The sequence below is a fragment of the Tildeniella sp. genome, from assembly GCF_059505325.1.
Genome location: NZ_JCACKI010000030.1, coordinates 1 through 56,552, shown reverse-complemented (window position 1 = coordinate 56,552; position 56,552 = coordinate 1). Strand labels below are relative to the sequence as shown.

Below are 56,552 nucleotides of genomic sequence, written 5' to 3'. Positions count from 1 at the left end.
CCTCCTCTGCCCCCTCTGCCTCCCCTGCCCCCTCCTGTCCCCTCTGCCTCCCCTGCCCCCTCTGCTCCCTCTGCCTCCTGCCTCTTTCTCACAGTTCTTTGTGGCGACTGAACAAACTTGACCAATCAACGAAACGGCTATGGTAAGATCAGTGACTGCGACTCTATATCAACCAGGAAGACGTACGAGACATGCCTCTGCTGCAACAGCGTAAACAAGAACTGATTTCCGACTACCAGGTTCATGAAACCGATACTGGCTCTTCGGATGTCCAGGTTGCTATGCTGACCGAGCGTATCAACCGCCTCAGCGAACACCTCAAGACCAACAAAAAAGACCATGCGTCCCGTAAAGGGCTGCTGCGCATGATTGGCTTGAGAAAGAGCCTTTTGTCCTACATTCAAAAGCAGGATAATGCTCGTTACCGGGCGCTCATCACACGGTTGGGTATTCGCGGCTAACCGATTCGCAGCTAAACAAGGGCAGGTTTGTCTATGACTGCGAAGAAGAAAAAAGCTCAGAATAACGCTGCTTCCACTCATGGAGAGGGAGCAGAGCCATCTCGGCTACCCTTTGAACCCGCTCAAGCGAGTCGCAAGCCAGCCAAGCAAGCTCCTCCAAGTAATCAAAGTGCGGTAGCGAAGAGCGTGGCATCGCCAGCTAAGGCTATAGATAAGCGATCGAATGCCTCGCCCATCCCCGAAGTCGTTAACCGCCGTATGGTCAGTCGGGCGGCGAAATTTTGTGGTGTTCCGACCGTTTGTGCGCTGCTTACCTTTGTGGTTAGCTATGTTGCCATTGCAAACGACTTATTCAAACCGCCTACAGTGGCTGTGCTTCTGGTCAGTCTGGGCTTTTTTGGTTTGGGTGTGCTGGGGTTGAGCTACGGTCCTCTCTCTGCCTCCTGGGATGAAGAGCGGGTAGGGAGTTGGTTAGGCTGGGATGAATTCAAGCTCAACTTTGGGCGACTGCGAGACTCCTGGAGGGCTGCTAAAGATGAGTCTCCCCCTTCTACCTGAACCAGACCGCAACAGAGCGATCGGATGGCTGGCTCATGCCAATGATGCGTTTGGTTACGTTTGACAGGCGCGATCGTCCAAACTTTCGTCCTCCTCTATTCACTCAGCAGCAGGGATACACCCATGATTGTCGTTATGAAGATTGGCGCTCCAGAAGCCGAAATTACCCGGCTCACTGAGGAGTTCTCTAGCTGGAATCTGAATTCAGAGAAGATTGTTGGGAAGCACAAGGTCGTCATCGGTCTGGTGGGCGATACGGTTGATATGGATCCGCTCCAGATTCAGGAAGCCAGCCCCTGGATTGAGCAAGTCCTGCGAGTCGAGAAGCCGTACAAGCGTACCAGTCGGGAATATCGTCATGGCGAAGCGAGTGAAGTGATTGTGCCCACGCCCAATGGCGCGATCGCTTTCGGTGAAGGTCATCCCCTCGTTGTTGTGGCGGGTCCCTGCTCAGTTGAAGATGAAGCTATGATCGTCGAGACGGCACGTCGAGTGAAAGCCGCAGGCGCACAGTTTTTACGTGGCGGCGCATTCAAACCGCGCACATCACCCTATGCGTTTCAGGGACATGGCGAAAGTGCGCTCGGTTTATTGGCTGCGGCACGGGAAGCGACTGGTTTGGGCATTATTACCGAACTGATGGATGCAGCGGATCTAGAGCTGGTGGGAGGTGTTGCTGATGTCATCCAGATTGGTGCCCGCAATATGCACAATTTCTCGCTGCTGAAGAAGGTCGGCGCTCAAGATAAACCTGTTTTACTGAAGCGCGGCATGTCAGCCACGATCGAAGAATGGCTCATGGCAGCAGAATATATTCTTGCAGCCGGAAACCCGAATGTGATCTTGTGTGAGCGGGGTATTCGCACGTTTGACAATAAGTACGCACGGAACACACTGGATTTGTCGGTCATCCCAGTACTCCGATCGCTCACTCACCTGCCGATCATGATTGATCCCAGCCACGGCACCGGACGATCGGAATATGTGCCGTCGATGGCAATGGCGGCGATCGCGGCAGGCACTGATTCGCTGATGATTGAAGTTCACCCAAACCCGAAGAAAGCGTTGTCTGACGGACCGCAATCGCTTACACCAGAGCGATTCGATCGCCTCATGCAAGAACTTTCGGTGATTGGTAAAGCAACCGGACGCTGGTTTGCCGAACCCGTAGCAGTGAGCGTCTAATCCACATTGGCGATCGAGTTGACGTTCGATCGGCGATCGATACGTTTCATGCAGTCAATTTCTGACCGTGCTGGGTTACAGTCATAAAGCAACACTTTTGTTCACTTTTTGCCTGTGGATTACCAAACAGCGCGGAGTTTGTTAGTCAATCAAGGGATGGCGACAGCACAAAATCCAGATGCACTACTCACTCGCCTGATGCAGGGACAGCCTCCCATTCCTGGACAGGTGACATCGATTTTGCTGGCGCTGAAGGTTGTCTTCGAGTCATTGCGAGAAAGTCCTGAGTTTGAGCGAGACTTGGCGTGTGCTCTGCACCTTTTAGCAAGTGACAGTCGGCAAGAGTTTGAAAACGGTCAGCGAGTCGGAGTTGACTGGCCCCCGCTGCTGGATGAAGACCTGAGTCGCATTGCCGCAGCCGTAAGAAGTATTTTTGTCGGAACGTGGCAGGGGTAGTCAAGCGTTATTAGTTGTTGGTTGTTAGTTTTTAGGAAAGGCTTTAAAAAAGCTAAGCGACTTAGAACTCACAACTTTCTCCCTTCATCGATTGCGTAGTTCGGCTTCTAGCTTTGGTAGGTCGTCTCTTAGAAAAACGGTAATTTTGCCCGTGTAGGCAAAGCCGTTTGGCTGTCGGGCAACTTCGAGCCAGTAGGCATAGCGATCGCCCTCGCGGACTTCTCCTTGCAGCGCTGCCAGCAGGGGCGCATCACGATTGACTGCCTGGTCAAGGGTTTTCTGTGTGGGATAGGCGTAGAGCGTTTTTGCCTGAGCATAATCCTGGTAAACAGTGGGTCCGTAGATAACGCGCAGGGATTCTTGCAGGCGATCGCGACTCACGCCATTTTGCAGATCGAAAAACGAGGTTTCTTCGGTGCGAATGATGCCACCCGTTGCCCCCGATGAAGCTCTGCCAACTTGCAACAGGGATGCCGAAAACGTGAAGCGTTGAGCAGGCGTGTCACTTTTACGTACCAGCAGCTTTTCGCCACGAACAGGGCGCAGCGTCGGGTTTGCTTGAATCCAAACCACTGCCTCGTCAGGCGTTTGTCCCGGTAATGCCTGAACACGTCCTGCAAGCAGGCTGAGTACAACGCTCAATCCCAAAGTGGAAAGCTGTCGAGCAAAGCGCTTTTTCTGAGGCACTAAGTGTTGAGTTTGAAGTGTACGAGGGAAAAGCCTCTGCCCTGGTTTCCATGCCTTTAGCCGATCGAGCATCACCGCAAGTCTGTCGTCCATTGTCCCTGCTTTAATGTCTAGAGTTAAGTCATCTTGCCATCACTTTCGACGTTTGGCACTGCAACGTTTTAACTATTCACCGACGATTAACTTTCACCGACGATCGTTTGAGCGGCGATCGCCTGCATGGTTGCCAGAGGCAGTTGATAAAAATAGTGGCGACGAAAGTGTTCTTCGTTGACCGCGATCGCAAACTGCTCCACGGCTGCCGTCAGCTCATCTGTGTGCAACTGAAGCGGCTCCTGCCACGTCATTTGAAACGCATGGTCGGCATGGCGGACAGTAAAGCCCAGGTACGCCAATGTTTGGCAGCCTAGTTTCAGGGGGCGATCGCCAATGCCTAACTTATCTAACAACTGTGTGCGAGTAGCAGCTTGCCCTGTGCGGCTCAGGTATTTGGCAATGCCGACCAGTTGTTGCCAAAGTTCGTGTGGGTCAATGTAAGCTGGCATCGGGTACGCGATCGCCAGCGATCGTTGCTCCTGCACCGCACGACGAAACCACACCTGCAAATCAGCCCAGCTTGTCGGGCACTGGCGGAGGATAAGAGGTGAGGAGAGAGAAGAGAGGGGTGAGGAGTAGGCAGTAGGAGCAGTCTCTGCGTCTCTGCGTCTCTGCGGTTCCTCGTCTTCCGCCATAGCATCACCCAAGCCTCGCCAATCAAGCATCCACGTCCCCGCAAGACTAGATGCAGACTGCGACGTTGCCTCACAAGGACGCACAGCAATGAGGCGGACTTCGTAGCGTTTCTGGTAGGCATTGAAATCCAGCTCGACGATCGCGTCACACCTGCCCTTCGGCACCTCATCTTGATAATGCTCCCACCAGAGACCCGGAAAGCCCTGCTCAGTCGAATCATCCCAAAGCTCAAATTCAGTTTTGATATAACGGACTTTGCCACCCTTCCAGTCTTTAATGTTCTCATTCCGCACCCGTTCAAACCAGCAATTCTGAAGAAACAGCTTAGGCACTGGATTACCCATTCCACAAGGTTCCAACAGCTTCAACGCCTGAAACAGCTCTTTTCCCAGAGTGGCTACTGTTACCGTTAAATCAGCTTTCACTGCTGGATGCGCCAGTTCACCCAATTGCCGCGCCTGCTGATTAAGCGCCTCTGTAAAAAGCGAAATGTTGTCCACAGGCAAACTTAACCCTGCTGCGTAGGGATGCCCACCAAAGCGATGCAGCAAATGCGCCTGATCTTTTACCAGTTGGTAGAGGTCGATGTGGTTGACCGATCGCGCTGAACCACGAGCGAGAGGGGAAGCAAGGGAGGCAGGGGAAGCAAGGGAGGCAGGGGAAGCAAAGGGAGCAGGGGAAGCAATGAGGGCAGGAGGACTGGTGACTTCTAAGTGTTGCTCCTGACCGCTGACCGCTGACTGCTGACCGCTGACCGCTGACTGCTGACCGCTGACCGCTAACTCCGTATTCAGCAAAATCGTCGGTCGCCCATACTCCTGAGCAATTTGCCCTGCAACCAGCCCCAAAACGCCAATTTGCCACTGTTCATCGGCGAGCACGATAACGCTGGTAGTAGAGAGGTCGATTTGAGTGAGTCGGGCTTTGACTTGCTGCACCACTTCTTTTTGCAGTGCCTTGCGGCGGGTATTTGCCAGTTCCGTTGCTTCTGCGAGGTGATTGCAGAGGGTGACATCCTGACTGGTGAGCAGTTCGACGCAGAAGTGGGCATCTCCCTGAATGCGACTGACGGCGTTAATGCGCGGACCGAGACCAAAGGAAATATCAGTGGGTCGATCGCCGCTGCGTTTACACAATGCCAGTAGCCTAGAAAGCCCTGGTCGCGTTGCTGTTACCGGATCTGCCTGCTTTTGCAATTGTTCAATACCGCGTTGTGCGAGATAGCGGCAGTCACCTTTGAGTTCCACCAGATCGGCAATGAGACCGATCGCCACCAAATCGAGCAATGCCTCCAGCGGTTTTTGCGGCACTGCTGGCAGCGTTTCGTACAGTGCCTCCACCAGTTTGTAAGCGACCGCTACACCAGAAAGGGTTGCTAAAGGATGGTCAGCAGCCAATGCGCGAGGATTAATGATGGCAGTGACGGGCGGACGCGTTTCTGGCAATGTATGGTGATCGGTCACAATCACATCCATACCCAAGCTGCGAGCGTACTCAATTTCGGTCAGATTAGTGCTGCCTGTATCGCACGTCACGATTAAGCGACAACCCTTGGCATGAAGTGTCTCAATGCCCTGTTGTGACAGTCCGTGTGATTCGGTCAGACGATTGGGTATGTAGTAAAATAGCGTTTGCTGCGGGACAAAAAATTGCCCTAACCCATCCCACAGCACTGCCGTTGCCGTTACGCCATCGGCATCAAAATCACCCCAAATAGCGATCGTCTCCTCGTGCCTGCGTGCCTGCTGCAACCGCTCTACTGCCCACTGCATCTCCTGCCCAAACGCAAAAGGGCTGGCAGGTTGATAATAGTCAGCCTTGAGAAAACTCGCCAATGTTTCCCGGTCTTGGATACCGCGTTGCCACAGTAGCTGAGCCACGTACGGCTCAGGCAGTGTTGGCGTATATGGGTCTACAGCCTGCACAAACCACTCTGGCAGAGCGACGATCGGTTGGATTTGCCAGGAGACGGCAGCATCAGGCATGGGAGTGGGGAGTGGGGAGTGGGGAGTGGGGAGTGGAGAGTCGGGAGTCGGGAGTCGGGAGTAGGGGAAGTTTTTCTTCTGACTCCTTCTAACAACTAACAACCAACAACGTTTCAACTCAATCACGTTTCTTTCCTTAGTGCAGAGGTATCCCATGCACGATCGACATCCTGAGTCATTTCCTCATCGTCTGCTTGCAGCACGCGTTCAAGATCTCGCCTGAGCTGCTGCGATCGTGCCAACCGGACGGTATCGTCTTTCAGGTTTGCCATCTCCCAGAGGGCTTCCTCATCATGCTCTTTAAAGATGCGGGTAGAGCGATGCGCTTTATAAGCACGAATCCCCAGGAGTTTGAGGGTTTCTTCTCCCATTGCTAGTGCAGAGTCAAAGGTTTCGCGCTGTACCACTTCTACGCCGCGTTGAATGAACTCATAGGCATGACGGCGATCGATCGCACGTGCCAAGATCTTCAGATGAGGGAAGTGCTTCTGCACAAGTTCAACGATGTGGAGCGATCGTTCGCGATCGTCAATCGCAACCACAAAAAGCCTTGCCTGTCGTGCCCCAGCGGCATGAAGCAAATCAATTCGGGATGCATCCCCGTAAAAAACCTTAAAGCCAAAGCGGCGCAGCAGATCGATTTGAGTGGGGCTGTGATCCAGGACGGTCGCGTTAAAGCCGTTGGCAATCAGCAACCGACCCACAATTTGCCCAAAGCGCCCAAAGCCAGCGATGATGACAGGGTTCTCGTTGTCATCAATTTCATCGGCTTCTTCTTCGATTTCGGCAGCGATAAAGCGCGGTTGAATGAGCCGATCGTTGATGATCATAATCAACGGGGTCAGTGCCATTGAAAGCGCTACTGCTACGACCAACGGTCCCGCTACATCGTCAGTAAGCACCTTATTTTGAGTCGCAAAGGAGAACAGCACGAAGCCAAACTCGCCGCCTTGTGCCAGCGCGCAGCCAAACAGTAAACTTTGACTCAGATCCAGCCGAAAGATCCTCCCCAGACCGACCAGAACGGTGAATTTGACGATCGCCAACGCAAGCACCAAACCCAAAATCAACAACGGTTGCTGCATGAGCAAATTAAAGTTGATACTGGCTCCCACCGAGATAAAGAAGAGTCCCAGCAGCAAACCCTTAAAGGGTTCGATATCGCTTTCCAACTCGTGACGATACTCGTTCTCCGCCAGCACCACCCCTGCTACAAAGGTGCCCAGTGCAGGCGACAGACCCACCTGCTGCATCGCCAGTGCAATACCAACCACTAGCAGCAACGCCATAGCTGTAAAAATCTCTCGCTGCTGCGTTTTGGCAATGATGCGAAAGATGGGACGCGTGAGAAACTGTCCCCCCAAAATGATGCCGCCCACAGTGCCGATAACCAGCAGCGCTTGTTGCCATGCGGGTAACGCTGCGCTCTGAGCTTCCGCTTCTGCCGCTACAAAGATAAGGTCACTGCTTGCCATTGCCGAGGCGATCGGCATCGCCAGCAGCGGCAAGAATGCCAGGATGGGGATCACAGCAATATCTTGAAACAGCAGCACCGAAAAGGCAGACTGTCCGGCTTGCGTTTTCGTTAACCCTTTTTCGTTCAGGGTTTGCAGAACGATCGCCGTTGACGACTGTGCCAGAATCAAACCCACTGCCAGTGCCGTTTGCCAGGGGAGTTTTGCCAGGAGACCGATCGCCGCTATCACTAGCGCTGTCACCAACACTTGCAAGCCACCTAAGCCCAAAATCGGAACACGCAAGCGCCAGAGCAGTGAGGGTTGCAGTTCCAAGCCCACCAAAAACAGCATCATGACCACGCCAAATTCAGCGAAGTGCATGACATCCTCGCCTTCGCCACCACCGACAAACTTTAAGGCAAAGGGACCAATAATTACGCCTGCAATCAGGTAGCCCAGCACGGAACCGAGTCCCAAGCGTTTGGCGATCGGCACCGATGCCACCGCCGCTACCAGATACACAAACGCCTGAAAGAAGAAACCCTCGTTATGCATGGTGTGGTACCTCCGGCAGTTTCAGCACTCGATCGAGGTTGAGATTCCAGTGATTCACTTGCCGTAACTGCTCCCAATGAATGGTGTCGTCACGCAGCGCCGTGATGATAGCGCGGTAGTCGGCTGCATGTTGGTCAATTTGATGGCGTTCTTGCAGGCTATGAGTGCCCTGCACCACAAAGGGCGGCAGATACTCCATCCCGCAGAGACGCGCTGTTTGCTCAAACGGTACCAGCAGTTCCCGAATCGTAAAGCGGTTATAGCCTTCCTGACAGTAGGCTTTCTTGTCACCACCCGTCGTAATCGCAGTGAGAAACTTTTTACCTTGTAGTGCCGTACCGCCCTCCCCGTAGGCGAAGCCATGTTCTAGCACCAGATCCTGCCACTCCTTGAGAATCGCTGGACTGCTGTACCAGTAAAACGGATGATGAAAAACGATGATATCGTGCGCCAGGAGAAGGTCTTGCTCTGCTTTAACGTTGATCTGAAAGTTGGGGTAGACCTCATACAAGTCGTGGATCAGCACAGACTCCAACCCTTGCACAGCCTGAATCAGCCGTCGGTTCACCCGTGACTTTTCCAGGGCTGGATGAGCAAACAAAATCAATATCTGATTGGGCACGATCGGGTTGAGATTATTCATGACGGCAGCAGCGTAGTCAGGTGACTGAATCGTTGTGTGGACTGTCAGTAAGCAAGGCTAAGAGATTCGCTAGTGACACTCATCCTACGATTTTTCACGAATTTTCTGCTGATCCTTTATTAAGGGCACATGTTTTGCGTACCACTTTTTGGTTGACGGGATAGCTATGCTCCATAAAGCTTCACTGAGTCTGGCATCAGCCTCTTTGACGAATCAGCTCTCAGCAGAGGCTTAAGCTTTCCGAAGCGTCCAAAACGGCACCTTTTGCGTGACTTCCAGGCTGGCTCCTTGAATCCATTTCTGAACAAACAAGTAGTCTTTATTTTGCCAGAGGGGAATGAACGGCACATCTTGGGCAAGCAAATCCTGAAGCTCAGCGAAGAGTTGTTTGCGCGTGGTAGGGTTTTGGGCTTTACGACTCTGGTCAATCAGTTGGTTGGCGCGATCGCTATAGTAAAACGATCCCTGTAGCGCACTTGAGCCTTCGGTACAACCAGCGGCAGCAGAGCCTTGCGTGCATTCTAGAAACGGCTGTATGTAGTTGTCAGAATCGAGAAAATCGGGTGTCCAATCTAGCAAAAACATGGGGTAAACGCCCTTGTCCAGATTCTTGTAGGCTGTCGTCGATTCAATACTTTTGAGGTCAATCTGCATCAGTCCACCAAGCCGTTTCTTTGCAGCAGCTCGTAAAGTAATAGCAGCAAGTTGATCATTAATGACATTCGATCGATACCAGAACTCAACCTTGAGTGGCTTGGTGGCGGAGTAACCTGCTTTGGTGAGAAACGCAGTAGCTTTGGCGCGATCGCTATCGCCGTAAGGGTTTTTAAAGACAGGCTTTTGTTCTGCCAGCGTCGTGGGGATCAGGCTATAAAGCGGATCAATTTGTCCTAGAAAAATGCGGCTTTGTAGCAGTGGACGATCCATGACGGCGGCGATCGCCTGTCGCACTTCAAGCTGATCCAGCGGTGGCGATTTGAGATTGAGCGTCAGATAATCAATCCCGCTGCCCGCTTGCTCAAACACCTGCCAACCACCTGTCGCCGCGCCTTGCTGTAAATTTCGCACCTGATCCAACGCAAGGCTCTGGTACGCGACATCAACTGCGCCTGTACGGAAAGCATTGTACAGATTTGCCGGACTGGAGAAGAACTGAATATCAACGCCTTTGTTCGCAGGCTTTTTACCCCAGTACTGCTCAAAGGCATCGAACCGCAGCAAATCGGTGCCGTAGGTCACGAGCTTGTAAGGTCCAGTCCCCACCAATGTCTCTGGTTTGAACGAGCCTGGTTTAATTTCGTACGCTTGAGGCGATACAGCGCACGCACCTGAGAACGCCAACAGAGACGGAAAGGCTGCAAAGGGCTTTTTCAGCGTAATGGTCAACTCATCGTCAGTCGTGGGCTTAACGGTATCCACCAAGCTTGACAGTAGAGATGACGGCGCACCTCCGTTTTGAATGAAGCGCTCCAGAGAAAACGCCATTGCTTTCGCGTTAAAGGGGGTGCCATCGTGAAACACAACGCCCTGTCGCAAAGGCATCGTATACGTTAAACCGTTCGCGCTGACCGTTGGTAACGCCGTTGCCAGTTGAGGTTCTAGCTCAGTGGTGCCAAGTTTATAGGTGTAGAGGCGATCGCTCAGGTTATAGAGCAAACTGCTGGGAAACGTACCGTAGGCATCTGCCGGATCAAGCGTGTTGATGGTAGCGGTCGTGCCGAGTGTAATGCGTCCACTGCCACTGGTTGGCGATTGCAAGACGGGCGTGGAACGCTGACAACTGATTGCCAGCAAGCAACAAAGACAGAACAGAACTAGAGAATGCGTTGCAAAGCGCCATCGAGTGTCAGGCATTAGAGAACCAACTCATCCTGGTCAATGCGAGAGAGCATTCTATTCTATCGGTGTTCTGGTACAGAAACCGGGTTTCTCTATGGGAAGATATCGCTGCGTCTCAAGGTGATATAGCGGTTCTCGGTTGAGTGCGGCAAAGTTCTGAGGTTTTAAAGCAAAAGGCAGGAGGAAAACTGTGCCCCTCCTGCCCTCTGCCTTCTGCCCTCTGCCTTGTCAGACCGCTCAGACTTCTGACATCGATCGCCGCTTTGCCTCATAAAAGCGACAGGCAGCGGCACCAAGACCATACAGAATCGCCGCGTTACCCGCACTACCCACGGCTGCTCCTAAGACAGGCACTAATTCAACAACGCTCAGTCCCACTTTAACCGCTTCGGAGCCTCCCATCGACAAGCCCCACAGTGTCAGCACCTCACCACGCCGTGTAGGGTCGATCGACGAAAAGCCGTAGATCGTCGCAATGCGATAGATCATCTCAGCCTGTAGTGCCGCGATCGCGCCAAAGTCAACGGCAAACAGCATCAGCGCGAGGGGCGGAATAAAGTTTGTTGCTAACCCGATCCCAGCCGCTTTCCAGGCTGTGTCTGCAATGACTCGCTGCGCCAGCTCATCATCACGATCGAGCGGATACTTCAGTCGCAATTCTGCCACATCACGCTGAACGGCATCGACATCCACTTGCCCCAACGCTGCCATCAGCCAGCTCACACCAGGAACCTTAGTTGCAAATTTGATGAATGGGCTTGTAGCGATCGGTGTCACGACTTTACCAACCGTCTCTGTCCCTTGCGCCACAAAGTGATGCAACGAGTTCCCAAACGTTTCTCCCGCAGCTGTCGAAGCATCCTTTAGTGTATCGGCGATCGCCTGCGACGTTTGTCGCGCCATACCAAGGAAGACGTTGAAACCGTCGTTATCGTGAGTAGCCATGACTGAACTGTCGCTCTCTAAAGTGGACACATCTCTACTGTAGGGAGCGATCGCCCGCGTTGCGTCTGTCCTGCGGTAGTGGGAACCGCCTGCTAAAGGTAGGAAATACCGCTGCTCCCAATAGCCACAGCGTGGCTTCAAACGTAACTGTTATTCAAGCATGACACTGTTTCATCGATGATGCCCTCTAGACAACAACCAACCAACGTAGGGTGGGCAAAGCCTTGCGTGCCCACGCACGATAACTCCCAGCAATGGGCACACACAAGCCCTTTTGCCCCTCCTACGACGACTTTTGCAAACCAACCAACGTAGGGTGGGCAAAGCCTTGCGTACCCACGCACGATGACTCCCAGCAATGGGCACAGACAAGCCCTTTTGCTCATCCTACGACGACTTTTGCAAACCAACCAACGTAGGGTGGTCAAAGCCTTGCGTGCCCACGCACGATGACTCCCAGCAATGGACACAGACAAGCCCTTTTGCTCATCCTACGACGACTTTTGCAAACCAACCAAAGTACGGTGGGCAAAGCCTTGCAAGCCCACGCACGATGACCCACAGCAATGGGCACAGACAAGCCCTTTTGCTCATCCTACGGCTACGTTGTTCGTGAACAAAATGCGATACCCTCTGAAGCATGAACGATGATAAGCGTAGTTCGTTCTAACGTTGGTCATGGCTGAATCACTGCTTACCGAGTTTCAAACCGCATACCGCAACCTCGAACTGGGACCACTGCTCGATCAAAAAGATCTGGATCGGTTTCGGGTGGACTACAGCGGCAACATCCTTGCGGAACTGGAACAACTAATTGAGGATAGCGACACGGCTGACAGTAAGGTGATTTTTTCGGGGCACCGGGGCTGCGGTAAATCGACGCTGTTAGCGACCCTGAGCCGGAGTCCTGTGCTGAACGATCGCTATGTAGTTGTGATGTTTTCCATCGCGGATACGGTCGAAAACTCTGATATTGACCATGTGAACATTCTGTTTGCGATCGCGGTGAAGCTCATGCGGTTTGCCGAAACAAGCCAGCCGCCGATTCCCATCTCTCAAGCGACTCAGGACGCGCTGTATCGGTGGTTTGCCGAACAAACTCAAACCGATGTGAAAGAAGTCAAAGGAGAGGCATCCTTCGGCTTGAATTTACTCAAACTGATTGAACTCAAACTGCTCACCAATGCGAGTACACGCAAAGAAATCAAGCAGAAGTTTGAACGCAACGCCTCGGAACTGGTGGGGCAACTGAATACGATCGCGGCAACCATTCGGACAGCGGCAAAGAAAGAGACGATCGTCGTCATCATTGATGACCTGGATAAGCTCGACTTAGCGGTGGTCAAGCCCATCTTCAAAGACAACATCAAAGCACTGTGTCTACCGGGGTTTCATATCATCTATACGATTCCAATCGCGGCACTGCGGGATAAGGAAATCCTGCCCATGATTCAGTCAGAGATGAACGATCGCATCATCCGGATGCCCGTGCTGAAGCTGCTGCCGAAAGAAGAGGTACACCAGCCCAATGCCCCACTCAACCCAGAGGTTTTAGACATCTTGTGTGCCATTCTGCATAAGCGCATTCCTGCCCATTTACTCGATCGACAGGTTGCTGAAAGGCTCGTTTTTTATAGCGGTGGCGTATTGCGAGAGCTGATGAGAATTGCGACCGGATGCTGTCGGCTGTGTCTGCTGCAAATTCGGCGGGAGAGCCGAGACAACACGGTCGAGCGTCAGGACATCACAATCAAGCCAGCGATTCTGGATGAAGCCGTCAACAACCTCCGCAATGATTTTGCCTTGCAGTTGGGCAAAGCCGATTACGGTATTTTGCAAGCAGTCTACAACGAGTTAATGCCCGATGACCCCACTCAGAAAGAGTTTCTAGACTTGTTGCATGGGCTGCACGTGCTGGAGTACCGCAACCGCAAAGCCTGGTATGACGTGCATCCGATCGTCGTTGAGTTGTTGAGCGATCGGGGGTTGATTTAAATGACAAAACGATCGCATGTGTATATCGAGCTTCGTTGGCAAATCTTACCGGGGGACTTCCCCCCGTGCCCCCGCTACGTGGGGTCCTAACTCCCCCACACCCCTCGAACAAGAGTGTTGAGGTGGGTAGCAATAATTAATTTACACGATACGGCAGAACACAATCTCTATGCTCCTCTGCAATGCGAAGCGCTCTTCCACTTCTTACTAATAACCCCTTTTGGAGGGGGTTCGGGGGACGCAACCGTCCCCTGAATTCGGGGGGTTTGGGGGGCTGCCCCCCAAGGATCGGATACGTGGGACTTGTGTCTACACGGTAGCTTTTGAAAGAGGAGATCAGAGGGGAGCAAGCGTCTAGCAACGGCAAGGAAGGTCAATTCATGTCCACCGCAAACCGGGTAGACCCCGATCAGCAAAACGAGGATGCTTACGAAGAGTTGATCGTCAGCATAGAAGCGGGTGAAGGCACCTTGAGCCTGCTGCTTGCTGTCTGCGATGATAGCCGCCTGCGCGACGAGATTATCAGCCGCTACGAAGCCGAACTCGCTCCCGACATCCGCCACTATCATCTACCCATCCTTCGCGGCGAGCCCAGCCTCACACAGACGATTAGAAATAAGGTGCAGGAAGACGAGTATCTTCGCAATGGTGGTAGAGCAGTTGTCACCATCACCGGAGCTGAGCAACTCTTCTTCCTCAAGCTGGGCGAAGAGCGCTCCGAGCAGGAAATCTTCTTCGGCTACCTCCAGTGGACGCGGGAAGCACTGCGCGACTTTCACTTTCCCATTGTCCTCTGGGTGACACACCAGCTTTTGGCACAACTTGCCCGCCATGCCCCCGACTTCTGGAGCTGGCGTAAAGGGGTGTTTCGCTTCACCTCTAAAAAAACAGGTGCCGTACGAAGCAGCGAGATTGAAGCAATCCGTCCTGTCCTAGAAGGGTTTGACTTACCCACTGACGATGATTATCTGCTGCCCCTGGAAGATTTGAAGGCGCTGATTGCTCAGACGGAAGCACGACAGCCCAAAGACCCGCTGCTGGCAACGCTATATAGCCAGATGGGAGAAGTCTACTTTAATCGGTTGAAACGAGGCGAGGCACAGGATTATCAGCAGGAAGCGGCGCAGGCAGTTGACTACTTTCGCAGAGCCGCTGATTTGCAAACACAGCTTGGTCAGGAAACCGATCTGGCAAACAGCTTGAACTGGCTAGGTAGGCTTTATGACAACCAGGGACGTTACAGCGAAGCCGAACTACTGTACGTGCAGGCGCTGGAAATGAGAAAGCGACTGCTAGGTGAAGACCATTCCGATGTGGCAAACAGTCTTAACAATTTAGCACTACTTTATCGTACTCAGGGGCGATACAGCGAGGCAGAACCGCTGTCCCTGCAAGCACTCGAAATGGACAAACATCTGGTGGGTGAGGAACATCCTGATGTGGCAATCGGTCTCAACAACCTAGCATCCCTCTATCAATCGCAGGGACGTATCAGTGAGGCAGAGCCGTTGTATGTGCAGGCGCTGGAAATGAGAAAGCGACTGCTAAGTGACGCTCATCCTGATGTGGCACAAAGTCTCAATAACTTAGCAGTGCTCTACACATCTCAGGGACGATATAGCGAAGCCGAACCGCTGCACATGCAAGCGCTAGCAACGAGGAAACGCCTGCTGGGTGAGGAACATCCCGATGTGGCAACTGATCTTAACAACTTAGCAATGCTTTATACGTCGCAGGGACGTTACAGCGAAGCCGAACTCTTTTACGTGCAGGCGCTGGACATGGATAAACGCCTGCTAGGTGAAGACCATCCGGTTGTAGCAACTCGCCTCAACAACTTGGCGTATCTCTACACATTGCAGGGGCGGTATAGCGAAGCCGAACTCTTTTACGTGCAGGCGCTGGAGATGAGTAAACACCTGATGGGTGAAGACCATCCCAATGTGGCAACTAATCTCAACAACCTAGCAAAACTCTACACATCTCAGGAGCAATACAGCGAAGCCGAACCGCTTTACGTGCAGGCGCTAGACATTGTAGAGCGGCAACTAGGGGCAACCCATCCCAGTACAGTAAGAATTCGTGAAAACCTTGAGGGGTTGCGATCGATCATGCAGCAATAGACCCAGCCTCCAGAAACCGGGTTTCTCTACGAAGTGCTGCGATCGCCCCTTCAAGATATATCCAAAAACCCGGTTTCTCTTATCCTCCCCAACGAGCCTTTGATCCTCGTCGATGAGACTTTATTATATGAATAGAGCATGAATAGAGAAGCGCATTAGCAGGTTTAGTGTATGCGATCGATCAAAGGCACTGTGCAAAACGGGGTGATTCACCCCACTGAACCCATCGAAGGACACGATGGGCAGCAGGTCGTGATTACGTTCGTGGAAGAGGAAACAGAAAGCCCTCAACCGATCGACGACTCATCCTGGAACGACTTGATGACATTTATTGATGCACATGCTGTCGATACCGGGATTGAAGACTTAGCCCACCAGCATGACCACTACATTCATGGCACACCCAAGCGAGAACCGTATCCTTGAAGCGAATCTTTGTTGATGCTGTTGCCTGGATTGCGTTGCTAAACAGCCGAGATTCGTTGCATCAAACCGCGAAGCAACTCATGATGAGCTTTCAACAACAAAACGTCTCTCTGGTGACAACCGAGTTTGTACTGCTGGAAGTTGCTGATGCCTTATCAAGTCCCGCGAGTCGCGAAGTGACTGTTGCATACGTTAAGCGCCTTCGAGTTCTTAACAGATTAGAAATCATTCCTGTTAGTCAAACGCTACTCTTTGAAGGCTGGACACTCTACAGCCAACGCCCTGATAAAGAGTGGGGACTCACCGATTGCATTAGTTTTGTCGTCATGTCGCAGCAGCAGCTTACTCAGGCATTCACGTCCGATCGCCACTTTAAGCAGGCAGGGTTTGCCAACTTGCTGTAGCTCTTTTCTACTCCACCGTATCCAGAAATCGGGTTTCTCCACGAAGTGATGCGATCGACCCTCCAAGTTGCGTCCAGAAACCCGGTTTCTTTGATTCTCGCCAACGAGCCTTTCATCCTCGTCGATGAGACTTTACTACTCGCGCACGAACCTTAGAGTATCGTCGTCCATGCTCAGAGTATCGTCGTCCATGCTCAGAGTATCGTCGTCCATGCTCAGAGTATCGTGCGTGAACCTCAGAACATCATCATCCATGCTCAGAGTATCGTCATCCATGCTCAGAGTATCGTCGTCCATGCTCAGAGTATCGTGCGTGAACCTCAGAGTATCGTGCGTGAACCTCAGAGTATCGTCGTCCATGCTCAGAGTATCGTCGTCCATGCTCAGAACATCATCGACGAACCTCCGGAGCATCACGCGTGAACCTCAGAGCATCACCCACCAACCTCGGAGCATCGCACACGAACCTCAGAGTATCAGGCGCAACCCTTCGATCGCCCTTATCGATACAAGAGGCTCAGTGCTCGAGAGTGATTTACTGCGTTGCTTCATCGATCGCGCCTGTCTGAGGCTGACCTTTGAAGAAGAAGCGCCACAGCTTGTAAGCGGCAAACAGCAGCACAACGACGACCACAATCCCTGTTAAAGCGGGTAACGTCAGCGCCAGCACTGATAGCCCAACCGAGGCAACAAGCTCGATCGTCGAAAGAATGGGATTCGTCAAGCCGCCGGATGTGGCAGTCGAGCCAATGCGTAACACGTTGAGCAGTCCCTTCGTCAAGCCAGCCGCACCACCACCCGCGATCGCCGCTAACGTCCATTGCGCCAACGGACTCATATCCGGCGCTGTAGCAGCAGTTACCACTGTTCCCGCAACAATGGCTAACGGTGTCGCAACCGTGTCGAGCAGATGATCAAACCAGGGAATGTAGTAGCCTGCAATCTCTAAGCTGCTGGCAACCGCAAACGCGATTAGTGCATGATCCGTGCCAACCCATGCCACATTCGTGGGCAAGTCTAGATGCCCGACGATCGCCGCTGCACTCACTAGCAGTAACGGTACAAAGACCCTGAAGCCACAGGCAGCACTCAAGCTTACGCCCAGCAGCAAACTGATGAAAGTATCCAAGCGCGTCTCCCTCTCATTACGTCCGTTCTAGCTGCCTTGATGCCAGCCGATGCAGCTATTGTGACAAATTTCTTGCTAGTGGAGAGCAGGCTGAAGAACAGATCACTCTTACGTAACGCCAATGTGGTGAGCAACCATTGGACGAGTACTGAAGGATACAATTTGGCTATAGCTCCTGAGTTGGTAAGCTAATCGCATGACAAGTTGTATGGGCAACGCTATGCAACTGACATCTCAGCACCCAGATTTTGCAACTTGAAGGCACATTAGCTCAGGTACACAGTCATGAATTTTTATACCGTTGTTTTGAGACAGAGTGCCGGGTATTGGGTTTCGTTGTGCCTGGAAAATGGCATTGTTGGTCAAGGCATAACCCAGGACGCAGCGATCGAAAAGCTGCAAGCGGCGATTGAATCGTTGCAAGCGGTTGATGAAGCTGAAGTCAGCGTGCCTCAGTCACCCGTTGCAATCAATGAACTGCATGAATTTCTGACTATAGAGGCAAAGGAACCAACGTCAGAGGTTTATGAATTCAGGGCAGTGTATGCCTAAAAATATTCCCTCTCTCAAACCGAAGCAGTTAATCAAACTCTTGGAACAGGGAGGTTGCAGCTTTTATCGAGAAGGGAAAGGAGATCATTGCTTGTATAAACGTACTGCTGGCGACACGCTTCGGGTAGTACCAATCGATATGGGAGCAAGAGAAATGTCGCCTGCTTACGTTTTGCGCATCTTTAGGCAATTTAGCTTCACAGATGCGGAAATAGAAACGCTTCTGGGGTAAAAGAGTGTTTGCTCGCTTCCACTTAACTGGTTAGCGTTTTCGTGATGTTTCTCGGTCGATCGACATCCAGCCCACGCTGCACCGCGATCGTGTATGCCAGCAATTGCAGCGGCACCACGGTGAGAAACGGCGAAAGCAGTTCGTCGATCGCAGGCACAGTGATTGAGTGGTCGAACTCAGCGCGATCGGATGGCTCAGTCACATTCGTAATGCCAATTAACGGCGCTCCATTAGACTTTGCTTTCTGTGCATTGGTGAGCATTGATGCATAAACACTGCCAGCAGGCGCGATCGCAATCACTGGCACCTTCGCATCTAACAGCGCGATCGGTCCGTGCATAAACTCACCGCCTGCGTAGCCCTCCGCATGGATGTAGGTCGTTTCTTTGAGCTTGAGTGCGCCTTCCAGCGCGATCGCTCGACTAATACCGCGACCGATGACGATGCAATCGTTCACGTCTGCAAAAGTTTGGGCAATGACCTGAATCAATTCGCGCTGCTGTTTGAGGATGGCTTCGATCTGATCAGGCAACGATCGCAACGCGGCGATCGTGTCTCCCAACTGTTGCGCTGACAGAGGTTGTGCTGAGACCTGACGACGAACGGCAAACTCTAACGCCAGACAGTAAAAGACAACCAGTTGAGCGATAAAAGTCTTCGTTGCGGCAACTCCAATTTCCGTGCCAGCAAACGTCAGAAGAGTGTAATCCACTGCCTTTGTCAGCGAACTTTCCGGCTGGTTTGTGATGCCGAGCAACCAGGATGGCAACGAGCCTTCTGCTTGCGATCGACGAGTTGTTGCTACTGCGATCGCGGCTAACGTATCCGCCGTTTCGCCCGATTGAGTCACGGCGATCGTCAGCGTGTTTGCGGTCAACGGAAACGGTGCAGAGACAAATTCGGATGCCGATCGGACTCTGGTGGGAATGCCCGCCAACTGCTCCAACCAGTACTGCGCAACCAGACTCGCATGACGACTGGTACCACACGCCACAATCTGGATCTCTGCCACACTAGCAAAGAGCGCGTCCGGCAACATAAAGTTAAATGGACTGGATTGCAAGGCAGTCTCCTGATTGCCGTCCCAATCCGGTTTGAGATACGCTGCCAAGCATCGACGCACCACCTCTGGCTGCTCGTAGATTTCCTTCAGCATGAAGTGAGCACCTTGTCGATCGTGCGGGTCAGCGCTTTGAAATGGTTCGTGCACTCAACTATTCTGAAACAGCGCCATCACTATACCGTAACGAATTGCTAGGAAGCACTGCTGCAACCATTTGAATAAGATGGGCGATCGCTGATGTTATAGTTTTCCTGCGAGAATCTGCATAGCTATTAACTGTAAAGCTGGAAAGGTAGGAGATTCAATCAAAGCTTCTCCTGCAAAAACAGACTCATCGTAGCGACCTTCGTTCAACTGACAGATTGTTACCCTTCCTTCTAGCGGGTCAACAATCCAGTATTCAGGAATCTCTAAAACGCTGTATTCACTATACTTAGCGCGGTAGTCTGCCGATTTTGTAGACTCGCTCACCACTTCTACAACCAGTAACGGTGGCGGTTCATTGAGATTAATCACGGCTTCACGATCTGCCATTCCGTCCCATTGATCGCGCAATAGCACGGTTACATCAGGAATACGTGACGTATCCCACCGTCCCCCACGAGGAGAGCGCACACCAATTCGCATATCTTTAGCCGTCCACGGCAATCCCGTTCGGCTAATTTCATCTTTAAATTGGTCGTTGAGAAATTCTGCAATCGCTCCATGCTTCCCTGTCCCCAAACTCATCGGGCGCAGTTCCCCATCAACGAGTTCATAACGAGTGTCTGTACCATCGTCATAGGCGAGGTATGCCTCAAAGGTGAGCTTTTGGATAGCGGTTGTCATTGCGGTTAGCCTAGTCATTCCAACCAATGCCACAGCTTCTGTCAAAGCAGGCTGGGGTGCTCCTATTTTAGTGCGATCGCATTTAGTACGATCGTCACGTACCATCGCAACCGAATTACCTCTGTTTCATGCTCAAGCCTTCACCGCGTCGGCAAAGCGGATTTTGAGGTAGTCGTCTTCCATCTTTGCTCCTGCAGGTTCCAGCGCGGCTAATGCCTGTGGCAGCACTAGGTTACGGCGATGATTGCCAATGCGAATGTTTAGCTCATCGCCGGATTTGCTCAGTTCGATTTGGTGTTTCTCAATGCCAGGTAGATAGACCTCAAGACTGTACTGCTGTTTGTCTTGCACCACTCGCAGCGTCGTTTCTTTGTAATAAACCTGGGCAGGATCTTCGTTGTTGGGATACAGGGTATCTTTGAGGCGATCGAGCGCTGCCAATCCACACATCTCTTCGGAATAGAGCGGCACTTCTTTGATGGGCAGTGGCGAGAAGTTTTCGTGGATTTCGCGGCGATACTGCTGCTGCTGCTCCTTCCAGCGCAGGAAGAATGGGTCAGAAACCGAATCAGGAAGAATACGGTTTGCTACGACCATATCGGTTGCCACGTTATACAGGCTCAGATAGGCATGGGCACGGAGCGATTCTTTGATCACCATTTTTTCGGGGTTCATCACTAAACGCACCGACGTTGTGGTGGCATCGGTCAGCACTTTCTCTAGCGCTTCAATTTGCTCATAGAACTCGTAAGGCGCGTCCATTACTTCTTTGTCAGGGAGGGAGAACCCTGCGATCGGTCGAAAAAACGGCTCCACCAGCGGACGCAAGGCAACCGAAATTCCCTGAAACGGTTTGTAGAACTTCCGCATATACCAACCGCCCACTTCAGGCAGGCTCAACAGCCGTAATGCCGTCCCTGTAGGCGCAGAGTCGATGATCAGCACATCGTATTCGCCTTCGTCATAGTGGCGCTTCATCCGCACCAAGCCGAAAATCTCGTCCATGCCAGGGAGGATTGCCAGTTCTTCTGCCTGTACACCGTCCATGCCACGTGCCTGCAAGACCTGTGTGATGTAGCGCTTCACGGCTCCCCAATTGCCTTCCAGTTCCTTTAACGCATCCAGCTCGGCTCCCCACAAGTTAGGGCGCACCAGCTTAGGATCGTGTCCCAGTTCCAGGTCAAAACTGTCTGCCAGGGAGTGAGCGGGGTCGGTGCTGAGAACGAGAGTGCGGTAGCCCAGTTCAGCACAGCGCAGTCCAGTCGCCGCCGCAACGGAGGTTTTGCCCACGCCTCCCTTGCCCGTCATCAAAATTACGCGCATGGCGATCGAACCTTTGCTGAGAATTGTTTACGTTCTTTTACTTTATCGAGTTTTCAGCAGAAAGTGCTGCTTCAGCACATCCAGACGCGAACAATGCCAGTAGTCGATATGAGAGGCGATCATGCCATCTGCATTAAGGGTGAGGTCGCTCCAACCAGGAATGGTGATGCGAGGGTTCCAGGGAAGCGGCGTGTTCCAACTCAATGTCCAGTCAGTGCGAATGGTGTTGTCAGACTGTTGGATGCTGTGCAAATCCATTTTGCAGTGACGAAACCAGGTCTGGACGAAGGCGATCGTCTTTTTGTAGCGATCGACCCCCCGAAACTCGCTCGTCGGATCTTTGAAATACACATCCTCAGCGTAGATGCTGTACGTCTGGTCGATCGGAAAGCGCTGGTAGTCGTCTTTGAGAATCTGGAGAATGTCCATGAGGGAAATGGGGCAGAGGGAGCGAGGGGAGCAGAAGGAGCGAGGGGAGCAGAGCAAGAGTTTTGCGTAGCGCTTCGTGCTGCTGAACCGTTAGGTACGCTTCACGTTTCTTCGATGCCAAAAGCTTTATGCTAGAGAACTTTGAGTGCTGAATTGCCTTTTCTGCCTCCTCTGCCCCCTGCCTCCTCTGCCCCCTGCCTCCTCTGCCCCCTGCCTCCTCTGCCCCCCGCCTCCCCTGCCCTTACTTCCACGACCTCTAATCGTCATACCGCATCAGCTTGCGATAAAACGACTGCGAAAAGTCTGCGAGGCGAACGCGGTTGAAGTTCATGATCACCTCGATGAGAAAATCGATGAACTCAAAGTTCGCCATCATGAGTTCGTAGCTCAGTTCTGAGTTGCCGTCAAACTGAATGCGGCAACGGGTTAAGTCAGCGGGCAACGTTGAGACATTCCAGGTGGCAATAAAGGGGATACTCTCACCGCCCTCGATTTTGCGTTGCCCTTCTAACGCCCCTTTTTGGTAAAGGCTAATTGCCAGGGGCAGTTGCGATCGCTTGCCTGCCTGTGGGTAATAGGGTACATAAACGCCGACGTGCTGATTGGCAGCGGGTTGAAGTTTGTCGATGGACATGCTCAATCTTCCTAAAGTGCGGTCAAGTTGGAAGTTCGTTAGAGTAACGGATGAAGGCGGCTCACAGAAGCCGGAGAGTTAAGGTCTATCACAGGTTGCGTTGAGTCAATGCCTCACAGCGATCGCTAGCGCAGTTCAGTGCTCATAGCCGTAGTATGCCCTAAAAAAACGGGCAGTAACGCACAAACAGTGTGTAAGACGGCTTACCCTGATGACGCGCCAGTGAAACACTACCGTTGCTAGCGGTTAAGCGTTTGATCGATTTGTGAGGCTCATCCCAAGAAGTTGTCCTCAAAATACTCTATAGTTAATGGCTTGTATTCCTCACGCGATCGCCCTATTGTGATTTCAGCGCGGACTAAACGTTAAACAATTTATGGCACCTCTGGCTGCAAATTACTATCTAACTTACCGATGTAACGCTCGGTGTCATTTCTGCGACATTTGGGCACTAGAGCCGAAAAAAGAAGCGGATTTTGACACCATTCGTCGCAATTTAGCCGATTTAAGGCGACTCAATGTCAGATACGTAGACTTCACAGGCGGAGAGCCACTGTTGCGATCGGACGTTGGGCAAATCTATGCTGAGGCAAAGCAGCAAGGGTTTGTCACCAGCATGACAACGAACACCATTCTTTACCCTAAACGGGCGAAAGAAATCCAGGGTCTGGTCGATTTTCTAAACTTCTCACTGGATGGTGCCGATGCTGAAACGCACGACCAATCTAGAGGCGTGAAGATTTTTGATACGTTGGTTGAGTCGGTAAAGATCGCTCATTCGTTGGGCGAACATCCGGTTTTAAACCATACGGTGACCGCTCAGAATTACCACCGCATTGGCGAAGTGGCAGAGCTGGGGCAACAACTAGAAGCGCGAGTTTGGCTGAATCCAGCGTTTACGGCTCACAGTCACTACAACTCGAAGAAAAATCCAACCCCAGATCTGGTGGTGGCGATCGAGGCGGCGGCTAAACAGTACAGTAATGTGGGCTACAACAAAGCAGCACTTGCTTTTATTGAAGCAGGCGGCAACGATACGAGCAAGCCACGCTGTAAAGCGGTCGATGCAGTGATTGCCATTTCGCCCAATGACGAATTGCTATTGCCCTGCTATCACTTTGCTCAAACGGGCTTGCCGATTAACGGTCAGCTTTACGACCTGTATAAACAGTCTGAAGTCGTGGAAGAGTATCGGCAATCTCAAGGTAAGCTATCCGTGTGTGAAGGCTGCACGGTTTGGTGTTACCTGATCCCGAGCTTCTTCAAAGGTTTAGACAAATATTGGTGGTTGAATCAAGTAACTTATGCCGGAGAGTTCCTGGCCCGAAAACGATTCTTACAGCGAGCATGAGCCGCTTGGCTCGTTGTTTGGTGATCTATCTGATCAACCGGAAGCAGAGAGTGCATCGAGTGAGCCTTATAGAGGCGACAACCGACGACGACGGGCGGCGATCGCGCTCGTTGTTATCTGGAGCGGTACGATCTCGCTACATTTTGTTGCCTGGGGCTATTGGGTCGTCGTTGGTCTAACGACGCTGATGGGCATCCAGGCAGCGAGGATTCTGTTGTCACGTCCGCTGTCTGCGCCCGCACCGTTGTCGGAAGCAGCGGGCGATCGCTTTCCATTGGTATCGATTCTAGTGGCGGCGAAAAACGAAGAGTCGGTCATTGACAGGCTAGTCAAAACGCTTTGTGAGTTAGATTATCCGTCCAGTTGCTGTGAGCTTTGGGTCATCGACGACAATAGTACGGACGCAACCCCGACTCGCTTGCAGCAACTGGCGCAGAAGTACGAACAGCTACGGGTGTTTTATCGCCCAGCCAATGCAGGCGGTGGCAAATCGGGCGCGCTCAACCAGGTCTTGCCGCTGACGAAGGGAGAAATCATCGCCGTGTTTGACGCGGATGCCCAGGTGTCGCAAGATATGCTGCGACGGGTTTTGCCGCTCTTCCAGCGTGAGGAATTGGGTGCTGTTCAAGTGCGGAAGGCAGTGTCTAACGCTTCAGAGAATGGTTGGACTCAGGGTCAGGTCGCTGAGATGGCGTTGGATTCGTTTTACCAGCGGCAGCGGATCGCGATCGGTGGCATTGGTGAACTGCGCGGCAATGGTCAGTTTGTCCGTCGTGAAGCGCTGGAGGGTTGCGGCGGCTGGAACGAAGCAACCATTACGGATGACCTGGATCTCACATTTCGTCTGCATCTCGATCAGTGGGATGTCGATTTTATGGCGCTGCCTGCCGTCGAAGAAGAGGGTGTTACGCAGGCGATCGCGCTCTGGCATCAGCGCAGTCGTTGGGCTGAAGGTGGCTACCAGCGCTATCTCGACTATTGGCGACCGATTTTGCAAAACCGGATGGGTACTCGCAAGACGATCGACCTGCTCATGTTTTGGGTCATTCAGTATCTGCTGCCCACAGCGATCGTGCCCGATCTTTTGATGTCAGCCTTGCGTAATCGTCCGCTGCTGGTCAGTCCATTGACGACATTAACCCTTGCTCTGTCGGTCTTAGGCACCGTTGCTGGCTTGCGGCAAATTCGATCGCAGACAAACACAAGTCGACAGGCAGGACTGGCGCAAGACGGGAAGTATCCGCCGAAACGAGTTGAGCCAAATCTGCAGCTTGCCTCATTCCTGCGGCTGTTGCTCCATACTCTTTTTGGCACAGTCTACATGTTCCACTGGCTTCCAGTTGTAGCTGTGACAACCGCGCGCCTCTCCATTCGTCCTAAGCGTTTGAAATGGGTGAAGACGATTCATCAGGGAGAGGCTAAAGGCTAAAAAGTTTTGAGTGAGGACGGAGGCTTCGCAACCGAGAGTTCAGGCGATTAGTGCGTAAGCTTGGCTTTGAAACTCATTGATGCATCATCAGGAAACGACGTAAGCAACGAATCAATTGCAGTCAAATAGTCTTCCACGCCTGCTGATAGTGGTGATATAGGAGCCGATGACTTTATTCGGAAACCGATCGATCTCGATCGCTTACTGTACCGAATCCAAACAATCCTACAGCCCAAAAATTTAACTGATTCACCAAGACCGGATACTTTACAACTAGAAGCACTAAGGCAGCGGCACCGCATTTTGAAACGCAACAATGCGTCCGCCGTAGTCGAAAAGCTCATAATGAACGTGAACGATCGCTGTTTTAATAGCAGCCACAAAAAAGGAACAGACGATCGCCTGTTCCTAACAGAAATAAACGTGTTGTCTGGAGACTAGAAATTCATCTCAGCTTCCTGCACACGCTCAACTTGCTTCTTCTTCAGGACGAGCAAGATTTGAGATAAAACAACGATGCCGAAGAATGCTAGTAGACCCTTCACGCGATCGGGGTTCTGCAAGACGATTTCGGTATCTGCCTGACCAAAGCCACCCACGTTTGGATTCACGGTCAGTGCATCACCCGCCTTCACTTCTTGACCTTCTGAAATAATCAGGTCAGGACCCGCAGGAATTGTATCAACAACCGTCTTGCCATCTGCCATCTGAATAGTGACCTCATAGCCACCATCTTCTGGTTTTGTTACCTGGCTCACGGTGCCCGCCTCAGAAGCGTTGTAAACCGCATTGTTGCTCTTTTCACCATTGGGATAGATCTGCCCGCGACCGCGATTGCCACCGACATGAACCGCATACTTACCGAAGCGCAAAGATTTATCTGTCTTGGGGTCAGGGGCAAGCACAGGGAAGACGATTTCCTGATACTGCTCTCCAGGCAGCGGACCAATCACGACGATATTTTCTTTATCTTCGCTGTAGGGCTGGAAATAGAGGTCTTGAACCTTCTCCTTCATTTCCTCAGGAATGCGGTCTTCGGGTGCGATCTTAAAGCCTTTGGGCAACATCAGCACAGCACCAACGTTCAAGGGTCCTTTATCGCCACCACCCACAACTTGCTGCACGGTTTGGTCGTAAGGAATTTTGACGACTGCTTCAAACACAGAATCGGGCAGAACGGACTGAGGCACTTCTACTTCGGTCGGTTTGGCTGCCAGATGACAGTTGGCGCAAACGATGCGTCCTGTTGCCTCACGAGGGTTTTCGTAAGCCTGCTGGGCAAAGATGGGGTAAGCCGAGGCAGTTTGTGGCAGAGCCAGACTACCTGTGAGGAAGACCGCGATCGCCAACATTGCCAGCACAACGGACTTACACAGCCTAGAAGCGGGTATTAATCTCTCTAAAAGAATCTTTTTCATCTGTAACGATCGTGTCATGAGCAAAGGACAATCAGCAGCAACGGACAATCAGCAAACGATTCACTCTTTAAGCGCACCAGATCTCTAAGCGCACCCGATCCAAACGCACCCAGTTTAAGCCCACCAGGGGTCTTCACCAGTGCGGAAATCAGTCTCAGTCCAGGCAGTAAAGCTCACCTTGTCATCGACAACCGCTGCATGTGCTAATGCCAATGACAGCGGTGCTGGACCCCGTACCACCTTACCGTTGCTATCGTACTGAGAGCCATGACAGGGGCATTTGAACTTGTTCTCAGCCGCGTTCCAGGGCACAACGCAACCCAGATGCGTACAGACTGCATTGATCCCGAAGTCAGCCAGTGCTTTGTCTTCTTTGATCACAATGTAGGTTGGATCGCCTTTAAGCCCTTGAGACAGGACATGGTCGCCAGCAGCATGGCTGGCAATAAAAGCACTGACTAGAATGTCATTACCCAGTGCATCTTTGGCAGTGGCACCGCCGCCACCAGTACCACTCGACGGTGGAATGAAGTACTTCACTACCGGGTAAAGGGCACCTAGCGCCGTACCAGTGACAGCACCGAATGTTAAAAGATTCATGAATTGGCGGCGACCAATATCGGGGACATCTGAAGATCCAGAAATTTGTGTCATGACTGCGTATAGTTCTGTTAAGAAAGGGCGTTGGCAAGGCTGAGTAAACGCTTAAAGAGTTGAGCGTTCGCTGAGCGCTGCGCTCGAGTGGATTCAGATGCCTGCCCCTCTTGCAGACACTGCTCACTCAACACTGCAATAATCGTCTCACAGAGCGGCTGATCGCTTCTCTGAGGAAGTCACTAAGATTATTACATTTCTTGACGCTAGCATCATAGTTGGGATGATTGTTGGTCTTATACGAAATGTTAACGATCGCAGAAGAGTCCTTTAACACCCCTTGCAGAGTGTGGCGCAACTTGTGAATCTGAGAGCAATCATGTGGTGGAATGGCAGCGCTATGACCGGAAGTGATTTACGTCAGATCTTGTTAGACAAGTGGGGACGCTCCTACGACATCCAGCTACGGCGAACCCAAGGCAAAATTTTTTTTCTGATCATGTGGAAGTATCTGGAGCAGGTATCTTTCCCCTTAACCGAGGCTGAGTACATGGAGCATCTGAATGAAGTCGCTAAGCACCTGCAAGCGTGGGGCAGTGTAGAGCAAGTACACACGTCGATCCAGCAAACGCGCGATCGTCCACGACTTGGCAAGGCAGTCAGCATTCCCCTCGAACTGGGTGAACGAGGCTCTGAGTGGTTACTGGAAGATTTTTAGGCAGAAGGCAGAAGGCAGGAGGCAGAAGGCAGAAGGCAGGGGGCAGGAGGCAGAAGGTAGAAGGCAGGGAAAAGCTGGTAGCTGATGGCTGATAGCTGACCGCTGATAGCGTTACCCTATTGCTATGTTTCAAACCACTCGTCGTCGGCTTGCACTTTGGTATACAACGGTGACCGCAGTACTGCTGCTGCTGTTTGCCAGTGGTTTTTATCTGTACGTGCGCGAAACGTTGATTGAGCGCATTGATGACACGCTGAATCATGTGGTGGAGGTGGTTGGACGATCGCTCGTCATTGAACCGACCAACCCACATTCTGAAGGTGGGGCACTGCGGGTTAACGTTGAAGCCAGTTTTCGTGATAGTGCAGCTACGGGCGAAGACGACCACATTGATTTGGAATGGTTCAGCCCAACTGGAAATCTGCTCTGGTCTACGTTGTCAGAGCCGCTGAATGTACCGCTGAACTTTGATAGTCAGGGTGAGACTGTGCGCATGGTCAGAGGAGACAGCGGTAACCTGGGGGCGATCGTCCCTGACCTAGAAACAGGGAACCGTAAAAACCTGATGACAGCAGACTCAGCGCTAACAACTAACAGCCAAAAACTAACCACGACCTCTTCCGATTCGCTCATTTTGCGGCAGGTAACGCAACGCATAGAGGTTGGTCGGCAGGTTTTAGGCTATTTACGGGTGAGTCATCCCTGGTTTGAAGTCACCAAGCCTGTGCGCCAATTGGTGTTCGATCTAATTTTGGGGATTGGGCTGATGGTCGCGGCAGTGGCAGCGATCGGCTGGTTTCTGTCAGGTTTGGCAATGGAACCTGTCCGCGAATCGTATCAGCGGCTAAAACAGTTTACGGCGGATGCTTCTCACGAGTTACGCAGCCCGATCGCCATCATTCAAACGAACGTTCAAGTTGCACTGGCAGATCCTGATCCAGACGCATACACCCAGCAACAGCACCTTAAAGTGGTCGAACGGCTGACCAGGCGCTTGGGACGGTTAGTCGATGATTTGCTCTTTTTGGCGCGGCAAGACAGCGGTATTGTTCAGTCTCGCCGCGTGAGTGTGCCGTTGGATGGGCTATTGAGGGATGTGATTGAAGAACAGCAGATGCTGGCAGAAGAAAAGGGCATTCAGCTTGTGTTTAGCCTGATGGAACCGCTTGCCAAAAATACTGCAAACATCCCAACATCCTCTAGCTCCTCTAGCTTATTGGAGAGCGATTCGTCAGGAGCCAGATCAGGAGCTGCACAAGCCAGCGCTACGATCGTACCCACTCAAGCACCGCCTCAGGAGACCTGGAGTACCCTACACGCCGATCGTGACCAGTTAGCACGTCTCTTTACCAACCTGCTGGGCAATGCGCTGCAATACACGCCGTCTGGAGGTAAAGTTACGGTTGCTTTGCAGCAATTGAAGCGATCGGGTAACTACTTTCTTCAAAGCACTGTAAGCGATACGGGGATCGGCATCCCGGCGGAAGCGCTACCGCGTTTATTTGATCGCTTTTATCGCGTTGATCTTGCCCGCACTCAAGCCTCTGTTACTGGGTCAGGTTTGGGATTAGCCATTGCCCAGGCGATCGTCGAAAACCATCGCGGTACCATTCACATCGACAGCCTTCTCGCGCAAGGCACAACTGTGACGGTGACATTACCGCAACGAGAGGATGGATAAGGTCATCGATACCTGCTTATCCGTCGTAGCCTGGAATGACATGATGCTTGACTTCTTCATAGGCAGTCAGTTGGAGTTTAAGAAATTGATTCTGGTCTTCGATCGCTTTCAATTCTTCCAGCTTCTGCATGATGGCACGGGTGAAGTTGCTGGCATCGGGCAATTGGTCGGCAATCCAGGAGGTTTCCATCTCAATTTCAATCATTTGTAAGGCTCGGCGGTATTCCCGCACAAGACGCTGATTGTTGGTAATTTGCTGCTTCAAAATCGTGACCGCACCCGTTGTTCTAAAAATGCGGGGTGCATAAAGCTGCTGATCGACATCGACCATTTTTTGCTTCAGATCATCCAGTCGATCGATCAAACCCTGATTGGACTTGCACTCATGATTAATTTCATCCAGGCGATGCTCAATTTTGAGTTTTTGCGCTAGCAGCCGTTGATCGCCAGCTAAGCGGGTACCTTCCCGTCCGTATTCCAGAGAGGGGTTCGTCAGTTGGGCGATGTTCGTCACCTTCAGATATGCCAGCACGCCCAGCGCTGTCGCCACAGAAACGAGGAACACATTGACCCCGCTGAAAAAAGAACCCACCAGCAATCCCAGCACGATCGTGCTCAGTGTTAACGTGAGATGGCTAGAACTGGGTACAGGTTTAGGCAGCACGTAGCGCTTACCCGTGGTGTGATTATTGACAGCCACCAATTTTTTCATCAGGTAGCCCTGCATGGTGTACAGCACCGATACCACGTCGCCGTAATGCACTGGGAGAGGGTCTGCTTTACCAGGGATGGAAAACTGAAGCTGTTTAAGGTTGCGATCGGGCGTTGTAATTTGCAACGTGTAATGCCGCTTGTGAAGGCTGGGCAGCTTGTGGCTCAAAAACAGCAGCGTTTCGTTAACAGAGGAATGCTTGGAAAGCTTGCCATGCACGATGCCATAGCGGTGCTGACACGCAGTACAAGTGACCTGTGGGGCTGTGTTGTTGAGATCCGCGATCGGTCGAGAGCAGGTGGGGCAATAAAGCGACAGTTTCATTGAATCAAAAGGTCAGTGACAACTGGTCTAAGCGCCCTCAGATTTCCCTGAAACACGCAATTTGTAGCAGCGATAGCTCAAACTCTGGAAGCGACGGTAAGCGTATGCGTTAACAGGAACAGTCAACAGAAAGAACAATTTGAAGCGAATCCAAACTTTTTGAAAGAGAAAAAGGAGAAGCGAAAATTGCTGAGGTTTACTTTCGTCACTCCATCTTAGACCGTGATGCGATCGCCTGGAAGCTAGTGTAATGTCGTCTTAACGATCGTCTCTATCTAAAGGCTTAGCTGGGTTGAAAACGAATTTAACGCTTGTGATAGAGATATAGCTGTAATCTTTTGCAATAATATGCGGTTGCTTTGTGTAACATCGGCGACTAAAAAGACTTGAAGTTCATGAATGAGCTTCAAACCATCTATCAGAAAAAACACCCTTACGGAAAGAGTCAACTTTTTCTGTCGCTCTGTTGCCAAAAATGCTGTTGAAGAGAGGACGATGCAATGCCGATCGCAATTAGAGACGATGTTGTTTATATCATGTTGAAAAAAATCCAGGATGGCGATCGTGCTCCTGGACCCGATCCAATTAGTTTTAGTGCATCTGACTTTACAGGTATTGCCCTCTCTCCAGCCGATTTTTTGGGTCACCTAGATTATTTAAATCAGAAGGCATACATCAACGCCGAATTTAGCGGCAATGCCTATGGTAATCAGGATGATGTTCCTAATGTCATTAACTCTAAAGAAGTTGATTTCCGTATTGCCAATACTTACGGAGCACCCGATGGTCCACTGCCCCACTTGATTACGTTTAAGAAAGCAGAGTTAACTGAGAAAGGTCACAAAATGCTAGAAGACATGGAAAAGAATCCTCCCGAATCGATGAAGCAAGGTTCTACTGTTCCGATCGCCACTAAAGATACGCCTTTTCTTGAAAAGGTGATGGTCAAAGGTGAATTGTCTGATCTTTATGATGCACGAGATATTACAGAAGTTGTGTTCCGCACAATGCGTGACATGATGCCGAATGAGACCGTCGATCGTGTTGCTGGCGAACTTCAAAAAGAGATGGAACCAACCACAGAAAAGGCACTTCAAAATGAAATTGAAGACCTGTGGCAAGATACAAATCCCGTCGTGCGTTTTATCAGTCGCGTCAGGCAACCGCTCAAGATCAAAGACGACACGTTCTTGTTTCGTATTAAGCAGGAAGCCGGGTTGCAGAACACTGTCGATCCAGAAATTGCGGTTAAGGCGGTATTCTCTGCAACCAAAGATGAGTTGTCAGACGATCGCATTCAGGAGATCAGAAGTTTTCTACCTGGTACAATTCAACGCCTTTGGCAAGAGGCTTAAGGAAATGTAGCTCCCAAAATTGGTGGGCTGACATCTCACTGAAAAGTGATGCTTCGGAACTCTCTGTTGTGGAAGATCGTCTAGAATTATATCGTCTAAAAGTACGTAGCTGTTGGCACACGATTGCTAACAGCTACGACTTAGGTTAACGAGCAATTGGTCTTTTATTCAAGAGGTCACTGTAAGAGTGAAGAAGCTGCACAACATGGAAATCGAGTTAAGGTTAGCAACTGCACTTTGCAGTAGTTTGCTGACACTTGGTGCGATCGCTGCTCCACTTGTGGAAAAGGCAACCGCGCAAACTCGTCCCTCTGCCCCAGTCGTTAATCCGCCATTACCCAGTCAGCAACAGCCTCCTATTGCCACACTTACGCCGAATAATGGTGTAGTTGGTGTCAAACTAATCAATAAAACGGGCGCAGAAATTGTGTATCAAGTGATTGGTGATACTCGCTTGCGAACATTGGGCGGACGATCGCAAGTAGCACTGCAAGATCTAAAAACGCCTGTTAGCTTAAGCTTTTATCGACGCGATCGCGGGTTTCTTCTGGTTAGTCCACAGGTTCCTACAACAGCCGCAAACACGATCGAACTGACGCTGACGGAAACAACCGATTTTGCGATTGACAAAACTGCGCTCACCATTGAGTCAAACGGCGAAGTCTACCTTAATTAGCAGTAAGAGGTTGTTTGAAAAGTGTCTGGCGGTTAAAACCGCGACTACGTAAACAAAGTCCGCCTGCGCGGACTACCAAAACGTGAAGGCTTGGGAACCTGCGAAGGCAGGTTTTGTCCGTCTCTAAGGATGTTAGGCATAGCGTTCTCTAAGGATGTTAGGCATAGCGTTCCTACAAACGCAACTGATTAATCTGCATTCACAATCTTGGGCACTTTGAAGAAATCGCCATCACGATCGGGTGCAGCATCCAGCATTGCCTCTCGCTCAGCGTTCGGTTGCAGTATGTCAGTACGAGCAACATTACTCACGTCGATCGCGCGCGTTGTTGGCTCGACCCCACTGACATCCAGTTCATTTAGTTGTTCAAAATAGCCCAGAATATCGCCAAGCTGCGTTGTTAGCATTTCCTCTTCTTCAGTCGTCAATGCAAGTCTGGCAAGATGAGCGACTTTGTGAACCTGTTCACGATCGAGCATGGATAGTTGTTAGCAATTAGTTGTTAGTTGTTAGCTTAAATCACCAATCATCAGAAGGCATTAAGCCTGTTCGATGTCGTTTAAAGTAGAAAGCATCAGTACTGCTGGTTCATCGTTGCTAACAACTAAAAACCAATCACTCAAAACTTTTCAAAAGTAGACATCAATCTGCGATCGTCCAGTGGTTTTCAGCCAGTTCTGCGCCTCAATGTAATTGTTGGGTGCAACGCGAATTGCACGTTTCCAGTATTCTGCGGCTTGCTGGTAGAACGCTTCTGCCTCATCGTCGTTGCCTGCTTCTTTTGCCATTTCACCCTTGTAGTGAAAAATGACCGCTACGTTGTTGAGCGCTTGCGGCAGTCTGGGATTCTGTTCTAGCGCTTGATGGTAGTAGTCTAATGCGCGATCGTGTTCACCGTTACTGGCATGAATTAAGCCGATGTTGTAGAGGATATAGCTGCGATCGTAATCGTCATCCTCCAATTTCAGCGCTTCGTAGTAGTTGTCCAGCGCTTCGGCATACTCCCCATCACCCTGAGCAGACATCCCGTCGCGGTAATAAGCAAACGCTTCTTTCTCTTTCTTGGTGGCAGGCAGAATCTTCAGAATGATGTCTGCCATGACGGTAAAGCTTTTATCAATGAAATTGTCGTTGCGTTGAGATCTTGGCATAGACCGCAGATGGTTGTGAGGGGAGCAGAAAAGTTGGGACAGGTTCTTTCAACTGCCTATTAGTTTAGCGCCCATTGGGAACGGTCGTGCAGACGATCGCCAGCAGATTTTTTAGGCACGATCGCGGGAACAAGCAGCACAACAGCAGTATTACCGAAATTTCTGTGTGATAGCAGTCACCCAAATGAGTGAGTCCAGTCAGGCTGACGTGTTAAATGCGTCACACGTTTAGAAGCCTATATTCACAACGTAGAACGGTTTTTATCACTCACGAAAGCAAGGAGAGCGCCCATAGTAGAACTCAGGGTATCTACCTAAATCGAGTGTTCACTGGTCTGAAACAGCGGACATAGAGCCGTTTATTACGTGAAACTACTGAAGCGTTGGCAGCCAATGCCTTACGAGTTTTTACTGAACGTAGCAATCGTTCCACTAGCCGCTCTGTCTCGATCGTTCGTTATGCACACTGACGCACACTCGCTCGCATCAAAGCCAGGGCTTCGGCTACCACACCACGCCCTGGCTGACTCCACCGTTTCATACAACTTGAGGAGCTAACATCTCATGGTAGACACAAATGACCCAGCGGGGGTTCGGTACGGACAGTTTATCGACCTGCCGCTAGAGCCGATCGCTCTCAAGCCTCGCCATCTCCTCAGCAAGCGCGATTATGCCCATGCAGACATCATTCATCTGTCTGCCTTTATTCGAGACAATCCCAATCCCATTCTGGTGTTTAGCCCGGATGGTGCTGTGGTGAAGACGAACCCTGCGGCTGTGCGGTTATTGAAACGGCTCCAAAGAGATGCACTGGCGCTCTTACCAGCAGAACATCCACAAATTGTGACGGCTTGTTTGGCAGATCAACGGAAGGAGCACACGATCGAAGTGATGATCAACAATATGTATCTGGCACTGACCTATCGATCGCTGCCTGCGTTCAAGATTGTGTATCTGTATGCGATCGAGCTAACAGACTATCGGCAAGCAGAGGCAGAACTGCTGCAAATTGCATCTAAGACGATCGACCTGGCAAAACAAGCTGTGTTGCAACTCCAGGCGTTTCGCAAAACCCTTCCACAACCAACCGTTGCAGCAGCACCTCAAGCGACAGTACCGAAACAGGTACTCTTGAACGACATATTTGTCTCAATGGACGGCTGCATGTTTGCGTCGGCAGTGGGAGGTGAGGAGTAAGCGGTGAGGGATAAGGAGTGAAGCGTTGATAGGCTGGTGAATAGTCCTCACTCTGTAGTCAGTCTGGCATTCAACATCAGGAAGATGCGATCGAGTTCCGTGATACCTGCCAACGCAGCTTCCTGTTCTGGGTTCAATGTAGATCCCCGACTTCTTTGGTCAGTCTTGCTGTAATTTGCTAAATCTGATTCAGAAGTCGGGGATCTGGTAGAAATGACAGTTACTCAATACCTTTTGGTTACGCACACTCAGCAATCGTTCTGCATCGCCTGACATTGCCAATGCGATCGGTCACATTCGTTCTGCATCGCCTGACATTGCCATTGTGATGCCTCACAATCAAATTGCATCGCCTCACAATCCTTCTGCATCAAGTCACAATGCTTCTGCGTCACCTCACACTGCGTTTGTAGTGCAACGTAATGTAGCTTTGTCCGTCAACGAATCGTTTACCCATAAACTAAGGGTGGAGCTAGTAGAGTTGTCGATGGCGTAGCCTTTTGAGCTAACGAGTTCTACCGCTCCGTCATGCTGCACTTGTATGCTTGAGCAGGAGCTTGTTATGGTACATGCATCGCCGCCCCCCTCGATTACGCCGCGTCAAATGAATTTGCTTCGCATCGTCGCCGCTATGGCTTGGTCTGATGGGCATCTTGCCGCTGAAGAGGTGGATGTGATGCTCGATCGCCTGAGCCGCGTCTTTGCCACCAATACCGAGCAGCAACAGGCACTACAGCACGAACTACGCGATTATTTGATGCAGCGCCTTCCCCTTAGCGAACTGGTGTCACGGCTACAAAGCGATGCTGAGCGCGTACTTGTCTTGCACTTGGGCTATGAAGTCATTCGCTGTAGTGCCCGCACACCCGGTGAAGACACCATCAATGCAGAAGAAGCCGCTGCCTATCAAACCCTCGTGCAGCTTTTAGGACTATCGCCTGAGGTCGTGCAGCAGGTTGAGTCCGCCGTTGCATCTGAGTCAACGCCGATCGAAGGACTAGCAGCTTTGCTCACCCGCACGCTCGAAAATTTTGTGCACCAGTAGATGTAGCAACAAGAGGGAAATGGCAAAAGCACCGAAGTCCAGCGAACAGCGGATTGTACTGGAGAAGATTGGCTGGCAGCAGTTTGAAACCATCCTGGCGGAGATGGGCACAGAACGATCGACGCGCTTCACGTTCGATCGCGGTCGCTTGGAAATGATGACACCGTTAGACGAACATGAACGGTGCCACAAGCTGATCGAATCCTTGATTCTTGTGCTGGTGGATGAAATGCAGCTACCCGTCGAAGGCTACAAAGCGCCCACATTGCTGCGTTCTGACTTAAAGTTGGCGATCGAGCCAGAAACGGGCTATTACATCCAGCATGAGGCTGATGTTCACGGCAAAAGAGCGATCGACCTCACAGTTGATCCGCCACCCGACTTGATTCTGGATGTTTCTTTGAGTGCAGGCACAGCAAATCGCTTGTCAATTTACGCTGCGTTGGGTGTGGCTGAAGTATGGCGCTATGTCAGCCAACCGGGAGATGATTTTTTTAAGGGAAACTTGCAAATTTATGGCTTAGACGGCGATCGCTACGTTGAATCCGTTACTGGGTTCGCGTTTCCCTTTCTACCTGCGGGTCGGATTCTGCAATTTATTGACGAGAGCGATGCGTTGGGCTTAATGACAGCATTGCGATCGCTGCGCGAATGGCTGCAAAGTGTCCATGATTGAGACAGGAGAAGGTAAAAGGTGTGATGGCAGTCAAGCGGTCAGCGGTCAGCGGTCGGAGAAAAGCTGATAGCTGATAGCTGATAGCTAATCCAAACAATGTGTGGCTATTTTTTAACGAACCCTCAGCGGTATCCAACTCATGGAGATGAAACGATGAACTCTGCAACCAAATTTCTCTCGACAACCAAATTTCTCAGCGCGGTGCCTGTGCTGCCAGCGGTTGACATTGCTGCCACGATCGCGTTCTACGAACAGCAGCTCGGCTTCACGACCGATTTTCAGTACGACGATTATGCGGGTTTGCGGCGTGGTGGCGCTCAACTTCACCTGTGGCAGTGTGGCGATCGACAAATTGCCGAAAACACAAGCTGTCGCATCAACGTTAGCGGCATCACGCAGCTTTACGAGGAATATCAAACGCAGGCGGTGATTCATCCCAACGGTGAGCTTGCAACAAAACCCTGGGGCATGATCGAGTTCACCGTTTTAGATCTAAACGGTAACTGTGTCGTCTTTGCAGAACTCCCTGCCACTGCCAATCGCCGCGATCGTACCGATTAGTGATGCAACGAAATGGGTTAGAAGCGGTCAGCTATCAGCCGTCAGCTATCAGCTTTTTAGCCTTTAGCCTTCATCCTTCATCCCCCACTCCCCACTCCCGACTAAAGCTGAAAGATCGGTACAATAAAGCCTGTTCTCCTGGCGTGATTCTGCTATGGCTGCTCCGTTCTCTGCTGAAGACATTGCCGCAGAAGGCATCAAGCCAGAGGAGTACGAAGAAATTGTGCGTCGTCTGGGTCGTCATCCCAACAAAGCTGAGTTGGGTATGTTCGGCGTGATGTGGTCGGAGCACTGCTGCTACAAGAATTCGCGTCCGTTGCTGAAGCAGTTTCCTACCGAGGGCGATCGCATTCTGGTCGGTCCTGGTGAGAATGCAGGCGTGGTGGATCTGGGCAATGGGCTGCACCTGGCGTTCAAAATTGAGTCGCATAACCATCCCTCGGCGGTAGAACCGTTTCAAGGTGCGGCAACGGGTGTGGGCGGCATCTTGCGCGATATTTTTACGATGGGGGCACGTCCGATCGCGCTGCTTAACTCTCTCCGCTTTGGTTCATTAGAAGATGCCCGGACTCGTCGCTTGTTTAGTGGTGTCGTTTCTGGCATCGCTCACTACGGCAACTGTGTTGGTGTGCCTACTGTTGGCGGCGAGATTTATTTCGATCGTGCCTACTCCGACAATCCCCTGGTCAATGTGATGGCGTTGGGCTTGATGGAAACGCCAGAGATTGTGAAATCGGGCGCAAAAGGCATTGGTAATCCTGTCCTTTATGTCGGTTCCACCACGGGACGCGATGGCATGGGTGGAGCCAGTTTCGCCAGCGCGGAGTTGAGTGATGCGTCGATGGACGATCGCCCCGCTGTGCAAGTCGGTGATCCCTTTCTCGAAAAATCTCTGATTGAAGCGTGTCTGGAAGCATTCAAAACGGGCGCAGTTGTGGCAGCTCAAGATATGGGCGCGGCTGGAATTACCTGCTCCACATCCGAAATGGCAGCAAAAGGTGGCGTGGGCATTGAATTTGATCTCGATCGGATTCCAGTACGCGAAACCGGGATGGTGCCGTATGAATACCTGCTCTCCGAATCTCAGGAGCGGATGCTGTTCGTCGCACACAAGGGACGCGAACAAGAATTGATCGATATCTTTGAGCGCTGGGGACTTCATGCGGTGGTGGCTGGGACGGTGATTACGGAGCCGATCGTTCGCATTCTGTTCAAGGGCGAAATTGCTGCCGAAGTGCCTGCGACTGCGTTATCCGACAATACGCCCATCTATCATCACAACCTGCTGGCAGAACCACCCGAATATGCGCGCGAGGCTTGGGCATGGTCGTCCGACAGTCTCCCTCCTTGCACCCCTGAAGGCATCGAGATTCGAGGTGTGCGACAAACGTGGAATGATATTCTGCTGCAACTGCTGGCAAGCCCGACGATCGCCTCTAAACGCTGGGTCTACCGTCAATATGATCATCAGGTGCAAAATAACACTGTGATGCTTCCGGGTGGGGCGGATGCGGCGATCGTGCGGATACGTCCTGTAGGGGTGGAGCAACCGCTGAGACGCAGAGGCGCAGAGGAAAATGCAGACTTTATCCTTAATTCTTTATCCGTTCAAACTGGCGTGGCTGCTACGGTTGACTGCAATCCTCGTTACGTTTACTTGCATCCCTATGAAGGGGCAAAGGCGGCTGTGGCAGAAGCGGCGCGTAATCTGAGCTGTGTGGGTGCCGAGCCGATCGCCGTCACCGATAATTTGAACTTTGGCAGTCCCGAAAAGCCGATCGGCTACTGGCAGCTAGCAGAGGCTTGTCGAGGCTTAGCAGAGGCTTGCAGGGAATTCAGCACTCCCGTCACGGGTGGCAACGTCTCGCTTTACAACGAAACGCTGGACGCAGATGGCAAACCCCAACCCATCTATCCCACGCCTGTGGTCGGCATGGTGGGGCTGATTCCCGATCTAACCAAAATCTGTGGTCAGGGCTGGCAGTCCGAAGGCGACCTTATTTACCTGCTTGGAGCATTGGTAGAGAGTTCCGAGCCAAGTGCCTCCCACTCCCCACTCCCCACTCCCCACTCCCCACTCCTCTCTCTAGGCGGCTCTGAATACCTGGCAGTCCTACACGATACGATCGCAGGCATCCCTCCCATCATCGATTTTGATCTGGAGCGTCGGGTACAGTCAGCATGTCGTGAGGGCATCCGGCAAGGTTGGATTCGGTCTGCCCATGATTGTGCTGAAGGTGGACTGGCAGTAGCTTTGGCAGAGTGCTGCTTAAGTGGTGAGCATGGTGCAACGATCGCTCTACCAAACTCGGTATCTCGCTTTGATCATCTACTGTTTGCCGAAGGTAGTGCGCAAATTGTTGTGTCGATCGCGCCTGGTGTTCAAGCCGCTTGGGAAGCTTATCTGAATCAGCAGTTCTCAGAATGGCGTGAGATTGGTCGTGTCACGGCTCAAAAGTCGGCTTTGCAAATTGGTACGAAAGCACATCCATTATTGATCAATATCGCTTGCGAGGATATGGACGATCGCTGGCACCACGCGATCGAGCGTCAATTGACCCAATAGACAGACCATTGACGCTTATTTTCATCGCTCCTCTGTTTGGAGCTGAGCGCGCGCTTCATAATTGTTACGATGTAATCGTCAGTTAATGAGAAGATTAAATAAATATTAAGTAATTGCCTGAGTCTCGTTACTTGACCCTTTTTTACCCATCCCAATCAGGAGCTGAACTGTAGCATGATCTCCGACCAACCCTTACCTGTTGACCAGCCCCTTGCTCAGTCTGCTCCGCTTTTGGCAGAGTCAACCGCTTCAGACAAGCCAGAAGAAGCCTGTGGTGTTTTTGGGGTGTATGCCCCGCAGGAAGATGTTGCCAAACTGACTTACTTTGGGCTATATGCCCTCCAGCATCGCGGGCAGGAATCGGCTGGTATTGCAACTTTTGATGGCGATCGCGTCCACCTGCATAAAGAAATGGGGTTGGTTTCACAGGTATTCAGCGAACCTGTTTTGACCAAGCTGACTGGGACGATGGCGATCGGGCATACCCGCTACTCCACCACAGGTTCCAGTCGTGTGGTCAATGCTCAGCCTGCCGTGGTGGAAACCCGTCTGGGGTATCTGGCGCTGGCGCACAATGGCAACCTGGTAAATGCGCCTGCTTTGCGGGAAGACTTGACCGAGAGCAACGTCACGTTTCTTACCACGACTGATTCAGAGATGATTGCGTTGGCGATCGCTGAAGAGGTAAACAATGGCAAAGGCTGGCTGGAAGGTGCCATCAGTGCGCTGCATCGTTGCCAGGGAGCGTTTAGTTTGACGATCGGCACCCCTACAGGTCTGATGGGCATCCGCGATCCTAACGGCATTCGTCCGCTTGTTATCGGTACGCTACCTCAAACGACTTCAACTGAGCCATTGCGCTACGTACTGGCATCCGAAACCTGTGCTCTAGACATCATCAGCGCCGAGTATGTGCGCGATGTGGAACCGGGTGAACTGGTCTGGATTACAGAAGACGGTCTGGCATCGTTTCATTGGACGAGGGAAACTACGCCTAAGCTCTGCATTTTTGAGATGATTTATTTTGCGCGTCCCGATAGCGTCATGCAAAACGAAAGCCTGTACAGCTATCGGCTGCGGATTGGTCGTCGGTTGGCGATCGAGTCTCCCATTGATGCCGATATTGTGATTGCGGTGCCAGATTCAGGCATTCCAGCGGCGATCGGCTACTCCCAGGCATCTGGTATCCCCTACGCAGAAGGGCTGATCAAAAACCGCTACGTGGGTCGCACGTTCATTCAACCGACCCAAACCATGCGCGAATCGGGCATCAAAATGAAGCTCAATCCGCTGAAAGACGTGCTGGCTGGTAAGCGCGTGATTATTGTGGATGATTCGATCGTGCGCGGCACCACCAGTCGCAAAATTGTCAAAGCGTTACGTGATGCTGGAGCCACCGAGGTACACATGCGCGTTTCCTCACCGCCCGTTACCCATCCCTGCTTCTATGGCATCGACACCGATAGCCAGGATCAACTCATTGCCGCTACCAAATCTGTGGTTGAAATAGCCGACCAAATCGGGGTCGATTCTCTCAGCTACCTGTCCTGGCAAGGCATGTTAGACGAAACACGCCACGATTCCAATCACTTCTGTTCTGCTTGCTTCACAGGCAACTATCCCGTCCCGGTGCCCGAACCCGTGAAGCGATCGAAGCTAAAGCTAGAGGCGATCGCGTTAGAACCCGTAACAACAAGCTAACGGTGAAAGAAACCGGGTTTCTTCTCGGTATGTGATCGAGAACTCGTGCTTCAGGGCAGAAACCCGGTTTTTTGAGCGCTCTAAGTCATCTGATGATTGAAGTAGTCTGATGTCGTCAACCCCGATCGACTGGAGCGGCGCGTATAGTTCTTCAGCATGTAGTTCAGGTCGTCTGGAAAGAGCGAGGCGGTGAGTGCATCGTGAGGCGTAATGACACCACCTTCATACAGATCAAACAGTGCCTGGTTGAGGGTTTGACTACCGTCTTTGCCTTCTTCCATAAGTTGGTGAATCTCTTCGATCGCACCCTTCTGGAGATAGTCTCGAATCGTGTCGGTGTTGAGCATAATTTCTAGAGCTGCCGTACGTCCACCATGCACCGTCGGCACCAATGCCTGAGCAATCACGGCACGGAGGGCATCGACAATTTGAATCCGCACCGTTTCTTGTTCTTCAGGCGTGTAGAAGTTGAGCAAGCGCTTAAAGGCATTGACAGAGCCTTTGGTGTGCAGGGTGCCCAGTACCAGGTGCCCGGTAAGAGACGCACGAATCGCGGTATCGACCGTTTCGCGATCGCGCATTTCACCGATCAGAATGATATCTGGGTCTTGCCGGAGTGCTCCCCGCAACGCATCTTTAAATTCCTGAGTGTGCAGTCCAACCTCTCGTTGAGTCACAAGCGATTGGTTAGAAGTGTGCACATACTCAATCGGGTCTTCGATCGTGACAATTTTGCGAGGCAGCGTTTCATTTACGTGCCGCAGCATGGCAGCCAGCGAGGTCGATTTACCAGAGTTGACCGAACCCGTGACTAAAATTAACCCCTGCCGTTCCTCTGCCAGCACGCCCAAAATATCGGGTAAGCCCAGCTTACGGAGGGTGGGCACGTCCAGCGAAATCAACCGCAGCACCATCGCACCGCCCATAATCGACTGCGAACAATTGACCCGGCACCGCACCATGCCTTCGTAGAGAATGGCAGTATCCAGTTCCTGCCGCAACCGAAACTGCTCCTGTTGTGCGCTCGACAGTACTTCCTGCAAAAATTCTTCAAACTGCCGCGCTGTGATTTTGCCGTAGGTCTCCTGCTTGACCATCTTGCCTTGTATTCTGAAGCGCACAGGCTCACCCACCTGTAGGTGGATATCAGACGCTCGTTGCTTGCACGCATCTTCAACCATCACCTGCACAGTGCCCTGCCGTTGCACCTCCCGATTCGGACCATCCAGCGCGATCGCGTTGAGGCTCATTGCCTCCGTTCCTTGCGCGGTGGGACCGCAGTTAACGCGACCCTGCATGAAGCCCGGAATTCGCACATCCACATCGAGTTTGCGAACCTCCAGGTAGTGCTTGAGTTGCTGAGGCGTGAGCACTTCCTGGAGATAATGCCGAAACTGTTCTGGTGTCAGCGGCGAGAGATGATCCTGCGGCAGAAGTTTGCCGCTCATGCGATAAAAAGGTGGACGACCGGGCTGAAGATACACCGCTGTTGCACCACGATCGTAAGCGTCTTGAATGACAAACCGGATCGATGTACTCGCGTCAGGTTTTGATCCGGTAGCAGCAGCGTTAGTAGCGGTCATAACAAGTGGCTTCCAAAACGAGGAGAAAGTGAGCGTGAATCCCAGGAATGACGACCTAAAACTTATATCAACAGATTCGAGCGCGAGTGGTTGAACGATAGCATTGAGCTGACAATTTTAGAGAGCGTCTTGAGAAGAAAGTACAGGCAGGCATCATCGTGCTGAACACTGCCTGAGAGAAATTGAGCCATTGAATGCCTAATCACCAAGTTTTAGCTCAGCTCCGATCGCGGATTATCGCCTCAATGAACGGATGTTGCTGCTCAAAAGCAGCGATGAGTACCATTATTTAACCGGACTCGTAAGCATTTTCGCAACTGAAGAGTGATGAACTCAGCCCTCTCTCGTCATAAGTGAATGCGTTCAGAAAAGGTGTCTACATCCAACAGGTCTAAAATTTGAACGAATGTGCCCTTGCAGTTTAATCTACCCTGCATCGGTAGATCACTATCACATAAGCTTTAGTAAAGTTTGATGAAAGTTTCATCAAGAATTGCTGGCGATTTTTTCGACCGTTTGACGCTGCTTTTGCTCACAAGCTCAAAGATTTTGGCGTTTAGAGTCCCGTGGATTGAGGCGAGCTTAGGGCAGCAACAGTTCGGCTAATCCTTCGCGTTCTTATCGACTAACAGCACCACTGCGTAGGCTGAAATGCCTTCTTCGCGTCCGGTTGCATCAAGCTTTTCATTAGTCGTTGCTTTGATGCCGACTTGATCGGGCTGCAAATTGAGAGCTGTCGAGAGCCGATCGCGCATTGCCTGAATGTGTGGCTTCAACTTGGGGCGTTCTGCCACAACCACTGAATCGATATTGCCAATCTTCCAGCCCTTGCTCTGGATCAGGCGATCGACCTGTTCTAACAATGCCACGCTGTCTGCCCCTTCCCACTGTGGATCGGTGGGTGGAAAATAGTGACCAATATCCCCCAAGCTAAGTGCCCCCAACATGGCATCCATAATGGCATGAGTGAGCACATCAGCATCACTGTGCCCCAGCAGTCCCAGTTCATGCTCAATTTTCACCCCTCCTAAAATGAGCGGACGATCGCTCACCAGTCGATGGATATCATACCCGTTGCCAATCCGAATGTTCGTCATCAGCCTACAGCGCTCAACGTTCCGATTATAGGCTGATGGTAGTAATTGGCAGCTATCGGCAGTCAGCAATCAGCCATCAGCTATCGGCAGTCAGCAATCAGCTATATAGAACCCATTTGAGATCTCAGGAAGTGGGTGCAAGCCGCTTCAGCATTAGCCTGGCAAAGCAGAGGTTGATTTTAGTTTCTGCATGAGCTAGCGTTCGCTCAAAGTTCTTCACCAAGCTTTTACAACGCTCCATCCAAGCATTAGATCGTTCGATGACCCATCTCGCCACTGCTGGGACAAAGCCCGCTTTGCCTTGCGCTGCCTTCTCTTGTTTCGAGGGCTTGGTCGAAAGCTCAAACCTAATTTTCGTCATGATCTGAGGACAAGCCCGCTCCAAGGCTGCAATCAAACCATCAATGTGATCACCGTGGTCTAGGAGGATCGTCGTCTTAGGAAGATCAACGGATTTTGCCTTGAAATAAGCGATGTTGAGCGTGAGAATCTCAACCAAGCCCACATCATCGGAAACACTGGCTTGGGTACAGTGAGTGAAAAAGGGAAAGCCAAGCGTATCCACGGCTAAATGTCGTTTAAGTCCATTGGTGGCGTTGTAGAAACAAAAGCCCTTCGAGTCCACACTCGCATTGCAAGGATTCTTCACCGCTTGGGAGTCAATGATGATCAACGTCGTCCACTGGGGCTTTTTTTGCACCTGCTCCCGCACTTGTCCATGTAAGATGTGCATGAGCTGCTCAATCGCGCTGGCACTGCGCCACTGCTTGTAGTGCCCATAGACCGTCGGGTAGGGCGGCAAGTCTTGAGGTAAATCTTCCCAGTTACACCCATGCTTCAGTTGATAAAGGATGCCATCAAGCAGCTCCCGCTTCGTCCAATTACAGGGTCGTGTTCGCTTCTTCTGCGGTAGTATTTGCGGCAACAGGGGTTCAAGGATTGACCATTCGGCATCGGTGAGACTGCTGGAATATGCCAGCACGTTTAGATGAGCGAGTGTAGGTGCCCTCTCTCACCATGAGAAAAGATGTCAAACGGGTTCTATACAATGAATCACCCCTGCCGAGAGGGGGTAGTTATACTGAGTCTGTCTTTTCAACTGCCCAGTCTGGGATCTTATGCAGAAACCTATCCGCCTAACTACCCAATCTCGGATCTTATACAGAGTGCTGTCTGCCCAGCTACCCAGTCTGGGATCTTAGACTGCGGAATTTCAGCCTAATTACTCGAATCAGGGGTCTTAGACAGACTCCGTCTGTCTAAACAATAGTTGTGTCGCAAGGCTATCGGTGAGGGCAGTAGCTTGCAGCTATCTGTTCTGCATTCGAGTCAGTGTTTGAATATCTTGAGCCACTTCTGCAATAGTAGTTTTAGAAAGTTCCGCTTCCAAGGCTTGCTGTGCTTTAGTCGTTGTTCTGCTTAAAACTTGTTGAATATTGCGCCCCACAAAGCAATTTTTGTCTGGTGGGGTTCGGTGCATCTCAAAAATGTTGGGTTCTTCAACCACCTGAAAAACCTCAAGCAGTGTAATCTGGTTCGCTGGCTTTGCCAGAGTTGCCCCACCTCCATAGCCCAGTTGCGATGAGGTAATGCCTGCTTCAGCTAACGTCGATAAAATCCTCCGAATCACCGTTGGATTGGTACTGGCACTGCTGGCAAGTTGTTCTGAACGAACAGCCTTACCCTCGTTCACTGCCAACGCAGCTAAGATATGAACCGCAACTGCAAACCGAGTACTGGTAGGCAAAGCAACTCTCCCCAAAAACTAAATTGTGTAGCTGTGTTTGCTACATACTCTACACAATTTAGCTTATCCTTTGAGTTAAGCGGCGTTACGGAAAGGAGTAAAGTCGGGCAGTTCTAGAGGCACAGTTACTCCTTTTTGCACCGCAGGACGAGCCGCAATCCGATCAAACCAATTCTTCAGATTTGGATAAGCATCGATCGCAAAGCCCTGATGAGTCGAACACCACAGCCAGCCGAAATGAGCAATATCTACGATTGAGTATTCATCCAGAAAGTATTCACGCTCTGTCAGTAGTGTCTCCAACACCGTAGTCAGACGATCTCCTTCTTTCAAGTAACGTGCAACTGCATAGGTCGGTTTTTCTGGAGCAAACAGGCTGAAGTGTGCTCTCTGACCGAACATTGCACCAATGGATGCCGCTTGGAAAAAGAGCAATTGAACCCCTTTCCATCGTTGCTGTGCGTCTGTTGGAAAAAGTTTTCCAGTTTTCTCAGCTAAGTAAAGCAAGATCGCATTGGATTCATAGAGGGTGTAACCCGTTTCGTGGTCAACGATGACTGGAACTTTTGCATTAGGGTTGAGTGTTGTGAATTCTGGGCTGAATTGCTCTCCTTCCCAGATATTAATAATCTTGCTTTCATAAAGAAGTCCCAACTCTTCCAGCGCGATGCTGATTTTGTGAGGATTGGGAGAACCATGAGCGTAGAGTGTAATCATCGTGTATGTCCTCATTCAAACTGTGTAGCCAACATAGTTACAATTCAACCATGCATCATCAGTCTGTCAAGCCGTCTGTTATCAGAGAAGTCTGAGAGAGTAAGATGTAGACTGTGCAAGCGATTGCGGCACAACAACCCGATTGGAGCGGACTGCTGTCAGCTTTGGGTGAGGATGCAAAAATACTCGCAGCCGCTCAATCGGAACGTTAAGCACGATCGCTCCACAAATTAACCCAACACCACCTTTCACTCACCCTCTTGACCATTTCTGCGATTCCAGCAAACTCCAGACCAGCTTTGAAAGTGCTGAAGCGATTTTTTACAATAAGTACAGCAGAGACACGAGGCGCAAAATCAGATGAGTGTCAAAGAACAGTTGCTTGACGAGATTGAACATGCACCCGATGCAATGCTTGAGGAAATCTTCGATTTTTGCCTTTTCCTCAAACAACGAACGGCAGCCGACGAAAGCAGAAACATCTGCTGCCTCAGTCCCACACAACAATGGCATTCTGGATCTGTTAAAACGAGTTGAAGCAATTCAGGCTCAAGTTCCCCCTGAAGAATGGGATAACCTTCCCCATGGCGGTTCCATCAATCACGATCACTACCTCTACGGTGCGCCCAAAGTTGAGGAATGAAAATCGTCTTTGCCGATACCGGATACTGGATTGCACTGCTCGATCCGCAAGATACCCTGCACCAAAAAGCTGAGAATCTCAGTCTCTCGCTAACTCAGGCGAAAATCTGCACCAGTGAAATGGTACTGACGGAAGTCCTCAATCATTTTTCTAAGCGCGGTTCTTTCCTCAGACAGGTTGCGATCGGTTTAATTCAAAGCGTTCAGGACAGCTCTACGATCGAGATGGTTCCGCAAACCAGTGAACTCTTTCAAGCTGCTTTCGATCTCTATAGCCAACGCCTGGACCAATCGTGGAGCCATACCGATTGCGTCTCTTTTTGCATCATGCAGCAGCAGAACATTCAAGAAGCACTTGCTTACGTTAGCGAAGCTCTCCGTTCGCGCAGCGTTTCGCAGGAAAGGAATCGTCATTTTGAACAAGCAGGTTTCATCGCTCTCCTGCGGTAGTTACCTGGGGACGAACAGCAACTATCTTTGCTGTTGATGCGTTACAAGAATGCTTGTGGCTTGTGGTGAGGAAGACACAGATAGGTGATCCACTCCCTGTCAAACTGCGATCGCTGCGCGTCTGCCCTCGACCTGAATAAAGCAGAGACAATCTGGCATGTCAGCAGTATCCTCCGTGCCATTTTCAATGTTTGAAGGACTGTAAGATCAGGGGGTGCAACAACCTGCGTTAACCGAATCATCTACCATGTTGAAACGTTTGATTGCCTTTCTCTCTATAACCACACTGATTGTTCCCATGTCGTTGAAACATTCAGCCATTGCAAAGGCAGAGGATTCTGTTTGCTTTTTGCGAATGCAAGACGGTCGATCGCTTGATTTGAGAAAGCTGTGTGGCAAAGCCTCTCCATCAGCAACGATGATGCGGGCAGAGTCCTCTGCTAGGGCGCAATCGTCACCTGGCAGCGCTCGACAGTCGATCAATCAAGCCGAAAATGAGTTAGATGATGAAACTCAAACGCCTCCTGCCAGCAATCCAGCAGCTCCCGCAACGATTCAAACCCCTACAACGCCTCAGCCAGGGGTTCAAGCGACTCCTGAGGCAACGCCCCCTGGTTCTGCTGTGCCTGGATCGCAACCGATCGCCCCAGCCCAGACAACGCCCAAACCCGCGGCTGTTCCAGTGCAGCGCGGCGCGACTCCGAGTGCAATTCCAGCAAACGCGTTACCACGAGACCCGAACGAAGAAGTCCGCTAGATGTCTCGTACAGGGTAAACACAGAATTTTCATCAGCCAGATCAGTGAATTTGCTGAAACGTAGCAGTCACTACACATTTTAAGCTTTTAGCACAGTATTTTCAGATAGCACTTGCAATTTGTTGCAGTCATACGGAACGCGCTGCTTAGCGCTTCAATGGGCTAACGCTTCCAGGCTTGGCACGGTGAAGTAAATCTAATGACAGCGTTCCGCCTGCCAGTTGGCTTACAGCAGTCCTACGTAACTCACTAAGGATTGACACACCCCTCTTGTTGGAGTTCAAACTCCTCCAGGTTCTGTTGTGCAGACCTGCCGATCGCGGCTCTGCATCTAGCTGGCACGTTCGCAACTTTCGTGATTAGCGCACTCGTTCGATTCATTTCTGTTCATTCATTTGGCTGAGGAGCACCTATCGTGAACGATCCATTTGGGCAATTAGATTACGCTGAAATTAGCTCTCTCGCTCAACACTTCACTGAGATCATCGTTTGATGACAATCGCTTGAGAAAGCGACGTTGGAGAGAGCGATTTTTACGATCGACCCTCATACAAGCAACAGAGGCTCGATCGTCCAGCATTCGGTCATCAGTTTGCAAGCGAACCGCAGAGAGTTCAACACGTTTTTGTCCTGAACCATCTCAGGGGTTTTGCTTTAGCTCAAGTTTTCGACTGCCTACATCCGTGGTTTGCAGAGTCATTTCTGCATGATCGTACGGTCAGCTTTTAATGTGCAGATTTCCAGTGGAAGTCTTCACTCAGTTTGTGCTGTCTTTTTGTACTGTTTTTGACCTTGATAAGGGAGGCATTGTGAAACGTAGAGATTTCATTACGAGAGTGGCAGCGGCTGGTGGATCGACCTACGCCGTGATGAAGGCGCTAGACCTGATGGGGGAAACCGCCTCCGCCCAAACAGGACCGCTCAACCTGCGACCAGCGTCCGATCGCAGTCGCGTTGTGATCCTTGGAGCCGGACTGGCAGGCATGACGGCTGCCTACGAACTCCGCAAAGCTGGCTATCGCTGCACAATTTTAGAAGCGCGGAATAGACCTGGAGGACGCTGCTGGACAGTGCGTGGTGGTGATCAGATTGTTGAAACAACTGGTACAGTGCAGACTGCTCAGTTTGCCAAGGGAGAATACTTCAACGCCGGACCGGCGCGCATTCCCCAGCACCACATCACCATTCAATACTGCCGCGAGTTGGGCGTGCCGCTGCAAGTCTTTGCCAACCTCAACTACGAGCAGTACTACTACAACGAAGGCGTTCCAGGTGGTTTGGCGGGTCAAAAAGTCCGTGCCCGTCAAGCCAAGGCAGATGCTCGTGGCTATGTTTCGGAGTTGCTGGCAAAAGCCACTTCCCAGGATCGTCTGGATGCTCAACTGACTGAAGACGACAAAACACGCCTGGTTGACTTCCTGAGAACCTACGGTGGACTTGACCCGGATTTGTTCTACCGAGGCAATACTCGACGCGGTTACGATGCGGCGCGGCAGGGAGCAGCAGACAATCCTGGGCAGATCAACAGTCCTTTCTCCTTGAGTGCGCTGATCAACCTGGGCTTTGCTGGCTACGAATCTTTTGAGCAAGGGTATGACCAGCAGATGCTGATGTTTCAGCCGATCGGCGGGATCGATCGGATTGCTACTACACTGGCGAAAAAAGTTGGCACGATCAATTACGGTGCAGTGGTGACTGAGATTCGCAAGACCCAAAATGGGGTTCGCGTTGTTTACACTGACCAGGGTAGCGCCAAGGAAATTCAAGCAGATTTCTGCATTTGCACGATCCCGCTATCGGTACTTCGCACCATTCCGTCTGACTTCTCCCCCGATATGCAGCAAGCAATTGCTGGGGTTGACTACGCTGTCACTGGCAAAAGTGCCCTGCAATTCAATCGCCGTTTTTGGGAAGAAGACGAAAACATTATGGGTGGGATCACCAGCACCAATATTGGGCTGGCAACGATCTGGTATCCCTCCTACAACTATCTGTCTCAACGGGGTGTGGTCGTGGGCTACTACAACTTTGGGGCAGTAGCAGCGGAGTTTGGCGCACTCAGTCCAGACGCGCGAGTGCAACGGGCGATCGAGTTGGGCAGTCGCATTCACCCGCAATATCGATCGCACTACGAAACAGGTGCCTCGCTCTTCTGGCCCCAAATTCCATACAACCTGGGCGGCTGGGCGACCTACACGACAGCAAGCCGACAGCAGTTCTACCCCCGTCTCAACCAGCCAGACGGCAATATCTTCCTCTGCGGTGAACACCTGAGCTACCTCACGGGCTGGATGGCAGGAGCGTTTGAGTCTGCCCGACTTGTGGCGCAGCAGATCAACCAACGCAACGGCTAGACCTGAGACCCGCTTCAGGTTCATCAACTCTCAGGGTGCATCGACTTCAACATGTAATTTCAATTCACTCAGCACACAACATACTGAACGCAACAGGAGAAAATTATGAGCAAGCATTTCACTCAGTTCTTTCAACAACGGCTCTTCAAGTGGAGGCGCTGGCTCGTTATTGCACTTTGCAGTCTTTTCGTAATCGGAGCAACTGCGATCGCCGCTCAAGCCTATGAGGGAACCAAAGCGCCCCGACAGGTTAAATTTACCCTTTCGGCAAGCCCAGCAGCGACGATCGCTCGCGGGGTTGCCTTTCCTAAAAATGTTGGCTTTTACTTCACCAGCGGCACCGTTCCCCCTGCGGTCAATCTGGATGCGCCAGCCACCAGCCGAGAACGCTTTGGCGATACCTATACACAAGCGAAAGGCACCCTCGAGCAGATTGAGAGTTTGCTCAAGGAAGAAGGTCTGAGCCTGAAGGATGTGGCTTTTCTCATCTGCTACTTAGTGCCCGATCCGGCGCTCAACGGTCAAGTAGACTATCAGGGCTGGTTTAGAGCCTACGGCGAATTCTTCAGTAACGAAGCGAACCCAGTGAAAACGGCGCGATCGACGGTCGGTGTCCAGAGTCTTGTCAACGCTGGCTGGCTAGTAGAAATTGAGGCGATCGCGGTCTATCCTCGCTAAGTATTGCGACTCGTCCCATCGCCTGCTCCCGTCGAAGCTATGGCTATAGCCGTATGGGCTAGGACGGGGTGCAGGGGTGGAACCCCCTTCGGCTTGAGCGCTGTGCGTCTGAGCGCTCACGTCGAAGCTCACGTCTCCTTTGATCCCAATGTCCTAAGCTCTGTGACGACAGCTATGTAAACTTGAGCCAAGAACCTTCTCGACAATCAATCATTGTTGGTGACGGTTGCAACAGTGCTACACGTTCCGTTCGTTATGAAGGGTACTTGGGCTGATGCAGCCGTTGTCCATTTTTAAACGACTTCTTGTCAGTGTAATCAGGCTGGCTAACTTGAGATCGCTCGTCAACAAGAGTGCCTTGAGAGACTGGGCTGTGGCTGCAATAATCGCATCAGGCAATTTCAGACGGTGCTGTTTACGAAGAGCGATCGCCACGCCCTTAATCGATTCATCAATCACACCCATTCATTTCGGCTTTGCTGTTGATAGTCCAGCGGATCGACGGTAAGTTGAATCACACCTGCGTAGGCAGCCAAGGTGGATGTTGTATCCTGCTGTTGATGGGTTGCCAGGATTTTTTCGATCGCCTGCCAATCCTCATAATCAATTAGAACCGCAACCGGGCGCATCGATTCATCAGTGACAATTTGCTTCTTAATCGGCTTCATCATTGCTTCGTGTGTTGAGCGTCACATTAATCAGGCAAACGAATCAGGGGATAGCTGGAAGAAGGATGCTAGTGCTTGAGTCTGATGTTCTGTCAGTTGGCTTTTGTGATTCAAAACGTCTAGAACAACAGACTCACTGCCGAAAATGAAGACTAAAGCATCGGGTTGAAGATTAGACTCTTCCATCAGGCTTTGAGCAACTCGGTGCCTTTCAGCATGGGCATTGGTTCATGTTGTTCTTCGTAGTCATAAACCAGCATTCCCAGTACTTTCAGGTAATCACGATCGTCCTGAGTGAGCTGACTCCGATCTAAGATCAAATGAATTTGAGCCTGGGTTGCATTGAACTCAGCATCATTTGTAATGGGACGCGGTGGAACTATATTCATAACGACTAATGACACGCATCCAGCCTCCATGTTCAGTTTTACATTGATTGCTTTAATATCGCCATCAGCTTCAACCTTTCAATTTCAACTCACCAGGTGAACCCAAGGTAGGCGCGATCGCACAGTATTGAACAGTCGGCGATTCTCTTCGAGACGGCATAGCCGAACGCCTGTCCAAAACTCAGTCTCTAACCGCTCAGCCAAAGCAAGATAGTAGACCTGTCGGGGAATAAGAAGCAAGTGAGCCAATGCGACCTTGCCAGTCTCGTTTCCTACAGCGTTTCTCAGATGAATAAGCCACAGTGAGCGAACCAGCCAAGGGCATATGCGTCAACGGCTGTAGGTACAGCTATCGCCATAAAAGTTAGGACATTGGGATTAAAGGGGGTATGGGGGCTTCGCCTCTGTACCCCGTCTTAACCCATGTGACTGTAGCTATATAGTTTCAAGGCTGATGGGGACGCAAACGAACCTAACTTGGTCTCTGTGTGGCTGATCAGAAGATAGGCTTTACAATGAAGACCTCGCAGTCACTTGTTCACGCTAGTAATCGGCAAAGGAAGCGCTAATGATTAATCCTGAAACCCTGCAAGAGCGGATTGCCCTGATTCAAGACAAGCGTAAATCGCTGGTGCAATTGCTGGAGCAGCCAGACTTGGGCACGCTGCGAATTGATGTCAACCAGGCGATCGAAGAGATTGACGATTTGTTGGATGAGTTCAAGCAAACGTTTCCTGGTTCACAGCCTGTCTAGACAAGGTTCTGATGTGCTGGTGCGAAGCGGCTTCATAAGTGGGCGATCGCAGTCTTCCAGCAATTGATGGCGATCGTTTAGTGCAACAAGGCGGAAGTTCGGCAACTGTAGGGCAAGCATCTCGCCTGCCCTACGGAAGGGTAGCTAGATTTACGCCACACACTACTAGCTGCTTTTTTCTCGCTGCCCAAGCTGTCTGACCATTGCAATCAAATCTGAAGTTGCCGTATCTTTTTTGCAAAAGGCATCAATTTTTGCTGTCTGGATCATCACTTCAGTTTGGGGGTCATCTAATGACGAATAAGCAAGAATTTGAATCTGCGGATTGGTGCTTTTGATCTGAGTGGAAGCGCTTAACCCGTCCATAACAGGCATCTGGAGATCCAGAATAATCACATCTGGATGCTGCTGTTTCACCAGATCGATCGCTTCTTGCCCGTTGCTTGCTAAGCCAATCAGCTCGATGTCATCCTGGCTCCGCAGCGCAAGACTAAGGCTGAGTCGAGTCAGTTCGTGATCGTCGACGATCAAAACACGAATAGCGGAGCGTTCATAGGTCAACATCCTAACCCTACTGAGTTACTAAACAATGCGTTTATCACCTCGACTTTAGTATTAGCGAATACTAACCGCCTCTATCATCCGAGTTAGAACTTCGCTCACAGAGTTGAATCGGGTACAAAAAATGATCTGAAGCGCCTTACATTCAGTCTTGTTACTACGTTTAGAGCCAGCAATTTCTAGGTGCAGACGTGTAGCGGTAATCGAGCAGCCGTGGGCAAAGCACATGAGATATGCGGTAAAGCTTTGATAGTAGCTTGACCAGCCGATGTCTTTTCGCACCACAACACATGGCAGACTGTACGGCGACCAAGAGGAGTCAGAGGGACTTCTGGCTCCTATTTGAGGGCTAGCATTGGTTGAATCGTGTGAATTAACTGAGTTGTGTAAAGGCTAAGTGCGGCGTTTGCGATCGCTGACCACGGTCACTCGATCAACGAATCCAATCTTTGAGTAGCGCTTGGCGGCGCGGGTGCCTGAGTTTCCGCATGGCTTTTGCTTGAATCTGACGCACCCGTTCTCGTGAAAGTTGATACAGCTCGCCGATTTCAGTCAGGGTGTAGTGCTGTCCGTCTTCTAGCCCAAACCGCAGTTTGATGATGTCGCGTTCCCGATCGCTGAGATGATCCAAGACTGAGTTGAGGCGATCGCACAGCAGCTTGTGATCTAAACAATCATTTGGCGCAACATTATCGGCATCTTCAATCAGTTGCATGAGTTCCGTATCTTCTTCACGCCCAACCCACGCGTGCAGCGAAAGGGTGCCCTGGCTCACATCCAGCACTTGCTCTAGCTTGTCTTCATCGATTTCCAGCGCCGCTGCCAGTTCAGCTTTGGTCGGCTTGCGTCCGAGTGCCTGAGAGAGCGTTTGGCGAGCTTTGCGAACCTGGTTCAGTTTCTCGACCATGTGGACGGGCAGGCGTACCGTGCGGGACTGAGAGGCGATCGCACGGGTGATACCCTGACGAATCCACCAGTAGGCGTAGGTCGAGAACTTATAGCCACGTTCATAGTCAAACTTTTCGGCGGCACGCATGAGTCCCATCGCGCCTTCCTGAATCAAATCCAGAAACGGCACACCTCGGTTGAGGTATTTTTTGGCGATCGAGACAACCAGGCGTAAATTCGCCCGCACTAATTTACGTTTTGCCTGTTCGCCGCGATCGCCACCCTTCACAATTTCTCGTGCCAGCTCAATTTCTTGTGCTTGGGTTAGCAGGGGGTAGCGTGCCATTTCGCGTAAAAATAGCCCGACTGAATCATCGGTTAGACCAAGACGTTCAGCTTTGGTTGGTTTGTACGGAACCTTCTCTAGAACGGCATCGTCCGGATCGATCTCTTCAATTTCGGTTAGATCGATCGCAAAATCAAGCTCGGCAACGACTGACTCAGCAGAATCAGTTTCAGTAGGATCAGGAGACAATTTAGCAGTCATACACGCTCAAATAAAACTCTCAGAATGGGATGTAAAATTGCCTCCAACTTTAACAAAGAATTTTGCAAACGCTCACTTTTTTTGAAAAAACTTTTTAAATTTTTGTGTTGGGGCTAAAGCTACTAACAATGGACAATAGCAACTCCTTAAATTTTTTGTTCATTTTGTTGCTTGTCATGTACAATTCTTGATTCTATTCTTCTCGAATCAGCCCTCGACGATCAGCTTTTCTTATGGACTCAACGCTTTCTTCAGCAATTCGCTGATCAACAATTCGGGCAACCCTTGAAGTGAGCTGAAAAGCAAAATGCCGCCACGGCTCTAAGCAGTGGCTTAGACTCTAGCCTCGACTGACTGCTGATCATCTAGATTTCAGCGGTTAGTTATCTATGCACTTCTCTTGGTGCTCAGCAAAAATTTGCTCTTTGATCGCAGTCGCGTAAAATTTTTGATGCCGCTTTTGCACATTCGACATTCCTGGTTTTTGAACTATCGCCTTGTGCTGTTAGTCAGCATGAGCCTCATTGTGTCGATCGGTTACGCCATTCGCTTTGCTCAAGCGCCAACATTTGTCTGGCTAAATGATGCGATCGGCAGCATTGCTTACGAAATCTTCTGGATTTTGTTCGCTGCTTTTCTTTCGCCGCGCACTTCTTTACGCGCGATCGCTATTGGCGTTTGTCTTGCCACTTGCGGTTTAGAGTGGCTCCAGCTCTGGCATCCACCGTTTTTGGAAGCAGCTCGCGCCACTCTAGCAGGACGGCTCGTTTTAGGCAATACCTTTAGCTGGCTGGATTTTCCGCCTTATGTCATGGGCAGTTGGCTGGGCTGGCTGTGGGCGCGATCGACGCGAAGGTTAGCAAGGAAGGGTGGGGAGTGGGGAGTGGGGAGTGGGGAGTGGGGAGTGGGGAGTGGGGAGTGGGG

At 51.2% G+C, this 56,552-nt stretch carries 59 protein-coding genes; 30 read left to right on the top strand and 29 right to left on the bottom strand.

The window, feature by feature from the left end:
• Positions 1–191 precede the first annotated feature (191 nt).
• The 4 genes from rpsO (at position 192) to AC5JO6_RS12315 (ending at position 2,660) form a co-directional block, all read left to right on the top strand.
• Positions 192–461 carry a 30S ribosomal protein S15 gene (gene rpsO / locus AC5JO6_RS12330; RefSeq protein ID WP_496081359.1) on the top strand — a complete coding sequence of 90 codons (270 nt, stop codon included), beginning with the start codon at positions 192–194 and terminating at the stop codon, positions 459–461.
• A 33-nt stretch (positions 462–494) separates the two neighbouring features.
• Entirely contained in the window at positions 495–1,019 is a 525-nt protein-coding gene (locus AC5JO6_RS12325) for a PAM68 family protein (protein WP_496081358.1), read from the top strand.
• A gap of 123 nt (positions 1,020–1,142) precedes the next feature.
• Positions 1,143–2,204, top strand: a complete 1,062-nt coding sequence (gene aroF / locus AC5JO6_RS12320; RefSeq protein ID WP_496081357.1) for a 3-deoxy-7-phosphoheptulonate synthase — start codon at positions 1,143–1,145, stop codon at positions 2,202–2,204.
• Between the two features lie 114 nt (positions 2,205–2,318).
• Positions 2,319–2,660 (top strand): Dethiobiotin synthetase, encoded by a 342-nt coding sequence (locus AC5JO6_RS12315; protein ID WP_496081356.1) that lies wholly within the window; start codon positions 2,319–2,321, stop codon positions 2,658–2,660.
• 84 nt (positions 2,661–2,744) lie between these two features.
• On the opposite strand, the gene AC5JO6_RS12310 is transcribed toward AC5JO6_RS12315, so the two are convergent.
• The 6 genes from AC5JO6_RS12310 to AC5JO6_RS12285 all read right to left on the bottom strand — a co-directional run bounded on the left by AC5JO6_RS12310 (position 2,745) and on the right by AC5JO6_RS12285 (position 11,644).
• A complete protein-coding gene (locus tag AC5JO6_RS12310; protein ID WP_496081355.1) occupies positions 2,745–3,440 on the bottom strand; it encodes a hypothetical protein in 696 nt (231 codons plus the stop codon).
• A gap of 86 nt (positions 3,441–3,526) precedes the next feature.
• Positions 3,527–6,064: a single-stranded-DNA-specific exonuclease RecJ gene (locus tag AC5JO6_RS12305; RefSeq protein WP_496081372.1), complete on the bottom strand. Its 2,538-nt coding sequence runs from the start codon at positions 6,062–6,064 to the stop codon at positions 3,527–3,529.
• 122 nt (positions 6,065–6,186) lie between these two features.
• On the bottom strand, positions 6,187–8,076 hold the full coding sequence (gene kefC / locus AC5JO6_RS12300) for a glutathione-regulated potassium-efflux system protein KefC (protein ID WP_496081354.1): 1,890 nt from the start codon (positions 8,074–8,076) through the stop codon (positions 6,187–6,189).
• Positions 8,069–8,719 carry a glutathione-regulated potassium-efflux system oxidoreductase KefF gene (gene kefF / locus AC5JO6_RS12295; RefSeq protein WP_496081353.1) on the bottom strand — a complete coding sequence of 217 codons (651 nt, stop codon included), beginning with the start codon at positions 8,717–8,719 and terminating at the stop codon, positions 8,069–8,071. Before kefF ends, kefC begins: the two co-directional genes overlap by 8 nt.
• A 231-nt stretch (positions 8,720–8,950) precedes the next feature.
• The gene (locus AC5JO6_RS12290) at positions 8,951–10,573 is read right to left on the bottom strand and encodes an ABC transporter substrate-binding protein (protein WP_496081352.1); all 1,623 of its coding nucleotides are present in this window, start codon (positions 10,571–10,573) and stop codon (positions 8,951–8,953) included.
• A 222-nt stretch (positions 10,574–10,795) separates the two neighbouring features.
• A complete protein-coding gene (locus AC5JO6_RS12285; protein WP_496081351.1) occupies positions 10,796–11,644 on the bottom strand; it encodes an EcsC family protein in 849 nt (282 codons plus the stop codon).
• A gap of 537 nt (positions 11,645–12,181) precedes the next feature.
• Between AC5JO6_RS12285 and AC5JO6_RS12280 the strand changes: the two genes are divergently transcribed.
• The 5 genes from AC5JO6_RS12280 (at position 12,182) to AC5JO6_RS12260 (ending at position 16,874) form a co-directional block, all read left to right on the top strand.
• Positions 12,182–13,498: a P-loop NTPase fold protein gene (locus AC5JO6_RS12280; RefSeq protein ID WP_496081350.1), complete on the top strand. Its 1,317-nt coding sequence runs from the start codon at positions 12,182–12,184 to the stop codon at positions 13,496–13,498.
• A 380-nt stretch (positions 13,499–13,878) separates the two neighbouring features.
• Positions 13,879–15,621, top strand: coding sequence for a tetratricopeptide repeat protein (locus AC5JO6_RS12275; protein WP_496081349.1), 1,743 nt, complete (start codon positions 13,879–13,881; stop codon positions 15,619–15,621).
• A gap of 171 nt (positions 15,622–15,792) precedes the next feature.
• Positions 15,793–16,047 carry a hypothetical protein gene (locus AC5JO6_RS12270; RefSeq protein WP_496081348.1) on the top strand — a complete coding sequence of 85 codons (255 nt, stop codon included), beginning with the start codon at positions 15,793–15,795 and terminating at the stop codon, positions 16,045–16,047.
• The gene (locus AC5JO6_RS12265) at positions 16,044–16,451 is read left to right on the top strand and encodes a type II toxin-antitoxin system VapC family toxin (RefSeq protein ID WP_496081347.1); all 408 of its coding nucleotides are present in this window, start codon (positions 16,044–16,046) and stop codon (positions 16,449–16,451) included. The genes AC5JO6_RS12270 and AC5JO6_RS12265 overlap by 4 nt, the downstream gene beginning before the upstream one ends.
• Before the next feature lie 225 nt (positions 16,452–16,676).
• On the top strand, positions 16,677–16,874 hold the full coding sequence (locus AC5JO6_RS12260) for a hypothetical protein (RefSeq protein ID WP_496081346.1): 198 nt from the start codon (positions 16,677–16,679) through the stop codon (positions 16,872–16,874).
• 112 nt (positions 16,875–16,986) lie between these two features.
• Here AC5JO6_RS12260 and AC5JO6_RS12255 read toward each other — a convergent pair whose 3' ends face one another.
• Positions 16,987–17,580, bottom strand: a complete 594-nt coding sequence (locus AC5JO6_RS12255; RefSeq protein ID WP_496081345.1) for a DUF4126 domain-containing protein — start codon at positions 17,578–17,580, stop codon at positions 16,987–16,989.
• 285 nt (positions 17,581–17,865) lie between these two features.
• On the opposite strand from AC5JO6_RS12255, the gene AC5JO6_RS12250 reads away from it, so the two are divergent.
• Positions 17,866–18,132, top strand: coding sequence for a type II toxin-antitoxin system HicB family antitoxin (locus tag AC5JO6_RS12250; RefSeq protein WP_496081344.1), 267 nt, complete (start codon positions 17,866–17,868; stop codon positions 18,130–18,132).
• Complete coding sequence (locus tag AC5JO6_RS12245) at positions 18,125–18,364, top strand: type II toxin-antitoxin system HicA family toxin (RefSeq protein ID WP_496081343.1); 240 nt, start codon at positions 18,125–18,127, stop codon at positions 18,362–18,364. Before AC5JO6_RS12250 ends, AC5JO6_RS12245 begins: the two co-directional genes overlap by 8 nt.
• Positions 18,365–18,386: 22 nt before the next feature.
• Here AC5JO6_RS12245 and AC5JO6_RS12240 read toward each other — a convergent pair whose 3' ends face one another.
• The 5 genes from AC5JO6_RS12240 to ebsA all read right to left on the bottom strand — a co-directional run bounded on the left by AC5JO6_RS12240 (position 18,387) and on the right by ebsA (position 22,641).
• Positions 18,387–19,574 (bottom strand): isomerizing glutamine--fructose-6-phosphate transaminase, encoded by a 1,188-nt coding sequence (locus AC5JO6_RS12240; protein WP_496081342.1) that lies wholly within the window; start codon positions 19,572–19,574, stop codon positions 18,387–18,389.
• Positions 19,575–19,667: 93 nt separating this feature from the next.
• Positions 19,668–20,255: a Uma2 family endonuclease gene (locus tag AC5JO6_RS12235; protein WP_496081341.1), complete on the bottom strand. Its 588-nt coding sequence runs from the start codon at positions 20,253–20,255 to the stop codon at positions 19,668–19,670.
• Positions 20,256–20,387: 132 nt separating this feature from the next.
• The gene (locus AC5JO6_RS12230; RefSeq protein WP_496081340.1) at positions 20,388–21,578 is read right to left on the bottom strand and encodes a TRC40/GET3/ArsA family transport-energizing ATPase; all 1,191 of its coding nucleotides are present in this window, start codon (positions 21,576–21,578) and stop codon (positions 20,388–20,390) included.
• 42 nt (positions 21,579–21,620) lie between these two features.
• Positions 21,621–22,007 carry a C6orf136 family protein gene (locus AC5JO6_RS12225; RefSeq protein WP_496081339.1) on the bottom strand — a complete coding sequence of 129 codons (387 nt, stop codon included), beginning with the start codon at positions 22,005–22,007 and terminating at the stop codon, positions 21,621–21,623.
• Between the two features lie 256 nt (positions 22,008–22,263).
• Positions 22,264–22,641, bottom strand: coding sequence for a type IV pilus biogenesis protein EbsA (ebsA, locus tag AC5JO6_RS12220; RefSeq protein ID WP_496081338.1), 378 nt, complete (start codon positions 22,639–22,641; stop codon positions 22,264–22,266).
• Between the two features lie 376 nt (positions 22,642–23,017).
• Here ebsA and AC5JO6_RS12215 point away from each other — a divergent pair, with 376 nt between their 5' ends.
• Positions 23,018–23,992: a radical SAM protein gene (locus AC5JO6_RS12215; RefSeq protein ID WP_496081337.1), complete on the top strand. Its 975-nt coding sequence runs from the start codon at positions 23,018–23,020 to the stop codon at positions 23,990–23,992.
• Complete coding sequence (locus AC5JO6_RS12210) at positions 23,946–25,421, top strand: glycosyltransferase family 2 protein (RefSeq protein ID WP_496081336.1); 1,476 nt, start codon at positions 23,946–23,948, stop codon at positions 25,419–25,421. The genes AC5JO6_RS12215 and AC5JO6_RS12210 overlap by 47 nt, the downstream gene beginning before the upstream one ends.
• Before the next feature lie 437 nt (positions 25,422–25,858).
• Here the strand turns inward: AC5JO6_RS12210 and petA are convergent, their stop codons facing one another.
• Together petA and petC are read right to left on the bottom strand one after the other, a co-directional pair.
• On the bottom strand, positions 25,859–26,857 hold the full coding sequence (petA, locus tag AC5JO6_RS12205) for a cytochrome f (RefSeq protein ID WP_496081335.1): 999 nt from the start codon (positions 26,855–26,857) through the stop codon (positions 25,859–25,861).
• Between the two features lie 96 nt (positions 26,858–26,953).
• On the bottom strand, positions 26,954–27,493 hold the full coding sequence (gene petC, locus AC5JO6_RS12200) for a cytochrome b6-f complex iron-sulfur subunit (protein WP_496081334.1): 540 nt from the start codon (positions 27,491–27,493) through the stop codon (positions 26,954–26,956).
• A 340-nt stretch (positions 27,494–27,833) separates the two neighbouring features.
• Between petC and AC5JO6_RS12195 the strand changes: the two genes are divergently transcribed.
• Positions 27,834–28,151 (top strand): DUF3067 family protein, encoded by a 318-nt coding sequence (locus tag AC5JO6_RS12195; RefSeq protein ID WP_496081371.1) that lies wholly within the window; start codon positions 27,834–27,836, stop codon positions 28,149–28,151.
• A gap of 124 nt (positions 28,152–28,275) precedes the next feature.
• Positions 28,276–29,832 (top strand): sensor histidine kinase, encoded by a 1,557-nt coding sequence (locus AC5JO6_RS12190; protein ID WP_496081333.1) that lies wholly within the window; start codon positions 28,276–28,278, stop codon positions 29,830–29,832.
• A 16-nt stretch (positions 29,833–29,848) separates the two neighbouring features.
• Here the strand turns inward: AC5JO6_RS12190 and AC5JO6_RS12185 are convergent, their stop codons facing one another.
• On the bottom strand, positions 29,849–30,868 hold the full coding sequence (locus tag AC5JO6_RS12185; protein ID WP_496081332.1) for a hypothetical protein: 1,020 nt from the start codon (positions 30,866–30,868) through the stop codon (positions 29,849–29,851).
• Positions 30,869–31,368: 500 nt separating this feature from the next.
• Between AC5JO6_RS12185 and AC5JO6_RS12180 the strand changes: the two genes are divergently transcribed.
• Complete coding sequence (locus tag AC5JO6_RS12180) at positions 31,369–32,223, top strand: DUF2267 domain-containing protein (RefSeq protein WP_496081331.1); 855 nt, start codon at positions 31,369–31,371, stop codon at positions 32,221–32,223.
• A 205-nt stretch (positions 32,224–32,428) separates the two neighbouring features.
• A complete protein-coding gene (locus AC5JO6_RS12175; protein WP_496081330.1) occupies positions 32,429–32,899 on the top strand; it encodes a hypothetical protein in 471 nt (156 codons plus the stop codon).
• A 188-nt stretch (positions 32,900–33,087) separates the two neighbouring features.
• On the opposite strand, the gene gatC is transcribed toward AC5JO6_RS12175, so the two are convergent.
• Positions 33,088–33,378, bottom strand: a complete 291-nt coding sequence (gatC, locus tag AC5JO6_RS12170; RefSeq protein WP_496081329.1) for an Asp-tRNA(Asn)/Glu-tRNA(Gln) amidotransferase subunit GatC — start codon at positions 33,376–33,378, stop codon at positions 33,088–33,090.
• Between the two features lie 150 nt (positions 33,379–33,528).
• Positions 33,529–34,050: a photosystem I assembly protein Ycf3 gene (locus tag AC5JO6_RS12165; protein WP_496081328.1), complete on the bottom strand. Its 522-nt coding sequence runs from the start codon at positions 34,048–34,050 to the stop codon at positions 33,529–33,531.
• 564 nt (positions 34,051–34,614) lie between these two features.
• On the opposite strand from AC5JO6_RS12165, the gene AC5JO6_RS12160 reads away from it, so the two are divergent.
• The 6 genes from AC5JO6_RS12160 (at position 34,615) to purF (ending at position 41,796) form a co-directional block, all read left to right on the top strand.
• Complete coding sequence (locus tag AC5JO6_RS12160; RefSeq protein ID WP_496081327.1) at positions 34,615–35,247, top strand: hypothetical protein; 633 nt, start codon at positions 34,615–34,617, stop codon at positions 35,245–35,247.
• A 562-nt stretch (positions 35,248–35,809) separates the two neighbouring features.
• Positions 35,810–36,292, top strand: coding sequence for a tellurite resistance TerB family protein (locus AC5JO6_RS12155; RefSeq protein WP_496081326.1), 483 nt, complete (start codon positions 35,810–35,812; stop codon positions 36,290–36,292).
• A gap of 19 nt (positions 36,293–36,311) precedes the next feature.
• A complete protein-coding gene (locus tag AC5JO6_RS12150) occupies positions 36,312–36,968 on the top strand; it encodes a Uma2 family endonuclease (RefSeq protein ID WP_496081325.1) in 657 nt (218 codons plus the stop codon).
• Between the two features lie 153 nt (positions 36,969–37,121).
• On the top strand, positions 37,122–37,529 hold the full coding sequence (locus AC5JO6_RS12145) for a bleomycin resistance protein (protein ID WP_496081324.1): 408 nt from the start codon (positions 37,122–37,124) through the stop codon (positions 37,527–37,529).
• Between the two features lie 154 nt (positions 37,530–37,683).
• The gene (gene purL / locus AC5JO6_RS12140) at positions 37,684–40,095 is read left to right on the top strand and encodes a phosphoribosylformylglycinamidine synthase subunit PurL (RefSeq protein ID WP_496081323.1); all 2,412 of its coding nucleotides are present in this window, start codon (positions 37,684–37,686) and stop codon (positions 40,093–40,095) included.
• A 174-nt stretch (positions 40,096–40,269) separates the two neighbouring features.
• A complete protein-coding gene (gene purF, locus AC5JO6_RS12135) occupies positions 40,270–41,796 on the top strand; it encodes an amidophosphoribosyltransferase (protein WP_496081322.1) in 1,527 nt (508 codons plus the stop codon).
• A gap of 80 nt (positions 41,797–41,876) precedes the next feature.
• Here the strand turns inward: purF and AC5JO6_RS12130 are convergent, their stop codons facing one another.
• From AC5JO6_RS12130 to AC5JO6_RS12110, 5 genes are all read right to left on the bottom strand, one after another.
• The gene (locus tag AC5JO6_RS12130) at positions 41,877–43,379 is read right to left on the bottom strand and encodes a type IV pilus twitching motility protein PilT (RefSeq protein ID WP_496081321.1); all 1,503 of its coding nucleotides are present in this window, start codon (positions 43,377–43,379) and stop codon (positions 41,877–41,879) included.
• A gap of 602 nt (positions 43,380–43,981) precedes the next feature.
• Positions 43,982–44,476, bottom strand: a complete 495-nt coding sequence (ispF, locus tag AC5JO6_RS12125; protein ID WP_496081320.1) for a 2-C-methyl-D-erythritol 2,4-cyclodiphosphate synthase — start codon at positions 44,474–44,476, stop codon at positions 43,982–43,984.
• 124 nt (positions 44,477–44,600) lie between these two features.
• Positions 44,601–45,458: an IS5 family transposase gene (locus AC5JO6_RS12120; RefSeq protein ID WP_496081319.1), complete on the bottom strand. Its 858-nt coding sequence runs from the start codon at positions 45,456–45,458 to the stop codon at positions 44,601–44,603.
• A 327-nt stretch (positions 45,459–45,785) separates the two neighbouring features.
• Positions 45,786–46,223 carry an Rrf2 family transcriptional regulator gene (locus tag AC5JO6_RS12115; RefSeq protein WP_496081318.1) on the bottom strand — a complete coding sequence of 146 codons (438 nt, stop codon included), beginning with the start codon at positions 46,221–46,223 and terminating at the stop codon, positions 45,786–45,788.
• A gap of 75 nt (positions 46,224–46,298) precedes the next feature.
• Positions 46,299–46,940: a glutathione S-transferase family protein gene (locus AC5JO6_RS12110; protein WP_496081317.1), complete on the bottom strand. Its 642-nt coding sequence runs from the start codon at positions 46,938–46,940 to the stop codon at positions 46,299–46,301.
• Positions 46,941–47,337: 397 nt separating this feature from the next.
• On the opposite strand from AC5JO6_RS12110, the gene AC5JO6_RS12105 reads away from it, so the two are divergent.
• The 5 genes from AC5JO6_RS12105 (at position 47,338) to AC5JO6_RS12085 (ending at position 51,821) form a co-directional block, all read left to right on the top strand.
• Positions 47,338–47,583: a hypothetical protein gene (locus AC5JO6_RS12105; RefSeq protein ID WP_496081316.1), complete on the top strand. Its 246-nt coding sequence runs from the start codon at positions 47,338–47,340 to the stop codon at positions 47,581–47,583.
• A complete protein-coding gene (locus AC5JO6_RS12100) occupies positions 47,580–48,032 on the top strand; it encodes a type II toxin-antitoxin system VapC family toxin (protein ID WP_496081315.1) in 453 nt (150 codons plus the stop codon). Before AC5JO6_RS12105 ends, AC5JO6_RS12100 begins: the two co-directional genes overlap by 4 nt.
• A gap of 247 nt (positions 48,033–48,279) precedes the next feature.
• Positions 48,280–48,789: a hypothetical protein gene (locus AC5JO6_RS12095; RefSeq protein ID WP_496081314.1), complete on the top strand. Its 510-nt coding sequence runs from the start codon at positions 48,280–48,282 to the stop codon at positions 48,787–48,789.
• 809 nt (positions 48,790–49,598) lie between these two features.
• Positions 49,599–51,143: a flavin monoamine oxidase family protein gene (locus AC5JO6_RS12090; RefSeq protein ID WP_496081313.1), complete on the top strand. Its 1,545-nt coding sequence runs from the start codon at positions 49,599–49,601 to the stop codon at positions 51,141–51,143.
• Positions 51,144–51,248: 105 nt separating this feature from the next.
• Positions 51,249–51,821, top strand: a complete 573-nt coding sequence (locus AC5JO6_RS12085) for a RidA family protein (RefSeq protein ID WP_496081312.1) — start codon at positions 51,249–51,251, stop codon at positions 51,819–51,821.
• A 237-nt stretch (positions 51,822–52,058) separates the two neighbouring features.
• Here AC5JO6_RS12085 and AC5JO6_RS12080 read toward each other — a convergent pair whose 3' ends face one another.
• From AC5JO6_RS12080 to AC5JO6_RS12060, 5 genes are all read right to left on the bottom strand, one after another.
• Positions 52,059–52,286 carry a PIN domain-containing protein gene (locus AC5JO6_RS12080; RefSeq protein WP_496081311.1) on the bottom strand — a complete coding sequence of 76 codons (228 nt, stop codon included), beginning with the start codon at positions 52,284–52,286 and terminating at the stop codon, positions 52,059–52,061.
• The gene (locus AC5JO6_RS12075) at positions 52,277–52,489 is read right to left on the bottom strand and encodes a RelB antitoxin-like protein (protein WP_496081370.1); all 213 of its coding nucleotides are present in this window, start codon (positions 52,487–52,489) and stop codon (positions 52,277–52,279) included. Before AC5JO6_RS12075 ends, AC5JO6_RS12080 begins: the two co-directional genes overlap by 10 nt.
• A 30-nt stretch (positions 52,490–52,519) precedes the next feature.
• The gene (locus tag AC5JO6_RS12070) at positions 52,520–52,675 is read right to left on the bottom strand and encodes a hypothetical protein (protein WP_496081310.1); all 156 of its coding nucleotides are present in this window, start codon (positions 52,673–52,675) and stop codon (positions 52,520–52,522) included.
• Entirely contained in the window at positions 52,675–52,878 is a 204-nt protein-coding gene (locus tag AC5JO6_RS12065) for a transcriptional regulator (protein ID WP_496081309.1), read from the bottom strand. The genes AC5JO6_RS12070 and AC5JO6_RS12065 overlap by 1 nt, the downstream gene beginning before the upstream one ends.
• A gap of 84 nt (positions 52,879–52,962) precedes the next feature.
• Positions 52,963–53,127, bottom strand: a complete 165-nt coding sequence (locus tag AC5JO6_RS12060; RefSeq protein ID WP_496081308.1) for a hypothetical protein — start codon at positions 53,125–53,127, stop codon at positions 52,963–52,965.
• A 319-nt stretch (positions 53,128–53,446) separates the two neighbouring features.
• On the opposite strand from AC5JO6_RS12060, the gene AC5JO6_RS12055 reads away from it, so the two are divergent.
• Entirely contained in the window at positions 53,447–53,632 is a 186-nt protein-coding gene (locus AC5JO6_RS12055) for a hypothetical protein (RefSeq protein WP_496081307.1), read from the top strand.
• A 165-nt stretch (positions 53,633–53,797) separates the two neighbouring features.
• Here the strand turns inward: AC5JO6_RS12055 and AC5JO6_RS12050 are convergent, their stop codons facing one another.
• Entirely contained in the window at positions 53,798–54,196 is a 399-nt protein-coding gene (locus AC5JO6_RS12050) for a response regulator (protein WP_496081306.1), read from the bottom strand.
• A gap of 430 nt (positions 54,197–54,626) precedes the next feature.
• Positions 54,627–55,628, bottom strand: coding sequence for a sigma-70 family RNA polymerase sigma factor (locus AC5JO6_RS12045; protein ID WP_496081305.1), 1,002 nt, complete (start codon positions 55,626–55,628; stop codon positions 54,627–54,629).
• Positions 55,629–56,079: 451 nt separating this feature from the next.
• Between AC5JO6_RS12045 and AC5JO6_RS12040 the strand changes: the two genes are divergently transcribed.
• Positions 56,080–56,552, top strand: a 473-nt coding sequence (locus AC5JO6_RS12040; protein WP_496081304.1) for a ribosomal maturation YjgA family protein, incomplete at its 3' end; no start/stop codon positions are given.

Coding starts and splice junctions, on each gene's coding strand:
- AC5JO6_RS12195 (WP_496081371.1), top strand. CDS start 27,834: ATGACCGGAAGTGATTTACGTCAGATCTTGTTAGACAAGTGGGGACGC.
- rpsO (WP_496081359.1), top strand. CDS start 192: ATGCCTCTGCTGCAACAGCGTAAACAAGAACTGATTTCCGACTACCAG.
- AC5JO6_RS12245 (WP_496081343.1), top strand. CDS start 18,125: ATGCCTAAAAATATTCCCTCTCTCAAACCGAAGCAGTTAATCAAACTC.
- AC5JO6_RS12185 (WP_496081332.1), bottom strand. CDS start 30,868: ATGAAACTGTCGCTTTATTGCCCCACCTGCTCTCGACCGATCGCGGAT.
- AC5JO6_RS12070 (WP_496081310.1), bottom strand. CDS start 52,675: ATGGAAGAGTCTAATCTTCAACCCGATGCTTTAGTCTTCATTTTCGGC.
- ebsA (WP_496081338.1), bottom strand. CDS start 22,641: ATGTCCATCGACAAACTTCAACCCGCTGCCAATCAGCACGTCGGCGTT.
- aroF (WP_496081357.1), top strand. CDS start 1,143: ATGATTGTCGTTATGAAGATTGGCGCTCCAGAAGCCGAAATTACCCGG.
- kefC (WP_496081354.1), bottom strand. CDS start 8,076: ATGCATAACGAGGGTTTCTTCTTTCAGGCGTTTGTGTATCTGGTAGCG.
- AC5JO6_RS12210 (WP_496081336.1), top strand. CDS start 23,946: ATGCCGGAGAGTTCCTGGCCCGAAAACGATTCTTACAGCGAGCATGAG.
- AC5JO6_RS12155 (WP_496081326.1), top strand. CDS start 35,810: ATGGTACATGCATCGCCGCCCCCCTCGATTACGCCGCGTCAAATGAAT.
- petC (WP_496081334.1), bottom strand. CDS start 27,493: ATGACACAAATTTCTGGATCTTCAGATGTCCCCGATATTGGTCGCCGC.
- AC5JO6_RS12290 (WP_496081352.1), bottom strand. CDS start 10,573: ATGCCTGACACTCGATGGCGCTTTGCAACGCATTCTCTAGTTCTGTTC.
- ispF (WP_496081320.1), bottom strand. CDS start 44,476: ATGACGAACATTCGGATTGGCAACGGGTATGATATCCATCGACTGGTG.
- AC5JO6_RS12080 (WP_496081311.1), bottom strand. CDS start 52,286: ATGGGTGTGATTGATGAATCGATTAAGGGCGTGGCGATCGCTCTTCGT.
- AC5JO6_RS12050 (WP_496081306.1), bottom strand. CDS start 54,196: ATGTTGACCTATGAACGCTCCGCTATTCGTGTTTTGATCGTCGACGAT.
- AC5JO6_RS12165 (WP_496081328.1), bottom strand. CDS start 34,050: ATGCCAAGATCTCAACGCAACGACAATTTCATTGATAAAAGCTTTACC.
- AC5JO6_RS12130 (WP_496081321.1), bottom strand. CDS start 43,379: ATGACCGCTACTAACGCTGCTGCTACCGGATCAAAACCTGACGCGAGT.
- AC5JO6_RS12110 (WP_496081317.1), bottom strand. CDS start 46,940: ATGATTACACTCTACGCTCATGGTTCTCCCAATCCTCACAAAATCAGC.
- AC5JO6_RS12085 (WP_496081312.1), top strand. CDS start 51,249: ATGAGCAAGCATTTCACTCAGTTCTTTCAACAACGGCTCTTCAAGTGG.
- AC5JO6_RS12100 (WP_496081315.1), top strand. CDS start 47,580: ATGAAAATCGTCTTTGCCGATACCGGATACTGGATTGCACTGCTCGAT.
- AC5JO6_RS12215 (WP_496081337.1), top strand. CDS start 23,018: ATGGCACCTCTGGCTGCAAATTACTATCTAACTTACCGATGTAACGCT.
- AC5JO6_RS12305 (WP_496081372.1), bottom strand. CDS start 6,064: ATGCCTGATGCTGCCGTCTCCTGGCAAATCCAACCGATCGTCGCTCTG.
- AC5JO6_RS12145 (WP_496081324.1), top strand. CDS start 37,122: ATGAACTCTGCAACCAAATTTCTCTCGACAACCAAATTTCTCAGCGCG.
- AC5JO6_RS12065 (WP_496081309.1), bottom strand. CDS start 52,878: ATGAATATAGTTCCACCGCGTCCCATTACAAATGATGCTGAGTTCAAT.
- AC5JO6_RS12230 (WP_496081340.1), bottom strand. CDS start 21,578: ATGCGCGTAATTTTGATGACGGGCAAGGGAGGCGTGGGCAAAACCTCC.
- purF (WP_496081322.1), top strand. CDS start 40,270: ATGATCTCCGACCAACCCTTACCTGTTGACCAGCCCCTTGCTCAGTCT.
- AC5JO6_RS12275 (WP_496081349.1), top strand. CDS start 13,879: ATGTCCACCGCAAACCGGGTAGACCCCGATCAGCAAAACGAGGATGCT.
- AC5JO6_RS12235 (WP_496081341.1), bottom strand. CDS start 20,255: ATGACAACCGCTATCCAAAAGCTCACCTTTGAGGCATACCTCGCCTAT.
- AC5JO6_RS12175 (WP_496081330.1), top strand. CDS start 32,429: ATGGAAATCGAGTTAAGGTTAGCAACTGCACTTTGCAGTAGTTTGCTG.
- AC5JO6_RS12310 (WP_496081355.1), bottom strand. CDS start 3,440: ATGGACGACAGACTTGCGGTGATGCTCGATCGGCTAAAGGCATGGAAA.
- AC5JO6_RS12150 (WP_496081325.1), top strand. CDS start 36,312: ATGGCAAAAGCACCGAAGTCCAGCGAACAGCGGATTGTACTGGAGAAG.
- AC5JO6_RS12180 (WP_496081331.1), top strand. CDS start 31,369: ATGCCGATCGCAATTAGAGACGATGTTGTTTATATCATGTTGAAAAAA.
- AC5JO6_RS12280 (WP_496081350.1), top strand. CDS start 12,182: ATGGCTGAATCACTGCTTACCGAGTTTCAAACCGCATACCGCAACCTC.
- petA (WP_496081335.1), bottom strand. CDS start 26,857: ATGACACGATCGTTACAGATGAAAAAGATTCTTTTAGAGAGATTAATA.
- AC5JO6_RS12250 (WP_496081344.1), top strand. CDS start 17,866: ATGAATTTTTATACCGTTGTTTTGAGACAGAGTGCCGGGTATTGGGTT.
- AC5JO6_RS12095 (WP_496081314.1), top strand. CDS start 48,280: ATGTTGAAACGTTTGATTGCCTTTCTCTCTATAACCACACTGATTGTT.
- AC5JO6_RS12190 (WP_496081333.1), top strand. CDS start 28,276: ATGTTTCAAACCACTCGTCGTCGGCTTGCACTTTGGTATACAACGGTG.
- AC5JO6_RS12055 (WP_496081307.1), top strand. CDS start 53,447: ATGATTAATCCTGAAACCCTGCAAGAGCGGATTGCCCTGATTCAAGAC.
- AC5JO6_RS12105 (WP_496081316.1), top strand. CDS start 47,338: ATGCACCCGATGCAATGCTTGAGGAAATCTTCGATTTTTGCCTTTTCC.
- AC5JO6_RS12325 (WP_496081358.1), top strand. CDS start 495: ATGACTGCGAAGAAGAAAAAAGCTCAGAATAACGCTGCTTCCACTCAT.
- AC5JO6_RS12045 (WP_496081305.1), bottom strand. CDS start 55,628: ATGACTGCTAAATTGTCTCCTGATCCTACTGAAACTGATTCTGCTGAG.
- kefF (WP_496081353.1), bottom strand. CDS start 8,719: ATGAATAATCTCAACCCGATCGTGCCCAATCAGATATTGATTTTGTTT.
- gatC (WP_496081329.1), bottom strand. CDS start 33,378: ATGCTCGATCGTGAACAGGTTCACAAAGTCGCTCATCTTGCCAGACTT.
- AC5JO6_RS12270 (WP_496081348.1), top strand. CDS start 15,793: ATGCGATCGATCAAAGGCACTGTGCAAAACGGGGTGATTCACCCCACT.
- purL (WP_496081323.1), top strand. CDS start 37,684: ATGGCTGCTCCGTTCTCTGCTGAAGACATTGCCGCAGAAGGCATCAAG.
- AC5JO6_RS12075 (WP_496081370.1), bottom strand. CDS start 52,489: ATGAAGCCGATTAAGAAGCAAATTGTCACTGATGAATCGATGCGCCCG.
- AC5JO6_RS12225 (WP_496081339.1), bottom strand. CDS start 22,007: ATGGACATTCTCCAGATTCTCAAAGACGACTACCAGCGCTTTCCGATC.
- AC5JO6_RS12160 (WP_496081327.1), top strand. CDS start 34,615: ATGGTAGACACAAATGACCCAGCGGGGGTTCGGTACGGACAGTTTATC.